Source organism: Nocardia sichangensis (genome assembly GCF_047200615.1).
In the GTDB taxonomy this organism is placed as follows: domain Bacteria; phylum Actinomycetota; class Actinomycetes; order Mycobacteriales; family Mycobacteriaceae; genus Nocardia; species Nocardia sichangensis.
Genome location: NZ_JBJZOK010000042.1, coordinates 1 through 50,102, shown reverse-complemented (window position 1 = coordinate 50,102; position 50,102 = coordinate 1). Strand labels below are relative to the sequence as shown.

Sequence of the window (50,102 nt, the reverse complement as noted above, 5' to 3'; positions counted from 1 at the left end):
CCGTCGGCCGGGGGATTCGCGCTTTCTCGGGCGACCAGGAGTTTCGACTCTTGTATATCGGTCCGTTACCCTGGGGGCCGCACGAGATCGTCGATTTGTGAGGAAGATTCATGGGAAGCGTTGTGCTCGACATCGTGGCATTGGTCGTTAATCGCGCGGCGATGTTCTGGAATTGGATGGCCACCGGATCGGCGGGCTTCCCTCCGCTGTGAACGTGCGGTCCACGATCTGCTGCGAGTAGTGAAATCCCCTGGTCAGGTGTGCTGGCCGGGGGATTTTCTATTCCGGCCGGAATCGGGAAACGTTCCGAATTGTTTGTTTTCACACTGATGGATCTCGCGCCTGGTGAAGTGCGTAGTCATCGGTGCCGGAATTCGCCGGACATCTGGACCATGCGAACTCGGACGCGGTCTCCGGAATTGGACCGCCCGGGCTTTCCGCCCGCTTCCCGCGTCGCCGTGATCGCCAGTGCCCCGGGGGATTTCGCGGCCGATCCCGCGCGCGAAGCTCCTGCCCCTCGTATCTTGAACACGTGAACTCCGCAGGGTCCGTGCGCACACGGTCGCGTATTCCTCGTTGGTTCGTTCTGTGGATGGGGCTCCTGACCGCCCTGGTCGCGCTCTGCTGCGCGGCGCTGTTCTGGCAACTCGCCGCGGAGGGCACGTTCCCGACCCTCGTCGTGCTCTGGACGGTGCTCGGTGTGCTCGGTGGGATCGCCGTTTTGTTCGGACTGCTCGGGCTGCTGCGCTACCGTGCCGTGTTCCACAGTCTCGCCTCGCCTGTGCTCATCGCGGCCCTCGTGGCGTCGGCCCTCTACGACGTCCCGGAGGACACCGGCTGGCGCCTCTCCCGCGGGATCCTCGAAGATCAAGCCGTCGACTGCGCGCACTCCGGCCACCGCAGCCGCCTCGGCGTCTACACGATCACCTTCATCACGCCCCGCGACGGCGGCTGCCTGTTCTACACCCAAACGGGTGACTCGAATTCGGAGGGCTTCGCCTTCTTCCGCGACCCGGCCACCCCGCCGCACCTCGGCCCACCCGCCACCAACGGCATCGAATACGCCGCTTTCGACGGCCAGTGGTACCGCTTCGTCGACACTCACTGAGCGCGGTCGGCAGATTCGGGGGACCGATCACCATTCGAACGGGAGCGGTCGGCGGGGCTCGATCCAGAGCGCTTCGGCGAGGGCGCACAGCGTTCCGTCGCTTCGTGACAAGGCCACGCCGACCGTGTGCTTGCGGCCGTCCGATGAGATCGGCCACCCGTAGGACAGGTAGGGGTCGCCGGCGCGGACCGGTTCGAGCTGCGTGGCGGTGAGAGCGGCGGTGACCGCTCCGGGGCGCAGATCGCGCAGCGCCATCGCGGCCCAGCCGCCGGGGCAATCCAGAGCGGACCAGACGTTCTCGGTGGGCAGCAAGCCATCGGGTCCGGCGAGCGCGGGATCCGGTGTCCAGGCGGCGATGACCATGTCGTGCGTGGACATGGCCCAAGGCGACAAGCGCAATCCACGTCCGGGCGCGCAGGCCGCACCGCAGCCGTAGCAGTGGCTCATCTTGCGCAGCGCGCCTGCGGTCGCGCTCGCCGCTCGAGCCTGTTCCCAGCTGGGCGCGGGCCGCGGCGTGACCGTGACCGTCGATGGGGACGCTTCGGCGAGTACCGCACCGTCGAGGTCGGTGAGTGACGCGCCGCCGGAGCCGTCGGCCGCCAGTACCAGCGGAGTGTCCACGGACACGCCGCGGCGGAAGTCGACGCGCACCTGCGTGGCGCCGCTCGCGGCGGCGAGCAGTCCCGCTACATACCCGCCGAACGCCACACCCGGGTATCCGCGCACGTGCGCGGGCACCTTGATCGCATCGGTCCGAATCATCTGTTGCCCAACCTCTCCCGGCCGACGATCATGACCCGGTTCAGCCGACCATACCGTCGCGGTGTCGCCGGGCCGTCGCCGGGCCACCTGTCGACGCAGGTCGAGGGGACGACGGAATATCCGACGCTCCGCACGCTGTTGCGCCGACATGTGACGAACGCTGGAATGAACGTACTGATCGTGTACGCCCACCCGAAGCCGGACTCACTCACCGGCGCTCTGAAAGACGTTGGGGTGCGCCAGTTGCGGGCGGACGGGCACGAGGTGCGGATCACCGACCTCTACGCGATGGGGTGGAAGGCCGCCGCCGATACCGACGATTTCGGCGCGGTCGAGGAGCCCAACTTCATGCTGGCCTCGGGTGCGGCCTACCGCGACGGGACGCTGAGTCCCGACATCCGCGCCGAGCAGGAGAAACTGCTGTGGGCCGACGCCGTCGTCCTGCATTTCCCACTCTGGTGGTTCGGCATGCCCGCGATCATGAAGGGCTGGGTGGACCGGGTTCTCACCTGCGATTTCGCCTATGGAGCCGGGGGTAAGGCGTTGCCCAGATATGGGGCGGGCGTCCTGGCCGGGCGGCGCGCGATGCTGGTGGTCTCGGTCGGGGGCAGGCAGCCGTCCTACTCCGATCGCGGGATCAACGGCCCCGTCGAGGATCTGCTGTTCCCGATCCACCACGGCATCCTCTACTACACCGGCATGGACGTGCTGCCTCCGTTCGTGGTGCACGACACGATCCGCCTCGACGCCGCGCGCTTCGACGACGTCGCGTACGACCTGCGGCGGCGGATGTCGGAGCTGGCCGAACTGGAGCCGATCCGGTACCGGCCGCAGGGCGGCGGCGACTACGACCGGACTCTGCGTCTCGTGGCTGGTCGCGAAGCGCGGGGAGCGACCGGCTTCGGATTGCACGTGGCGTCGTAGCCGCCCGGGTGATCAGGGCGGCAGTGGGGTCGCTCCGCGCTGGGTGAGCAGCATGCCCATCACCCCCGCCTCTTGGCCTTGCCCATGGATCATGGAACGCGCGATCTCTTTGACCGGCCCGGAGCCCAGGAGACTGTCGGCGGCCTCGGCCATCGCGATACCGCCTTGGTGGTGGCGAACCATCAGTTGAAGGAACAGTGTCTCCGCGTTCCGGCCATGTGCCGCTGCCAGATTGTCCAGTTCCGCCGTGCTCGCCATCCCGGGCATCAGGGGTGCCGTCTGCGCGGCCGTCGCCTGATGGCCATGCGCCGACGCGTCCGCGCCGTGCATCCACGCCATCGGGTGTACGGAGCTGGGCGGCGCGTCCGCCAGGCGCAGCCAGCCGAGCATGGTGCCGATCTCCAGGCGCTGTGTGCGGTCGAGTTGTTCGGCCAGCCGGGCGACCGCCGGATCGACCGAGCGATCCAGCCGCTGCACCATCAGCAGCGCTTGCTGGTGATGGGTGGTCATGTCCTGTACGAAGCCGATCTCGACATCGGTGAGCACCGGTGCGGCGGAACGACTTTCCGGAAACACCAGCGGCCGCAGAGCGGCGCCGAGCACGAGCAGCGCGAAGGCCGCCGAGACCAGGGCGGCGGTCGACATCCAGCGCCGCATCGCTACGACCCGACGATCGACCGCTGGTCCGCCGGTGGCGAGTACACGTCGTCGTCCAGTCGCAGCACCATGAACCCGTTGTCCGAGCACGCGACGTACAGCTGTGATCCGCGCCATTCCGGTGGTGAGAAGCACCAGTCGGTGGACACATCGCCGAAGGCGAGGCGGCCGGTGCGCGGGGTGGTGGCGTCCAGGGGGTTGAACTGTCCCTCCAGTACGGCGCGCACCGCCGGAGGGGTGCTCATGAGCGGAACGCCGATGAGCGAGGCGAGCGCGTGCGGCGAGTTCCACAGGCTCATGTTCTGCCCGGTGCGGGCGGGCGGGTTGTAGTAGGCGATCTCGCGGATGGCGTAGGGGTCGCGGATGTCGAACACCCGGATGCCGGAGGAGATCCATCCGCAGGCCAAGGCGGTCGGGTTGTCCTGCCGGTCGGCGGCGCAGTAGTGCGATTCGTAGGCGAAGGCGGAACCACCCATCGACGAACCGATATTGCTGTCGATGTGCTGCGGCAGGTTGATCTCGAGCTTGATCTTGTTGGCCACCCTGGGCGCCGTCTCGTCGGAGATATCGATGAGTTTGACGCCGCCGGAACCGCCTTCGTCGACGGTGTAGAGGTAGGGCTTGCCGTCGTAGAAGACCGGGATGCTGTGCTGGGTCGCCCAGCCGTCCGTCCAGAACACCCGGCCCAGATGGTGCACCTGCGGGTTCGGGTCGCGGCGCTGCACCGCGCTGATGTCGAGGACGGTGAATCCGCCGAGCGCGGAGATGTACATCCGATCGCCGTCCGGGCTGATGCCGAATCCGTGCGCTTCGATGCCCGTCAAGCCCTGCCACACCACGTGCGGGTCGGCGGGGTCGCTCAGGTCCACCGCGCTGACGAAGCCGGGCGCGACTCCGGAGGCCCAATAGGTGTTGCCGTCGGGGGAGAAGCCGCCCTCGTGCGTGGTGATCGGCAGCGGCATCGCCAGATTCGTCCCCGGACCGGGATTGAGCAGCCGCGGATGCGCGCAATCGGAGATGTCGTAGACCGACAGGTAGCCCACACCCTCGCCGACCGGCACGCCGGTGCCGACCAGCAACTTGCGCTCGGTGTTGACCTTGAGGCTCTCCCAGGTGCCCGCGAGCATCGCGGGCTCGGTCAAAGTCGCCGTCGGACGCGGATTCGCCGGATCGGACACGTCGAGCACCTGGACGCCACGGCCCTCGCTGATCAGGTCGCCGGGAAAGAACGAGCCCAGATAGGCGCAATGCTCGAAGCTGGTGGAGGTGATGCCCGCGCCGCGTCCCGCGTAGCCGCCGACGTAGGAGATGTTGCACCGGTAGCCCTGCGTGCTGCGCCCGCTGTCGCGGTCGGCGGCGGTGACATCGCCTTGCAGTCCGCTCTCGGGGGCGGCGCCGGGGCCGCAGTCGGCGCGGGGAACCGAAGTGCGCCCGACGTCGAGGAACTCCTCGACCGCGTTACGAACGTCCGATGGCGGATCGGCCGAAGCGCTCATGGGCAGCAGCACGGCCGTAACCATGCCGATGGTGAGCAGAGCCAGCGGTTTGACACGGCACAGTCTGGCCAACGGGCGCATCGTCGCGACCCCCCAACTTCGTCGTCGAGATTGGCTACCCAGGGTGACTGGGACAGTCACCGCTGAACTGACTGAATGGTAATGATTTCCGTCGGCCCGAGGGTGAGTTTCGTCGAATCGCAGACGATTCGCGAAGTTTTCCGGTCCGCGTGGTCAGCGCGACTGGGTCGGTCCGGTGCCGAGCGTGGCCGAATTCGGGTGCTCCGACAGGAGTTCGTCGCAGGCACCCAGGAAGACGCGTCGTAGTCCGGCTGCGCGTTCCGCCAACTCGGCCTGGGCGCGGACGTACTCCGCCCGCCCCGAGGGTGTCTCGATGCGAACCGGCTGGTAGCCGAGGCCGGACAGGTCGTACGGGCTGGCGCGCATGTCCAGTTCCCTTGCAGCGCAAGCCAACTCGAAACAATCCAGGAGCAGCTCCGACGAGATCAACGGGACCAGCTTGAAGCCCCACTTGTACAGATCCATATTCGCGTGCAGACAGCCCGGCTGTTCGCGACGCAGCTGGTCAGCTCGGGTGAGCGGCTCGGCATTGCGGCCGACGGCGTCCGGGGTGAAGAAGCGGTAGGCGTCGAAATGCGTACAGCGCAGCGACATCGAGTCGAGCACGCTGTCGGTGCCCGCGCGTCCCAGCCGCAGCGGCACCCTCTGGTGGCGGATGTCGTCGGTGCGATACACCATCGCCCATTCGTGCAGCCCGAAGCAGGACAGATGAGCGGGCCGGGACGCGGTGGCACGCAGCAACTCCGCGACGAACGCGACGGTATCGCGGCGTTTGTCCAGGTATGCGGGATCGGCGGTGCAGAAGTCCGCAGCGCCGGAATCGGTGACCACGTGGTGATACCCGCGCGCATCGCGGTATTCGGCGGCATCGGCCATCCCGACGCCGTATCCCGGATGCCAGCGCCGCAACTGGGCGGGTTTGTGCCCGTAGTAGGTGAACAAGAAGTCGATCACCGGGTGCGACGAACCTTGCGCCCGCCGCTCGAGATAGGGCCCGACCAGGTCGTCCAGCCGGGCCCGGTGCGCGGCGGCGGACTCCCGCCATCGCGCACCGGACAACACCCGCATGGTCATCGCACCCCGCGCGGGCACGCTGCCCGAATCGTCATTCGCCCACCCGATGCGTTCCGTCTCGGACGGTGCCGACGAATTCCTCCACCAAGTCCTCCAAGGCGACGATGCCGGTGGTGTTGCCCCGGTCGTCGACCACGCGGCCGAGATGGCTGTTGGTGCGCCGCAGCCGCGCCAGCGCCTCGTAGAGCGTGGCGCCCATGCCCACCGTAGGCAGCGGGCGGATATCGGTGCGCGGGATCGGCGTCCCCGGACCGGCGCTCTCGTCGGCGACCTTGTCGAGCACGTCCTTGACGTGCAGGTAGCCGACCAGCGAGCCGTCGTTCGCCCGCACCGGGAACCGGGAGAAACCCGTCTCGGCGACTGCGGATTCGATGTCGCCGAGTGTGGTCCCGTTGCCGCGCAGCGGAATCGATCGGGTCGCGTCCAGCGGCACCATCACGTCGGCGACCACCCGGTCGCTGGTGCCGAGCGCCTGCGTGAGGCGGCGATGCTCCTCCTCGTCGAGCAGCCCCTCCGAGCGGGACTCGCCGATCATCTCGGCCAGTTCCACCGTCGACACGGTGGCCTCCAGCTCGTCCTTCGGCTCGACCCGCAGCAGGCGCAGCGACAGGTTGGCGGCCAGGTTGTACAGCGCGATGAGCGGGCGGGCCAGCCGCAGCCACATCAGGTGCACCGGCACCAGCAGCAGCGCGCTGCGCTCCGGCCCGGCCAGCGCGATGTTCTTCGGGATCATCTCGCCGAACAGGATGTGCAGGATCACCACGATGGTCAGCGCCAGCGCGAACGCCACCGGGTGCAGCAGTTGCTGCGGCAAGCCGAGTAGGTCGAACGGGCCTTCCAGCAGGTGCGCTACGGCGGGCTCGCCGACGCGGCCGAGCAGGATCGAGCAGATGGTGATGCCCAGCTGCGCGGCGGCGAGCATCATCGAAAGGTTCTCGCCCGCTCGGATGACGGTGTTCGCGTTGCGCTTGCCCTGCGCGGCCAGCGCTTCCAGCCGGTCGCGGCGGGCGGAGATGAGCGCGAACTCGGCGGCGACGAAGAACGCGTTGCCTGCCAGCAGCACGACGGTGAGCAGGACGCCGAAGAGGTCACCCATGGCTGTGCTCCTTGGTCGCGAGGGCGTCGGCGTCCACCGGGATCAACCGGACCCGATCGATGCGCCGTCCGTCCATGCGCTCCACCCGGGCGATCCAACCGCCGGAGCCGTGGTTCTCCGGCGCCGTCCACTGCTGCGAGCGAGGGTTGGGCAGCACGACTTCGTCGCCGGGCACCGGGATGCGGCCGAGCCGGGTCAGCACGAGGCCGCCCAGCGTCTCGTATTCGCCCTCCGGCGCGTCGTACCCGGTCGCCCGGGAGACCTCGTCGATACGCAGCAGGCCCGAGCAGTCCCAGCCGTCGGAGACGCGCCGTACGTCGCGCTCCTCCTCGTCGTGCTCGTCGCGGACGTCGCCGAGGATCTCCTCGATGATGTCCTCCATGGTGACCAGGCCCGCGGTCCCGCCGTACTCGTCCACGACGAGGGCGACCTGCATGCCGTCGGCGCGGACCCGTTCGAGCACCTCGTCGCCGTCCAAGCTGGCGGGCACGATCGGCACCGGCTGGGCGAGCCGGTACAGGGGGGTCGTCCGGCGCGCGTGCACTGGGCGGGTGAAGGCCTGTTTGACGTGCACGAAGCCGAGGGTGTTGTCGAGATCGCCGTCGATCACCGGGAAGCGGGAGAAACCGGTGCGGCCCGCCGCGTCGATCAGATCGGCGATGGTGTCGTCCTTGTCGAGCGACTCGATCTTCACCCGCGGAGTCATCAGCTCCTCGGCGCTGCGCTCGCCGAACTGCAGCGAGCGGTCCATCACCTGGGCGGTGGGCTGGTCGAGCGCGCCGCGCAGCGCGGACGTGCGCACCAGGGAGCCGAGTTCCTGCGGCGAACGGGCCGAGCGCAACTCCTCGGCGGGCTCGACGCCGAGCCTGCGAACCACCCAGTTGGCGGTGCCGTTGAGGAAATGGATCATCCACTTGAACACCACCGAGAAGCCGATCATCGGTCCGGCCGTGACGCGGGCGGTGGCCAGCGGCTTGGCGATGGCGATGTTCTTGGGCACCAGCTCGCCGTAGATCATCGACAGCGAGGTGGCCAGGATCAGCGCGAGCGTGAGCGCGACGCCACCCGCGGCGGCTTCGCTCAGCCCGATGCCGGCGAACACCGGATGCAGCAGCCGGGCCAGTACCGGCTCGGCGATGTAACCGGTGATCAACGTGGTGATGGTGATGCCGAGCTGGGCGCCGGACAGCTGGAACGACAGCGTGCGATGCGCCTTGCGGACCATGCGGGCGCGGACGTCACCGGTGCGGGCGTGCGCCTCGACGGTGCTGCGCTCCAGGGCGGTGAGGGAGAATTCCGCGGCCACGAACAGGGCCGTGCCGACGGTGAGTGCGATAAATCCGATCAGGCTGAGCGCGGTGAGCGCGACGGACATGGTCAGCACCACCCGAACGGTGCTGCGTGACGGCCTGTGCGGAATGGGACTACTGCGGGGAGGAGGACGCCGGGTTGGTCACCCGGCTCGGTAGAGGAGCCCTCCTGTGCGGCGCCCTCGGACGCGGGTGACAACTGGATCCTTTCGCAAACGAGTCGTGGTGCCGGTGTCCGGCAACCACCATGCTACCGGCCCACGTGCCGAGTGGCGTGGGCCGGTGCCGGTGCGATTCGTGTGTCGGCGCTCACCAACCGCTGGGCAGCGGGCGGCCTTCGGCGAATCCGGCCGCGGATTGCACGCCGAGCACTGCCTTGTCGTGGAACTCGGCGAGCGTCCGTGCTCCCGCGTAGGTGCACGCGCTGCGCACTCCGGAGCAGATGTGGTCGATGAGGTCCTCGACGCCGGGACGCTCGGGGTCCAGCCGCATCCGCGAGCTGGAGATGCCCTCTTCGAACAGTCCCTTGCGCGCTCGGTCGAATTCGCTGTCGGAGGCGGTGCGGGCGGCGACGGCCCGCTTGGAGGCCATGCCGAAGCTCTCCTTGTACGCGTTGCCGTCGCGATCGACCCGCAGGTCGCCGGGGGACTCGTAGGTACCGGCGAACCAGGAGCCGATCATCACGTTGGACGCGCCCGCGGCCAGCGCGAGCGCCACGTCGCGGGGATGGCGCACGCCGCCGTCGGCCCAGATGTGCACGCCGAGTTCCGCGGCGGCGGTGGCGCATTCGGCCACCGCGGAGAACTGCGGGCGGCCGACGCCGGTCATCATCCGGGTGGTGCACATGGCGCCGGGGCCGACACCGACCTTGACGATGTCGGCGCCCGCCGCCGCGAGATCCCTGGTGCCCTCGGCGGAGACGACGTTGCCCGCGACCAGCGGGACTCCGAGCCCGAGATCGCGCACGGCGGTGAGCGTTTCGAGCATCTTGGCCTGGTGTCCGTGCGCGGTGTCGATGACCAGCAGGTCGGCGCCCGAATCCACGAGGGACTTGGCCTTGGCGGCCACGTCGCCGTTGATGCCGACCGCGGCCGCGACGCGCAGCTTGCCCGCGGCGTCGACGGCGGGCTGGTAGATGCCCGCGCGCAGGGCGCCGGTGCGGGTGAGCACGCCGGCCAAGGTGCCGTCCTCGGCGGTGAGCACGGCGAAGTCGGCGTGCTCGGCGTGCAGCAGGTCGAACAGGTCACGCGGGGTGGTGGTCGCGGGGGCCCGCACGAAATCGGTGACCGCGACCTCGCGGAGCCGGGCGAAGCGGTCGACGTCGGCGCAGGCGGCCTCGGTCACCACGCCGACCGGGCGTCCTTCGTCCACCACCACGACCGCGCCGTGCGCGCGCTTGTGCATCAGGGCGACCGCCTCGGAGACCGAACGGTCGGGGGCGAGGGTGACCGGAGTGTCGGCGGTGAGCGAGCGGCTCTTGACGAAGGCGATGGTGTCGGCGGCCGCGGTGATCGGCAGGTCCTGGGGGAGGACGACGATGCCGCCGCGGCGGGCCACCGTCTCGGCCATTCTGCGCCCGGCCACGGCGGTCATGTTCGCCACGACGATGGGGATGGTGGTGCCCGACCCGTCGGTCGTCGACAGATCGACGTCGAAGCGCGACGCGACGTCCGTCCGATTCGGGACGAGGAAGATGTCGTCGTAGGTCAGGTCGTACGGCGGCTGATGACCGGGAAGAAAGCGCACTCGACCGATGATATCCGCGCGCCGACCGGTGTGCGCCGTTCTGCCCGGGGCTCGACAGTGCGGATATGCGGTGCGTCGTCTGTCCCGTCGGCCTTTCTTCGCCTGCGGGCTCAGGCGGCGGCTTGCGAGCGGGAGAGCATGATCGTCGCGGCGGCCATGACGAGCACCGCGCCTCCGGTGATGACCAGTCCCGCGGTGTCCGTCCGCAACCGCTCGTCCAGCACGGCGATGCCGATGAACGCGGCGGCCAGTGGCTCGACGACCGTGACGGCGGGCAAGGAGGCGGTCAGCGGTCCCGCGTGATAGGCGCGCTGCTGCAGGTAGACGCCGGTGACACCGGCCCCGATGAGTGCCCAGGTCTGCCAGCCGCTGAGCACATCCCCGAGACCGTGCTCGAACAGGTCGGTGACGTAGTCGGTGAGCGCGGCGGCGAGTCCGTAGAGGGCGCCGCTCGCGGCGCCGATCAGCAGCGCGCGCCACGCCGGGTCGCGCGCGGCGATGCCACCGGCGGTGGCGGCGGCGATCAGGCCGAGCAGGATGCCCAGGGGCACGAGCCAATCTCGCAGCGGCGCATCGGTGTTGCCCTCGGTCGGATTGCCGACGAGCAGGAAGCAGGCCAGCGCGGCGGTCAGCGCGAGGGCGGTCGCCCAGGTGCGCGGCGCCACGCGGCGGTCGTTGAGCCGGGCGGACATCGGTAGCGCGAACACCAGCGCGCTCACCAGGATCGGCTGCACCAGCAGCACCGCACCCAAGGTGAGCGCGACGACCTGCATGGCGTATCCGCCCGCGTCGCCGACGACGCCCGCCCACCAGCGCGGGGTACGCATCAGCGAGCGGATCAGCGACGCGCCCTCCGGCACCGCGGCCGCCGCGTGCTGTTGCGCCACCGCGGCGACCGCGAACAGCAGCGCCGCGAGCAAGGCGCAGAGGACGGCGGCTGCCGCGTGAGTCGACACGCTCTAGTTTGCTCCGCGATTGCCCCGCTGCGGTGACTGCTGCGCGCGTACGGCGCGTCGCCGTGTCCGGCCCGGCGTGTCGCCGGAGGCGTGCCCTGCGGCGCGTCCGGAGAATCCGCCCGCCGTAGCGGAACGGCGGGGGGACCCACCCTCGACCGAACCCGCACTGTGCCCGGCGGAGCTGCCGGTGGCGGGCTTCCCGGCGACTTTCGCCTGGCCGCGACGACGCCCCGGCGCGGTGACCGATTCGCCACCACGGCTCGGCATCGAGCCCGATCGGGACTGCTTCGCCGCACCGGCGCCGCGGCCACCGGCCTGAGCTGTCTCCGCACGCCGGTTCGCTTGACGTCGTGCGGGTTTCGTCGCCGGGGTGGTCGCGGGCGCGGCGGAAGCCGGAACCACCGGAGTTCCGGACGGGCGGCGGGCGCCGGTGATCTCGACCAGGGTGCGGTCGCCGGGACGGACCGCGACTCCGTCCACTTCGACACCCGCCTTACGGGCCATCGACTCGACGTCGCGGCGCTCTTCGTCCATCACCAGCGTGACGACCACGCCGTCCTCACCCGCGCGGGCGGTGCGCCCGGCCCGGTGCAGATAGGCCTTCGGCTCCGGCGGCGGATCGACATGCACGACGAGGGAGATCCCGTCGACGTGGATGCCGCGCGCGGCGACGTCGGTCGTGACCAGCACCGGCACCGAGCCGTCGGCGAACGCGGCGAGGGTGCGGGTGCGATTGTTCTGCGCCTTGCCGCCGTGCAGCGCGCCCGCGGCGATGCCCGCCCCGCGCAGCTGTTTGGCGAGCCGGTCGGCGCCGTGCTTGGTACGGACGAACATGATGGTCAGCCCGTCGCGGGCGGCGATCTCGGTGGCGACCGCCCGCTTGGTCACCTTGTCGCCGACGTAGAGCAGGTGATGCGACATCGTGGTGACCGAGGCCGACGGCGGTGCGGTGGAATGCGTGACGGGGGAGCGCAGGTAACGCTTGACCAGCTTGTCGACCTCGCCGTCCAGCGTGGCCGAGAACAGCAGGCGCTGACCGTCGCGCGGCGTGCGGTCGAGCAGCTTGGTCACCTGCGGCAGGAATCCCATGTCGGCCATGTGGTCGGCCTCGTCGAGCGCGGTGATCGTCACGTCGGACAGATCGGCGGATCCCTGGGTGAGGAGGTCGGCGAGCCGTCCGGGCGTGGCGATGAGCAGGTCGACGCCGCGGGCGAGCCGGTCGGCTTGGCGTTTGATCGGGGCGCCGCCGACCACCGAGGCCACGCGCAGGCCGAGCGAAAGCGCCGGTTCGTCCAGTGCCCGCTCGATCTGTGCGGCCAGCTCGCGGGTCGGCACCAGGACCAGTCCGCGCGGGCGGCCCGGCTTGGCCGCGGCGCCGGCCAGCCGGGTGAGCATCGGGAGGCCGAAGGCCAAGGTCTTTCCGGAACCGGTCGGCCCGCGGCCGAGCACGTCCTTGCCTGCCAGGACGTCGGGCGTCGTGGCGGCCTGGATCGGAAACGGCGTCTCGATGCCGTCGCGTCGCAGTGCCTGGACGAGCACGGCGGGCAGGCCCAGACCCGCGAAGGTCGCGGGGGGCGCCGCGGCGACGGTGGTCGAGGGGGTCACGAGGAGGATGTGCCTTTCGTCGCACGGCGCGTTCCACGCGGATCGCGCTGTTCGGTGGGATGGAGAACGGTGCGCGATGCGGTTTCACCGCGCGGTGGCGCGGGCGATGACGCGCGCCGGGTAAAGCGAGAGGATGCGGCCGACCGGAGGCGGGCCGAAGGTCCAGGATACGTGCCGGGCAGTCAGCCGTGGAACAGCCGACTCAGTTCCACGAGCCAGGGTACGGCCACGGCCTGCGTCGGCACCACCAGGATGGCGGCCGAGCCGAGGTAGGCGGCCGTGGCGATGCGCAGGTCCCCGATCCGGCCGCTCAGCCGCTGGATGCGGATGAGCGTGGTGGGGCCCCCCGCGGCGAGCGCGCCCTGCGGCGCGGTGGACTTCGCGCAGGCGACGAGGGCGCGGGCCAGCGGCTTCGGTCCGGTGACCTTGACCGCCGAGTCGTCCGCGAGTAACTCGATGAGCAGTTTCACCGAGCCGAGCGCCGCCTTGCTGCGCACCACCCGGGGGAACGCCTCGTGCACGGCCGTGAACGCCTCCAGCACGAGATCGTGCCTGGCCCGCAGGTGCGAACGTTCGTGGCTGACGATGGCGGTGACCTCGGCGTCGGCGAGATTGGTCAGAGTGCCTTCGCTGAGCACGACGCGCTGGCGCAGGCCGGGCAGGCAGTAGGCGATGGGCTCGGTGGCGGCCAGCACCCGGATGTCGGCCGCGCGCCGGTGCGGACCGCTCTGGTCCAGCAGGTCGACGAGCATGCGGTGGCGCGACCGCCGCCTGCGGGTGTGCACGCCGACCCGGATGATCGCGTAGATCAACCGGGCGCCGATCAGCAGCGTGAGCGCGAAGACGAACACGTACGCCAGCCACAGCGGCAGGCCGAGCGCGTCGATCTCCCTGGTCGGCGCGGTGGTCGGGCGGCCGTCGGGACCGGGCACGAGCAGCTCGGCGGCGATGGCCAACCCGGAGCCGAACGCGCTGAGCACGGCTGCGAGCGCGATGGCCTGCCAGAGCACCAGCGCTGCTCGGGGCGTCCGGTAGGTCCAGGTCGCCCGGCTGAGCAAGGCCGGGGCAGGCCCCGCGAGAAGCAATGCCAGTCCGGCGAATACCGGCGCGGTTGCGTTCATCGACTCAGCTCACTGCGTTGTGGGGCCAGGGCGCCCGAGGAGTCTACTGCGGCGGGGGCGCCGAGTCCTCGGTTGCTTCGAGCTTAGCGAGTGCTTCGCGCAGAGCGGCAGCCTCGTCCTTGCCGACCTGCTCCACGAAGTGCACCAGGGCCGCGGCGCGGCTGCCCGCCGCGTCGGCCTGTTGCAGGGCGTCGACCATCAGGCTGGCCACGAGTTCGTCGCGGGTGTGCACCGGCGCGTAGCGGTGCGCGCGGTCGTCGCGCCGCTGGACCACGAGGTTCTTCTTCGCGAGGCGTTGCAGCACGGTCATCACCGTGGTGTACGCGAGCTCACGGCGTGCGGCGAGCGCCTCGTGCACCTGCCGGACCGTTTGTGGTTCGTCGGCCGACCACAACTGGTCCATGACCGCTTTCTCGAGTTCACCAAGACCTGCCATTCCCTAATTTTAGGTACTCAACGACGAGGATGCGTACTACAGGGTGTCGTAACTATGGAATAGCTGGTGTGTCATTTCTCATACGGCGCGGTCTCGGGCGTTGTGGCAGCCGGTCCGCCCACCTTTCCGCGCACGTGCCTGGCGCCGATCGGCACGATCATCGGGCGGCCCGACACCGGGTCCTCGAGAACCTTCGCGTCCAGGTCGAACACTTCGCGCAGCAGCTCGACCGACACCACCTCGCCGGGGGCGCCCGCGGCGACCACGCGTCCGTCGCGCATGACGACCAGCTGGTCGCTGTAGCGGATCGCGAGATTGAGATCGTGCAGCACCATCACGACGGTGCGGCCGAGATCGGCGTGCAACCGGTCCACCAGGTCGAGCACCTCGATGGAGTGCGCCAGGTCCAGATAGGTGGTCGGCTCGTCGAGCAGCAGGATGTCGGTGCCCTGGGCCAGCGCCATCGAGATCCAGGCGCGCTGGCGCTGGCCGCCGGACAGCTCATCGAGCGGGCGGCCGGCGAGGTCGGCGATCCCGGTTTGGTCCAGCGCGGTCGTCACCTCGGATTCGTCGGTGCCCGACCACTGCCGGAACCAGGACTGGTGCGGGTGGCGGCCGCGGGCGACCAGATCGGCGACGGTGAGCCCTTCCGGGGCGACCGGCGATTGCGGCAGCATGCCGACGATGCGGGCGACGTCCTTGGTCTTCATCGTCGAAATAGCCTTGCCGTCCAACAACACTCGGCCTTCTCGGGGGCGCAGCAGGCGGCCGAGCGAACGCAGCAGGGTGGACTTCCCGCAACCGTTGGGCCCGATGACGGTCGTGACGACGCCGGGAGCGACGGTCAAGCTCAGCCCGTCGACGATCACCCGGTCGCCGTAGCCGAGTGTGACCGCCTCGGCGCCGAGCCGGTGCGCAGGAGCGCTCGCTCGCTCCGTGGCGTCAGGGGTGGTGATGTCCGCGATCGTCATGACAGCGTGGCCTTCCGGTTCATACGCACGAGCAGGTACAGCAGGAACGGCCCGCCGAATGCCGCGGTCACGACGCCGAGAGGTAGGTCGACCGGAAACGCCGTGCGGGACACGACATCCGCGCCGACCACCAGGATGGCGCCGGTCACCGCGGCGCCGACCAGCGGCTCGCCCGGTGTGCGCAGCAGGCGTCGTGCGATCTGCGGCGCGGCGAGGGCGACGAAACCGACCGGCCCGACGGCGGCGGTGGCCACCGAGGCGGCCACGACCGCCGCTCCGATCAGGACGGCCTGCTGGGTCTGGATGCGCACCCCGAGCGCACGCGTGGTGTCGGAGCCGAGGCGCAGCGCGGCGAGCGTGCGGGCGGAGGCGAGCGCGACGAGCGCGGCGATTCCCGCGGCGATCGCCGCGGGACCCAGGCGCGCGTTGTCGGCCGCGTTGAGCGATCCGTTCAGCCACAACTGCACGCGCTGGGCATCCGCCAGGCTGGCGCGGGTGAGCAGCCAGCTGATCCCGGCGGTCAGCAGGGCGTTCACGCCCACGCCGATCAGCACCAGCCGCAGCCCGGTGGCGCCGTACGCGCCGGTGGCGGTGCGTCCCCAGGCGAGCAGGTAGATGGCGACGGCGGTGAGCAGCCCGCCTGCCAGGGCCGCCACCGGCGCGCCGACCGAAGCGGCCAGGCCGGTGCTCGCGCCTCCGGTGCCGACCAGCACCGCGACCGCCCCCAGGCTCGCGCCCGAAGTGATGCCGAGCATGTCCGGCGCGGCCAGCGGGTTGTGCAGGATGGACTGGGTGACAGCGCCCGCGAGCCCGAGCGCGAGGCCGACCACGAGCGCGGTGAGCGCGCGCGGCAGCCGGGACTCCAGCACGATGAACCGCTGAGCCCTGGTGCCGCCGCCGGTCAGGACATCCAGCGCGCGCCCGAGCGGTAGATGGGACTCGCCCACCGCGACGTCCAGGCACAACAGTGCGAGCGCCAGCGCGATCAGGACCGCGACGATCAGGATCATCCGCGGTCGCAGCACCGTCGACACCGGCCCGACGCGCAGCGCGGGGCGGGCACTCGAGGCTCGCAGCGAGACCGTCACAGGTTCACCAGCTTTCGCCTGCGCACGAACGCGAGGAAGAACGGCACGCCGAGCAGGGCCACCACTACGCCGACCTCCAGTTCGCCGGGGCGAGCCACCACCCGGCCCGCCACATCGGCGATCAGCAGTAGCAACGCGCCGAGCAGCCCGGAATAGGGAATCAGCCAGCGATGGTCGGGCCCGGTGATCGTCCGCGCCAGATGCGGCACGACCAGGCCGAGGAAGGCGATCGGCCCTACCGCCGCCGTCGCCGCGCCCGCCAGCAGCACGACGGCCGCCAGGCCGAGCGCGCGGCTGCGGCCGACATGCACGCCGAGCCCACGCGCGACGTCGTCGCCGAGGCCGATCAGATTCAGTCCGGGCGCCGCCAGCACCGCCAGCAACATGCCCACGGCCAGGAACGGCAGTACCTGCCAGAACACCGCGGCGTCGCGGCCGGCGACGGCGCCGATCACCCAGAACCGGTAGGTGTCCAGCGCGGCGGCGTCGAACAGCACGACGGCGTTGGTCATGGCCTGCAGGAACGCGGTGACCGCCGCACCCGCGAGCACGAGGGTCAGCGGGCTCGCCTTGCCGCCGCCCACGGACGAGGTCGCAAACACCGCCACCCCCGCGATCAGCGCTCCGGCCAGCGCGAACCAGATGTATTGTTCCGGCGCGGCGAAGGCGAACAGGTACACGCTCAACGCGGCCAGGAACGCCGCACCCGCGTTCAGTCCGAGCAACCCGGCGTCGGCGAGCGGATTGCGGGTGTAGCCCTGGACGAGCGCGCCCGCGATTCCCAAGGCCGCCCCGCAGACCAGTGCCAACGCGGTGCGCGGCAGCCGCAGCCCTCGCACGATCTCTTCCTCGGTGGAACCGGCTGCGCAGGTGAAGGGTCCGCCGGGGCAGGTGAGCGCATGATGCACGGCGTCGTAGACGGTCCCGGGCGCGAGCGAGCGGGCGCCCACCGCCACGCCGGCCAGCACGGCGAGCAGTAGCAGGACGGTCGAGACGAGAAGTCCGGAAAGACGTCGCCGCCTCACGGTGGCAAGAGAAGTCACGGCGACGAGCTGCTCCTGAAATCAGCGATACGGTTGCTAGGTCTGGTAAGCCTAACCTATCTTCGCGGACAGACGGGCATGGCCGAATGTCCGCCGCGCCGCGCGACGGAGCCGATCCCCGAGGAGGTTCGATGACCGAGCTCATCACCACGCCACATCGCTCGACGACGGAGTTCGGACGCGCCTGTGCCCGGCTGCGCGCGCTGCAACCGGAGCACCCGCGGGTCTATGCCGTCGCCGCGATCGCCGAGCAGGGCAAACGACGGTGGTGGCAGCTGGCGGACGGAGTGCGCGAGGGGCGCGTCGAACTCATGTACCGGCGGCATGCCGCGGAGATGATCAGTGCCGGCATCGCGGCGGAAGTGGTTGCCACGGCGCTGATCCACGCGATAGCCGGTCGGGTGGTCGCGCTGCTCGTGGCGGAAGGGCGGGCCTGGGATCCGGGCTTGGAGAACCTCTGGATCCATACCGACAACGACGGCGGAATCGACTGGGCGGGCTTGTCGGACACCACGATTCGCGTGATCGACGGTGATCCGCTTGCGGGCGGTCCCGGTGTGGTCGCCTTGCCGTGCCCGGAGGCGATGTACGTCTGGCTCGCGCATCGCTGCGAGCCCGCGCTGACCGTCGTCCAGCGGAACCTGACTCGCTGCTCCGGTTTGAGCGCCGGGCGGTTCTGGTCCCTCGTCGGTGAATCCGTCGCGGGCGCTTCGGCTTACGTGCCCGATCTGGCGCGGACCGATTCCGTCACCGGCGCGCGTCGTGGCCAGGCGCTCTTGGCGGCGATGGCCGAGCGCGGGCTGCCCGTGCGGCGGTCGGGTTCTTGCTTAGTTAGGTAAGCCTGACCTATACTCATCTCCGGCGTACGGATCGCGTGAGAGTCCCGAGGGCTGCGGTGACCCCCGATCCCGTGCCGCGGCGGGCTCCACTTCCGGTGGGGCCCGCCGCTCTGTGTCGATCTCTTCGGCGGGGCACCGCCCTGGCCTGCGATGAGGCCGCGGCGTTGCGCGCCGGGTGCTGTGCGACAGTGAATACATGACACAGCAGGAGACTCGCCAGGTCGGCTCGCTGGCGGACGTCACGCCCGAGCAGATGAACGCTTACAGCGAAGGCACCTTCGCCGACCTGATCGGCCTGCGCTACACCGAGCTGAGCCCCGATCGCGTGCGCGGCGAGTGGGTCGTGAAACCGCACCTCTACCAGCCCGCAGGCATCCAGAACGGCGGCGTGTACTGCACCGTCGTCGAGACGCTCGCCAGCATCGCCGGCGGCGTCTGGTTCGGCGACCAGGGCACGGTCGTCGGCGTGAACAACAACACCGATTTCCTGCGGGCGGTGCGCGAGGGCACCCTGACAGGCGAGGCGACGCCGCTGCATCGGGGCAGGCTGCAGCAGCTGTGGCAGGTCGTCATCACCGATGAGCAGGGCCGCACCGTGGCGCGCGGTCAGGTGCGACTGCAGAATCTGCCGCATCGGTCCTGACCGCTCGACCGGCGACGGCGGAACGGGCGTGCCAGAATGTGCGTCACCCGTCACTGTGAACCGGTGAGGAGCCCGGATGCGACTGTCACCGCATGAGCAGGAGCGCCTGCTGCTCAGCTACGCCGCCGAGCTGGCCCGGCGCAGGCAGGCGCGCGGACTCAAGCTGAACCATCCCGAGGCGGTCGCGCTGATCACCGACCACGTGCTGGAAGGCGCGCGGGACGGGCGCACCGTCGCGGACCTGATGTCCTCGGGACGGACCGTCCTCACCCGCGACGACGTGATGGAAGGCGTGCCGGAGATGATCCCCGACGTCCAGGTCGAGGCGACCTTCCCGGACGGCACCAAGCTCGTCACCGTGCACCACCCGATCGGATAGGCGGGCGGTATGCGGTTTGCGAGCGCCCCCGAGCCGGACCGAGGCCCGGCGTGATCCCCGGCGAATACCTTTGCGCCGAGGGCGTCATCGAACTGAACGTGGGCGCGCGGCGCCTCGAACTCGACGTGGTCAACACCGGAGACCGGCCGGTGCAGGTCGGCAGCCATGTGCATTTCCCGCAGGCGAACACGGCGCTGGAGTTCGACCGCGCGGCCGCGCACGGCCACCGCCTCGACATCCCGGCCGGGACCGCGGTGCGCTTCGAACCCGGTCTCGGGCAACGGGTAGGGCTGGTGCCGCTGGGCGGCGCCCGCGAGGTGCACGGGATCAGCCCGACCCCACCGGGCCGTCTCGATGGCTAGTGCGTATGCGGACCCGGAACGGGGCGGCGCGGAGTACGCGGGCTCAGGAGGTAGGACGCGATGAGTGAGCTGAGCCGGGCGCGGTACGCCGAACTGTTCGGACCGACGACGGGCGACCGGATTCGTCTGGCGGACACCGATCTGCTGATCGAGATCACCGAGGACCGCAGCGGGGGACCGGGGCGCGCGGGCGACGAAGCCGTGTTCGGCGGCGGCAAGGTCCTGCGCGAATCCATGGGCCAGTCCCGAGCGACGCGCGCCGAGGGCGCTCCCGACACCGTGATCACGGGCGTGGTGATCATCGATCATTGGGGAATCATCAAAGCGGACGTCGGTATTCGCGACGGACGCATCAGCGCGATCGGCAAGGCGGGCAACCCCGACACCATGACCGGGGTGCACCCGGACCTGGTCGTCGGGCCGTCCACCGAGGTGATCTCCGGCAACGGCCGCATCCTCACCGCGGGCGCGATCGACTGTCACGTGCATTTCATCTGCCCGCAGCTGTTGGAGGAGGCGCTCGGCGGCGGCATCACCACCCTCATCGGCGGGGGCACCGGCCCGGCCGAGGGCAGCAAGGCGACCACCGTGACGCCCGGCGCGTGGCATCTGGCGCGCATGCTGGAGGCCACCGACGGCTGGCCGGTGAACATCGTGTTGCTCGGCAAGGGCAACACCGTCAGCGCCGAGGCCATGTGGGAGCAATTACGCGCGGGCGCATCGGGTTTCAAACTGCACGAGGACTGGGGCTCCACGCCCGCCGCGATCGATGCCTGCCTCACCGTGGCCGAGGCGGCGGGGGTGCAGGTGGCGCTGCACTCGGACACGTTGAACGAGGCGGGTTTCGTCGAGGACACCCTCGCGGCGATCGCGGGCCGCGGCATCCACGCCTACCACACCGAGGGCGCGGGCGGCGGCCACGCGCCCGACATCATCACCGTCGCCGCCCATCCCAACGTGCTGCCCAGTTCCACCAACCCGACTCGTCCGCATACGATCAACACCCTCGACGAGCACTTGGACATGCTCATGGTGTGCCACCACCTGAGCGCGTCGATCCCGGAGGATCTGGCCTTCGCCGAAAGCCGCATCCGCCCCTCCACCATCGCGGCCGAGGACCTGCTGCACGATCTCGGCGCCATCTCGATGATCGGCAGCGATTCACAGGCCATGGGCCGCATCGGGGAGGTGGTGCTGCGCACCTGGCAGACCGCGCACGTGATGAAGCGCCGCCGCGGCGCGCTGCCGGGCGACGGCGCCGCCGACAACGCCCGGGTCCAGCGCTACGTCGCGAAATACACCATCTGCCCGGCCGTCGCGCACGGCCTGGACCACGAGATCGGGTCGGTCGAGGTGGGCAAGCTCGCCGATCTGGTGCTGTGGGAGCCGGCGTTCTTCGGTGTCCGCCCGCATGCCGTCCTCAAGGGCGGCGCGATCGCCTGGGCCGCGATGGGCGACGCCAACGCCTCCATCCCCACGCCGCAGCCGGTGCTGCCGCGCCCCATGTTCGGCGCCGCCCCGGCGGCCGCCGCCGCGACCTCACTGCATTTCGTCTCCGAGCAGGCGATCGAGGACGGCCTCGCCGACCGGTTGCGGGTCCAGCGGAGGCTGGTTCCGGTCCGCGACGTCCGTGGCGTGCGGAAGACGGATCTGCCGAACAACGACGCCATGCCGCGCATCGAAGTCGAGCCGGACACTTTCACCGTCCGCATCGACGGCGAGGTCTGGCGCGAACAACCCGCCACCGAATTGCCCATGGCCCAGCGCTATTTCCTGTTCTGACCGGCGCGGGTACGGGTTCGACCGATCGGTCGGTCCTCGCCGGGCTTGCCGAACTCCTCGATCAGCACGGGATACTGCTCCCTACCGTGTCCCGCGACGCTCTCGCCCACTACATCGACGCCGCCGAGCGAACGGCCGCCGACAACTACCCGCCCTTCGCCGCCGCCCCGCTTGAACCCCCCGCGAGTCGCACACGGCTGCGGCGAGGTACGCGAGGACGTCTCAATGGTGTGCCACTCGTGGACGCCGGGCGTATAGTCCGCTGGACCTGGAGCAAGGGAGGGAAGCATGCCTCGACCGGGCGAGCGTAAGGCGGCGCGTCGGGCGCTGACGGGTGTTGTCGGCGCGGGGACGTTTCTGGCCGCGATGTTCGTGACCTCCGCGGCCGCGCCGCTGCCGTCCGACGGCGGTGTCACGGTCACCTTGAACGACTACTGCCAGGATTCCGGTGCGGTGGGCCGCCTCGCCGACGGCCGGACCGTCTACTGCACGCAGGTACAGAACACCGACGCGTTCGTGTGGTCCTTCAGCCGGAATCCGATTCCTCGCGACCCGAATACGCGCGGCTACACCTGCGACGGCGATGCCTGCCACTGGCCCGACGGCAGCGCCGTCCCGAACTACCAGCGATGCGGTGTTCTCTGCGGCGAGCCGCCCACCAATGGCGACGTGCAGAGCGGACTCTACGACTGCCTCCGAGCTGGAGCCGAATTCGAGGAGTGCGAACGCCGGATCCGATGAGGGGCACCTAGGAACGGATCCGAGAACTAGGTGAGCCGGTGCTCGTGGATCGGTGCGCTCAACGCGGTGCCGTTGAGGTCCAGGTACAGCAGGCGCTCAGTGACGGACACGGTCACGGTGTTGCGGCGTTCGGTCGCGGCGACGGCGGAATCGATGAAGTCGCGATCGAAGCTGTAGAGCGGTATCGCTTCGGCGCGATGGATGCGCTTGCCGGGGAGTTGCGCCAGCACCTTGGCCGGGTCGCGGTGAGTGTAGACGGCGACCCGGTCGGCGAGTTTGCTGCCTCGGTGCACCCGCTCCGCGTCCGGAGCGCCGACTTCGATCCAGGCGGTGAGGCGGCCGGTGAGGTCGCGCACCACCACCGCTGGCTCGTCGGTGGAGGAGACCCCACCGTCACTGAAGGCGATGCCCTCCTCGTATTCGAGGCAATAGGCGAGCACTCGGGTCAGCATGAACTCCGCGGATTCGGACGGGTGCCGCGCCACCCGCAACTCCAGCTCCTGGTAGACGCCCCGATCGACGTCGGCCAACTGGACGGCGAAGTTGTGCAATGTCGCGCTGAGTGCCATAGCTCCAAGAGCTTATCGCCGCCCGGCGATCAGCCCCGAGGCAGCGCGGTAGCGATGATTTCGCAAGCTGCCGGCGATGGGCTGGACGATCCGGTGTTCAGTGAATGTCATTGACGACGCTTACGATTCGGCGGTGACACTTACTCGTGACGACTTGGCCGGATACGTCGAGCGCGACCTCGACGCCGACCTGGCCAGATGGTTCGCCGATCGGCCGCCGGTCACCGTGCCGGAAGAGACCCGGCCGGTGGCGCCCTTCCTCGACCGGCTGGCGCCCGCGTCCGCGGCGGCGCTGGCGGCTTTCGATCGCCGGGTGCGGTCCGGGCGGATGCCGCAGTTCCTGGATGTCCACGACTGGTCCTACGGTTTCGACTTCGCCGGAAATAACTGCGGCATACTGGATTCCGACTACGAGACCGAGCTCACCGACGGCGACGTGTACTCGATCGGCGCGGACGGCGGCGGCAACCTGTACGTGGTGCTCAGCAACGGGCAGGTCGCGATCTGGTTCCACGAGGAGGAAGTGGTCGAGGAGGGCACTCGTTTCGACGACCTCGATGTCTTCCTCTGGTCGGTGGTGCGTTACCACGCGGTGCGGGCCGGGGTGCTGGAGCGCGAGGCGGTCGAGGCGGACTTCCTGGCGCTGGGACAGGACGGCGCGCTCGAGCCGAACCTCGGGTTGCTGCGCTTGATGAAGTAGCGCGCGCTCAGTCTTCGCCCGCTCGCCGCTGAAACGGTAGCTCGGCTCGGAAGACGTCCCGCAGCCAGGGAGCTCGGCGGTGATGCGGGCGGCTGCGGTCGGCCCAGAGCGGATTGGATTCGTCACGGCGGTAGACCGCGAGTTGCCCGGCGATGCGGAAGTGCAGTCGGGTGGCCTTGCCGACCACCTCGCCATCGGTCGCCAGCGCCTCCGGCGTGGGTAGCTGCACGAAGAGTTCGGGCAACTGGCGTTCGCCGTAGACCTTGCTGTGGCCGATCGCCGCCAGCAACAGCGCGAGTACGGCGCGGGTGCGCGACCAGCGCAGATCGGCGCGCAGCCAGCGGATATCGAGTAGTCCGGCGTCGAGCCGGTCACGGAAGGCGGGCACCGCGCCGTGCGGGTGGTAGGGACCGTTGCCGACGAACAGGAACCACACCCGCTGCCAGCGTCCGTCCAGGCAGATCTCGATCGGCTCGGCCCGGTGCAGGGTCACCACGAGCGCGGCGGCGAAGGCGGGCCATTTGCCCCAGCGTGACTGCCACTTCTCGCGCAGCTGCACCAGGTCCGGATAGGCGCCGAGGCTGGCGGTGTTGATCAGATGCCGGGTGCGGGAACCGGTGTCGTCCTCGCATTCGACGCCGGCGATGTCCACCGCCACCGCCTCGCCGACACCGGTGGCATCGATTACTTCGCGCAGGTCGTAGACGCCGAGATCGCGGGCGAAGTGGTTGAGCGTGCCGGTGGGGATGACGACCAGCGGCAGCTCGTGGCGCAACGCGACCGCGGCCACCGCGGCCACCGTGCCGTCACCACCGGCGACGCCGACCGCAAGCACCGGTTCACCGTGCTCGGCGATGGCCCGCTCGAGCTGGTCGGCACAGTCCAGATCGGGCTGCGTGCGCAGCACGGTGGCGGCGGGCAGGGCCGCGACCACGTCGTCGGTGGGATCGTAATTCGGGTCACCGGACACCGGATTCACCATGACCACCAGGCCTTTGCCCTCCACCAGCGCGGGCACTTCGCGAACCGGGCGGGCCTGCGCCTCATCGGATTCGCGTACCGGCCACCAGCGTCGCGTGGCCAGGGCGACACCGGAACCCACGGCCGCTCCGACGAGCACATCGGAACTCCAGTGCACACCGGTGTGCACCCGAGAGTAGGCGACGGTGGCGGCCAGCGGGGCGACAGCCAGTGCGGTACGGGGACTTTCCAGAGCGACAGCGGTGGCGAATGCCGCGGCGCAAGCGCTGTGTCCCGAGGGGAAGGAGGAGGAGCGCGGAGTCGGAACGAGTCGCCGGTGCACCGGCAGGAGTTCGGCGGCAGGCCTGCGCCGGGCGATCAGCGATTTGAGGCCCACGTTGACGACGAGACTGGCTCCGGCGACGGAGACGACGCCGCGCAGCGCGGCCCGCCGCGGCGCGCCTTGGCGGGAGGCGAGCAGCGTCGCGAGAACCAGCCAGAGTCCGCTGAAATTCGCGCTGCCGGTGAGCCGCAGCAATCCATGGTCGACCACCGAGGCAGGCAGTTCGGCGACCGCGCCGCCGATCGCTCGATCGATTCGTCCTATGCCGTGAAACTTCCGGCGCACCCAGCTACTCACTCGTCCGACATTACCGATCACCGCGCACACAAACGTGGACGCACAGCGGACTGCCGCGGTGTCGGCGAGACCCAGGGCTCGGCGAGAGGTCGTTGAGCCGACACCTGCCACGAGAACCGATGTTGCAAAGGAATTCTCGAGACGCCGACTGCCAGTTGCCGGGAATTCGAAAGGGACGCCGATGAAGACGATCGTCGGTGCGGGCGGTGACAGTGATCGCCGTGAGCGTGGCGGCTACGGGTTGACAGGGCGATGTGTCGATCCCGGCTCCCGCATGGCAGCTCGGCGGCGCCCGCGGTCGCGACGATTTGTGGTCGCCGGATCTTCTGATCGCCGATTCGTCCGCACTCCGCGCAGCACGCGGCTATCGTAGCGATGCGAGATTGCTGAAAAGTTGCTGATGCGCCGAATCGGCGGATGGGCGCGGCATGTCTCAGTTGCTGAAGCCATTGCCGGGCAGGGGATACCGCCATGGCGTCGGTCGGCGCGAGGTGTGCGGCGGCGAGGTCCGGCATCGGCGACGGCGGCGCATATGCAACCAATGGTTGCGCTATGCCCGGTGGTCGACTAACGTCAAGCGCAACCAAACGTTGCATATGGAGGTCGTGGATATGGAGTACGGGAGCATCGAACGCGAGATACACGTCGACGCCTCGCCCGAGGTGGTCTTCGAGGTCGTCAGCAGCCCGGAGCACATCTCGGAATGGTGGAGCGACGACGCCGAGTTCGATGCGGCGCCCGGTGCGGTCGGCGAACTCGTCTGGGGCGACCGCGTCGATGTCGTCCCGATCAGGGTGGTGCGGGCCGAGCCGCCGCGATTGTTCTCGTTCCGCTGGTGCTATCCGGGCGGCGCGATCGACGATTCCGCCGGCTCGCTGCTGGTCACTTTCGAACTCACCCCGTCGGGCGCGGGCACCAGGATCCGGCTCACCGAGACGGGGTTCCGGGAAATGGGTTGGGAGGTGGCGAAACTTGAGGAGCAGTACCGCGACCACAGCGTGGGATGGGACACCTTCGTCCCCCGCCTCGGGGAGTACATCGTGCGGCTGGTGTCGACGCCGTGACCGCCGCAGTCGACGACGACCTGTGGTCCGCCATCGGGGACCCGATGCGCAGGCGGATGCTCGATCTGCTCCTCGCGGAGGGGAACGGCACGGCCACCAGCCTCAGTGAGCGGCTGCCCGTCACGCGGCAGGCGGTCGCCAAACATCTCGGCGTGCTCGACCGCGTCGGTTTGGTGCACGGCACGCCCGCCGGGCGGGAGCGGCGGTACCGGGTGGACGAGGCGCAACTCGCGCGCGCGGTCGCTCAGTTGTCCGCGGTCGGGGCGGCGTGGGACGCCAGGCTCCGGCGTATCAAGCGCATCGCGGAGGCGATTCAGCGCAGACAAGACCAGCAGTGAGATCACGCGGTTACGAGAACAATGGAAAGAGGAATCGAAATGGTGGACATTCTGCACAAAGTGGGCATCAAGTCGCCGGTGGACGAGGTCTACGCCGCCTTGACCACCACCGAGGGGCTCGCCGGGTGGTGGACGGCCGATACCGAGGGGGACGGCGGCGAGCTCGGCGGCTTGCTCGAATTCCGCTTCGCGGCAGGTGGATTCGACATGCGGGTGCGCGAGCTCGACCCGGGAAAGCGAGTGCTGTGGGAGGTGGTCGGCGGGCCTGATGAGTGGATCGGGACCCAGGTGGACTGGAGCCTCGAGCAGGCGGGCGACTACACCACCGTGCTCTTCGCGCACCGGGGGTGGAAGGAGCCGGTGGACTTCATGCATCACTGCAGCACCAAGTGGGCGGTCTACCTGCTGAGCCTGAAATCGCTGATCGAAACCGAGAAGGGCGCTCCGCATCCCCACGACGTCAAGATCGACAGCTGGGATTGACGCGCCGCGCGGGAAGCTCGGGGGCACCGCGACGGGATTTCGCACCGGCGGCATCGCCACCGGTGCGGATGCTGTCGCCCGTCGGCCGGTCGGCGTACCTTGCCGTGAGCCGTACGAGCTCGATGGCCGCACGTTTCCGATGCGCGGTCAGGGGGTGAGGATGGTCTTCCCGATGGCCGTGCGGTCTTCGAACGCCCGATGGGCGGTCGCCGCTTCGGCCAGGGGCAGCACCGTGCCGATGACGGGGGTGAGTTCACCGCGCACCGTGAGGTCCTCGGCTCGGCGGGCCAGCTCCGGCCACCGTTGCGGGCGATATCCGAGGCTGAAGGGAATCAGCGAGGCGCCGACCGGTAGGAGTTGCTCCGAGCTGATCTCGACCGCGACGCCGCTGGCCGAGCCGAAGACCACCATGCGGGCGCGCGGTTTCGTGAGCAGGCTGTAAGCCTCCCGAGCCGTCTGTCCGCCGACGGTCTCGAGCACGACCGACACCGGACCGGCCTCCTCGGTCCATCCCGGTCGCGTGTAGTCCACGGTGGCATCGGCGCCGAGGTCGGCGGCCAGCTGCCGCTTCGCGGCCCCGCTCGCACCGGCGACGACCCGGGCTCCGGCTCGTTTGGCCAACTGGATCAACAGGGTTCCGATTCCTCCGCCTGCCGCCTCCACCAGAACCGTGTCCTCGGGCCCGATCTCCGCGGCTTCGATCAATCCCACGGCCGTCGCGCCCTGGCCGAGCAGCGCGAGGGCTTGATGCTCGCCGAGGCGATCGTCGAGCGGTACGGCCGCCGCCGCCGGAATGCGCACCAGCTCCGCGTAACTGCCGGAGGCGACCGTGCCGACCACTCGTTCGCCGATGCGGCGGGTCTCGACGCCGGGACCGACCGCGGCCACCGTCCCGGCTACTTCGATGCCGGGCGTGTGCGGCAGCGGCAGGCCGAGCGGATCCGGGGTCACCCCGGCGCGCACCTGCACCTCGAAGTAGTTGACTCCGGTGGCCGTGGCCCGGACGAGCAGCTCGCCCTCGCCCGGCGTGGGATCGTCGACCTCCTCGACTCGCAGCACTTCCGGGCCGCCGTACTCGTGATAGCGAACTGCGCGCATGGGATCCACCTTTCCGAATGCGGACTGTCGGTCCGTTTAGTGTGCCGCTATGATACGGACTACGGGTCCGCTTATGTCAACTGGAGAGGTCAGCGATGCGCGCCGACGCCGAACGCAACCGGGCCGCGATTCTCGCCGTAGCCGGGCGTCTGATCTGCGATGAGCAGCGCGACAACGTCTGCATGGACGAGATCGCGGCAGCCGCCGGAGTCGGGAAGGGCACGCTGTTCCGCCGATTCACCGACCGCGAAGGGCTGATTCGCGCGCTGTTCGACGACCGGACCGGCCGGGCTTGGGCGGCCGTCCGCGACCTCGCCGCGGATCCCGCCGTGCCGGTGGACGAGCGGATACAGACCTTCGTCGCCACGGTGTTCGACCTCACGGTGGTCGAGTTGCAACCGTTGACGCGCGCCCTGCCCGACGGCTGTCGGTCCGAGACCTGGGCGCCGTGGCGGGCGCTGCTGGCGGAGTTGATCGCCCAGGTCGTCCCGGATGCCGACGCGGAGTTCCTGGCCATGGCGATCTTCGCGAGCATGCGTCCGGAGATCACCGACATGACCTCCCCGCAACGCCATCGGGAGGGCGTGCTCGCCTTGACGGCTCGCGTTCTCCGGTCAGAGTAGCGGCGTCGATCGCCGCCACCCTGCTCGCGAGCGCCCGGTCAGGCGCCGACGTAGGCCGCGAGATGTTCGCCGGTGAGAGTGGAGCGGGCGGCTACGAGGTCGGCGGGAGTGCCCTGGAAGACGACCCGGCCGCCGTCGTGTCCCGCCCCAGGACCGAGGTCGATGATCCAGTCCGCATGCGCCATGACCGCTTGGTGGTGCTCGATGACGATGACCGACTTGCCGGAGTCGACGAGCCGGTCGAGCAGGCCGAGCAACTGCTCGACATCGGCGAGATGCAGGCCGGTGGTCGGCTCGTCGAGGACGTAGACGCCGCCCTTCTCGGCCATGTGCGTGGCCAGCTTGAGCCGTTGCCGCTCGCCGCCGGACAGCGTGGTGAGCGGCTGACCGAGGCTGAGATAGCCCAGCCCGACGTCGGCGAGCCTGCTCAGGATGGCGTGCGCGGCCGGGGTGCGGGCGGCCTCGGTGCCGAAGAACTCCTCGGCCTCGAGCACCGACATCGCGAGCACTTCGCTGATGTCGCGGCCGCCGAGGTGGTATTCCAGCACCGACGCCTGGTATCGCTTGCCCTCGCACTCCTCGCAAGTGGTGGCGACACCTGCCATCATCCCCAAGTCGGTGTAGACGACGCCCGCGCCGTTGCAGGTGGGGCACGCTCCTTCGGAATTGGCGCTGAACAGCGCGGGCTTCACCCCGTTGGCCTTGGCGAACGCCTTGCGGATCGGCTCGAGCAATCCGGTGTAGGTCGCCGGATTACTGCGCCGCGAGCCGCGGATGGGCGCCTGATCCACCGCGACCACGCCTTCGCTCGCGGGGATGGACCCGTGCACCAGCGAGCTCTTGCCGGACCCCGCCACGCCGGTGATGGCGACGAGCACACCCAGCGGAACGTCGACGTCGACATCGCGCAGGTTGTTCGCTTTCGCGCCGCGGATCTCGAGCTTGCCGCTCGGCTCGCGCACGGTGGCCTTGAGCGCGGCCCGGTCGTCGAAATGGTGGCCGGTGACGGTGCCGCTGGCCCGTAGCCCCTCGACGCCGCCCTCGAAGCAGACGGTGCCGCCCGCCGTGCCCGCTCCCGGACCGAGGTCGACGACATGGTCGGCGATCACGATCGTCTCCGGCTTGTGCTCCACGACGAGCACCGTGTTTCCCTTGTCCCGCAGCCGCAGCAGCAGGTTGTTCATCCGCTGGATGTCATGGGGATGCAGGCCGATGGTCGGCTCGTCGAAGACGTAGGTGACGTCGGTGAGCGAGGAGCCGAGGTGGCGGATCATCTTGGTGCGCTGGGCCTCACCGCCCGACAGTGTGCCGGAGGGCCGGTCCAGCGAGAGGTAGCCCAACCCGATCTCCACGAACGAGTCGAGAGTGTGCCGCAGCGCGCCCAGCAGCGGCGCCACCGACGGCTCGCTGAGGCCGCCGACCCATTCGGCGAGGTCGCTGATCTGCATCGCGCAGGCGTCGGCGATGCTGATCCCCGCGATCTTCGACGAGCGCGCCGCCTCGGTGAGCCGGGTGCCGTCGCACGCGGGACAGGTCGTGAAGGTGACCGCGCGGTCCACGAACGCCCGGATGTGCGGCTGCATCGCCTCCCGGTCCTTGGACAGGAACGACTTCTGGATCTTGGGGATCAGCCCCTCGTAGGTGAGGTTGACCCCCTCGATTTTCACCTTGGTGGGCTCTTTGTAGAGGAAGTCCTGCATCTCCCTCTTGGTGTACTTGCGGATCGGCTTGTTCGGATCGACGAAACCCGACTCCGCGTAGACCCGCACCGTCCAGAAGCTGTCCGACTTCCAGCCCGGGATGGTGAACGCGCCTTCGGCGAGCGACCTGGAATCGTCGTAGAGCTGGGTGAGGTCGATATCGGACACCGAGCCCCGGCCCTCGCAGCGCGGGCACATCCCGCCGGTGATGCTGAAGCTGCGGCGCTCCTTCACGGTCCTTCCGGAACGTTCGGTCGTGACCGCGCCCGCCCCGCTGATCGAGGCGACGTTGAAGGAGAAAGCCTGGGGCGAGCCGATGTGCGGCTTTCCGAGCCTGCTGAAGAGAATGCGCAGCATGGCATTGGCGTCGGTGGCGGTGCCGACGGTGGAGCGCGGGTCGGAACCCATGCGTTGCTGATCGACGATGATCGCGGTGGTCAGCCCCTCGAGCACGTCGACCTCGGGCCGTGCCAGCGTCGGCATGAAGCCCTGGACGAACGCGCTGTAGGTCTCGTTGATCAGCCGCTGCGACTCCGCGGCGATCGTGCTGAACACCAGTGAGCTCTTGCCCGAGCCGGAGACGCCGGTGAACACCGTCAGCCTTCGCTTCGGGATCTCGATGCTGACATCCTTGAGGTTGTTCTCGCGCGCGCCGTGCACGCGGATCAAATCGTGGCTGTCCGCGGCGTGCGGCGCGGGCGACTGCGTGTCCGTCGTCGTGGCCGTGCTCATCGTGTCTCCATCTGTCGGGCGGGGCCGCCTGCGCGGCCGGCGTCGCCGGGCTCGGTTCGATCGGTTCGCGCCGGGCGGTCAGCGCAGCTGCTGGATGCGGATCAGGTTGCCCGCGGGATCGCGGACGGCGCAGTCGCGCACCCCGTACGGCTGCTCGGTCGGCTCCTGGACGATCTCCGCGTCGTTGGCCGCCAGCCGTTCGAAAGCGCCATCCAGATCCTTGGTTGCCAGCAGGATGCCGCCATAGGTGCCCTTCGCCATCATCTCGGTGATGGTGCGGCGCTCGTCGTCGGTGATGCCGGGATCTGCGCCCGGCGGATGCAGGACGATGGATGTTTCCGGCTGGCCGGCGGGGCCGACGGTGAGCCAGCGCATCCCTTCGTACCCGACGTCGTTGCGGACCTCGAAGCCGAGGATGTCGCGGTAGAAGGCGAGGGCCGCGTCCGCGTCGTCGTGCGGCAGGAAGCTCGCGTGAATGGTGATGTCCATGGCAGTCAGGCTAATTGCGGCTCGGTAACCGGTGCTTCTCGATTCCTGATCGGTCTGGTCACCTGTTTCGACACGCACGAGGGGATCCCCGCCGTGGCGCGCGCCGCCTCGCGCCGGTAGACGCTCGGCGGCACACCGACCAACTCGGTGAAGCGGGTGCTGAAGGTGCCCAGCGACGAGCAGCCGACCGCGAAGCACACCTCGGTGACGCTGAGGTCGCCCCGCCGCAGCAGCGACATCGCTCGTTCGATGCGCCGCGTCATCAGATAGGAGTACGGCGACTCGCCGTAGGCGAGCCGGAACTGGCGGCTGAGGTGCCCGGCCGACATGTGCGCGTCGCGCGCGAGCGCCTCCACGTCCAGCGGCTGCGCGTACTCGCGATCGATGCGGTCGCGAACGCGGCGCAGCCGCGCGAGGTCGTGCAGGTGCTGCGTGGCGGCGGGTCGGCTGGTCACTTACGCGATCGTGCCACATGGCGGTGACAAGCCGAGGTGCTACCAGAAGGTCGCCGAGAGCTCGTACTCGGCGAGCGCGGACCGCACCAGCTCGGTGAGCTGCTCGGTGTCCAGCAGGGCAGGCGGGTGGAACCCCATGACGCGCATCGTGATCTTCTCCGCGGCCTCGACCAGCGCGACGTACAGATTGCCACCGCGTTCGGTCACGACGCTCCGCGCGTCGAGGCTCTGATTGACCAGGCCGATCATCATCGCCGAGGCCGGGCTGCCGTCGATGCGCAGGATTTCGGGGTCGAGCTTGCCGAGGCTGGAGCACACCGTGGAGGCGGGGTCGGTGGCGGCTTGGCGGGCCAGCCGGGCATACCGTCCGCGCGGCAGCGCCACCGCGACCGGGATCAGCGGCGGGACGTCCTGCCCGCTGGCCGCGGCCGCGGTGAGCTTTTCCTTCATCACCGCGCGCAGCGGAGCGAGATCGGCCGGTGCGCCGTCGTGCACGTCCACTTCGAAGGCGATGGAGGTCAGAGCGTTCGCCCGAAGATCGTCGGCGGTGCGGGTGCTGACCGGCATCATCATGCGCACCCGGCCCTCTTCGTCGGTGCGGCCGACCTCCGTCGCGATGGCGGTCATCATCGCCACCGCCAGGGTGGTGCCGGTTCCGCCTCGGGCCCGTGCCGCCGCATGCCACAGCTGCGCCGGGACCGTCGCGGTGACGGTCGGAAGCCGGAAGTCCGGCGCGTCGCCGGCGGTCCCGGTCCCGCCGCCGCGCCCGGTGACGGCCAACCGCAGCGCCAAACCGGCGGCGGAGGGTAACGACCTGGCTCGCCGCGCGGCATCGCGGAGATCACCGGCGAGCAGGCGTATCCGGCCGAATTCATCTGTGCGGTAGGACAAGTCGAGTCGCTTGTCCGCGACGGCGTCCGTGACCGCCGTGCAGAACGCGTGGCCGTCGGCGAGCGTGTGGGAAACCAGCAGCGACACCACGCTTTCCCCGTTGTCGAGGTGGGTCGCCGCCAACCGCCACGCGGGCCCGCCGAAGGTACGCAACTCGGCATTTCCCTGTTCGGCGATCCAGGCCTCCAGATCGCCCGAGGCAATGGGCTCCTCGGCGACCTCGAGCGGGCTGAATTCGACTCGGGTGGTCCACCGGTCCCCGGCGGCGGGGATCATCGCGGGCGCGACCGCTCTACCCAGCCTGCCGTGCCGCAACGCCTCGTGGAAATGCTCGAGCGCCGCCAGATCCACCGCACGGTCGTAGCGCCAGACCGCCTGTATCGCGAGGGTTCCCCCTAGCGCGGAGTGCCCACGGGCACTCACGCAATCGATATCGGTCAGGCGGTAGGTCACGCGAATCTCCCCTCGAGTACCGGACACCGGGGCGGGTCCGCACCGGCGTCGTCGCCGCCACAACTCGGCGCTACGACGATGAAGATCGTTCGAATGTCCGGTTTCGAGCTGTTCGGCCAACCAAGAGCATCCGGCCTGGCAACGCCGTGGTCAACCCTACTGGCGGGTTCGGTGATCACGGCACCCGGCGATGCGCCGCGCGAGCGGGTTCGGCCGCGGACGCCTTCGCTGTCCAGCGCGAACGGCTGAGCCGCCCGCTGTCCGGCCGACCTGCGGAAGGCGCCGGAGGGGGCGAGGCGGCCGAACCCGCGACGGCTCGAGCTGGACGTCTGACCACTTCAGCAACGGGTGGGGACTGTGGCCGGCTTCCGGTGCGGTCAGGCACCCGGAGTGTCGGCGGTGAAGATCTGTCGGGCATGTCGTGCGGAGTCGGTAGCCGACCACGGCGCCAGCGCCGTCGTGAACATCAACTCATCCTGGGCACCTCGGTGCCGCAACGCGCTCACAGCGCGCTGCTGGAGTTGCCGATCTGCGGCGCCGCGAACCCGTAGCGCGGCGTCCCGCGGACCACGAACTCGTTGCGGAGTAGGACCAGGGCCACGGTGGCACCCGCGGATGCAGGGCTTCGGGGACGGCTTCACCTCGTGCGATCGCGCGGCCCAGGAAGGTCGGCCATGGGGCCGGCGGCGGCAGATGGCGTTCGTGTCGGTCCCGGCCGTGCGGCGACCTCGTCCATGGTGAGTGCGGCGTATCCGGAATTCGAGGTGCGATCAATGCAACGTTCGGGACCGTGGTCACGATGAGTTGGCCGTGCAAGGGAATGCGATTGTGCGCGAAACGCCTTCAACGGCGGGTTTCGGCGCCTACACCGTTGTCGACGTGGAGACCTCGGGTCTGCGGGCCGAAGAGCATCGGGTGCTTTCGGTGGCGGCATTGGTCCTGGACGCCGACGGCCAGGTCGTCCATGAATTCCATACGCTGGTCGATCCGGGCTGCGACCCGGGGCCGGTGCACATCCATGGCCTGACGGCCGAGATCCTGCGCGGCTCACCGCGATTCGAGCATGTGCGCGAACCTCTTTCCGCCCTGCTGGCCGGCCGGGTGATGGTCGCGCACAACGCGCACTTCGACTACCGGTTCCTCGCCAGCGAATTCGGCAGGACCGGCGCCGATCTGCCGGTGGGTCGCCGATTGTGCACGCTTGCCCTCGCGCGGCGGGTCGCGCCGCCGACGCCGGATTGCAAACTCGGCACGCTCGCCGCCTATTACGGGATTTCACGTTCGAAAGCGCACGACGCGTTGGACGACACTCGCGTCCTGGCCGGTGTGCTCAGAGCGCTGATCGCCGATGCGGCGCGGCTCGGCATCACGCCGCCTCTGCTGCGCTGCCCGCCGAAGGAGAACTACCAGAGCGCGTGGGGTCTGCCGACCGAGCGGACGGGCCCGAAAACACCGTGTCCTTACACGTATCCGGGCCGGTTCGAGACCGGTGGCGCTCTCGTCCAGGGAATGAAAGTGGCCTTCACCGGCGATACCGCGACCGATCGGGACGTCCTGGTCGCCCGTGCCGAAGCGGCCGGACTAGAGGTGACCAGCGCGGTGAGCGGTCGCACCAGTGTGCTCGTCACCAACGCGCCGAATTCGACCAGCGGCAAGGCTCGCAAAGCCGTCGAGGTCGGCACCCCGATCGTCAGCGAGAACAGATTCCTGTTGTTGCTGGAGCGTGTCGAGCCGGGTGAGCGCAAGGGCGATCAGGTGGCGCGAACTTCTTCGACACGTCGTCGACCGTCGCGTGTGCCGGTTGCACCCGGTGGCCCCTTGGCGGGACGCCGGGTGCTGGTGCTCGGTGGAACGCATGGCGGTGCCGCCGCAGTCCGGTCACGGATCGCCGAGCTCGGCGGCTCCGCGGCGGTGAACATGTCCGGGCGGGTAACCGACGTGCTCGCGCTGACCGGAGGGCACGCCGACCGGCGCTGCGTACGGGCCGCCGAACTCGGCATCCCGGTGCACGGCGCCGAATTGCTCTCGGCGCCGCAGCCTTCCGACGCGTCGTCGGCATCGCGTCGCGCGGTCGCCGAGCCTCTTGCGCTGATTCGTGGTCAGGTGATCGATCTACCGATCGACGACTTCGGCATCGATTGGACGATCCGGGCGTCGTGGGCCTACAGCGGCAGCGGGGCGGTTGACCTGGTCGCGTTCCTCGTCGACGGTGACGAGCAGGTGGCGGGCGACGACGACTTCGTCTTCTACAACCAGCCCGAGACGCGGGGCGTGCGTCTCGTCGCCGAGGGGCCCGACGAGCAGTCCGTCGCGATACGGCTGGATCAGCTGCCGCGATATTGCCGCCGGATCGTGCTGGCCGCCGCGTTGGACGACGCGGAGGCCACCTTCGGTGATGTCGGCGCGATCGAGGTCGAGGCGATGCCGGGCGCGGAGGCAGGCGTTGTCGCGCGCGCGACGATGGACGCGGCCACCGAGGAACGGACGTTGGTGCTCGCCGAGGTCTACCTGCGTGGCGACGTCTGGCGATTGCGTGCGGTGGGCCAGGGTTATCCGACGGATCTCGCGGTGCTGGCGCGCCGGTACGGGGTGGATGTGGCGTAGTGACGTCGCGGTGGCGGCGAGCATGCCGAAAACCGCTGTCGTCCGCTGTCATCCGGCTTCGCCACTGTCGCTGGATTTCCATCGGGTGGCGCGCTGTCGAACACTTGCGCAACTGATTGACGTACCCCGATGGGCGGGTTTCTAATGATGGATGGCGCAATTCGTGCGCCGGTCGACCGACGAAGCGAGGTGAGCGGCAGATGCCGGATGACAGTATCGACGTCTACAGCCGGGCCGCTCTCGCGAAACAGGTTGCGCCGGCGCGTCGTTGATCCGCGTGCGTGATCGCCCGCCGGGCAACGGCGCCCATCGGCCGACACGGTACGGACCGCAACCTTCGTCATCTCTCCGGCGCGTAAGAGCGGCGCGTCCGGGTTCGGCCGATACGTGGCCCCCGACCCGCGGCGCCGCCCGATCACGTCGCTGCTCGCCCCTGCGTGCGTCCTCGGTACCGGAGGAGCGCGCCAGCCCCGCACGATAGCAAGTATTGGAGCATCCACTATGGCCACATTGCCAGAGAAGGCCGAAACATCGCCTCGCACAACAGATCCGGAACGGCGACAGCAGGCCGGATCCGCGGTGCGCTCCTTCCGCGGGCAGCGGTAGTCGATGACGACCTTTCTCGGTGCCGTGACCGCCGACCACTTCGATACCGAAGTGCTCCAGCAGCATTGGATTCCGCTCGCCGCCGACGACGCCGACACCGCGGCGGTGCTGCGGGAACGGCTCGGCATCGACTTCACGTCCGCACGCGATCAGGTCCTGGAGACCGACAGCTTTCGCTACTTTCCGGTGACGGCCGGATTCCAGCGTGGCGAGAACATCGAACAGGAGACGATCGTCTTCGCCCTTGGCGGTGAATTCCTCGTGACGCTGCAGCCGTCCGAGCATTTCGTCCCCTTCGACAAAGCGGTCGCGAAGATGCGGCGCGACCCGGCGCTCGCCGGCTCCGCGCACGGCGTGATGTACGCGCTGCTGTGGGCACTGAACGAGGCGTCGGAGCGGGTGCTACATCATGCGGGTGACGCCATGGAGGCGTTGCGCGACGAGATCGAGCGGACGATCACGGGCCGGGACCGGCGCGAGATCGAGCTCGCCGACCTGCGCGGCGTGATGTCGCGGATGAACGCGACCGAACGCGTCGTCTCGCGCACTCAGGAGACCCAGCGGCAGCTGGCCCGCGCCGCGCGGCATCTGATGGCCGACACGTCGTCGGCGAAGGCGGAACTCGACGAGGCGATCGGCATCCTGCTCGCCGACATCGACGGGGTGGGGCAGTATGCGGGCTCGGCGTACGACAACGTCCGCTTCTTGCAGCAATCCGTGACGATCTGCCTGAACGTGCGGCAGAGCGAGATCGTCAAGGTGTTCACCGTCACCACCGCGGTCGTCCTGCCGCCCGTTCTGGTCGTCGGCTGCTACGCCGCAGGTCTGCTCGACATCGCCGAATTGCCCTGGCAGCTGAGCCTTTTGATCACCGTGCTGCTGGCTCTGGCGGCGGCGGTGATTCCATCGGCCTATCTCGAGAAGCGGGGCCTACTGCGCTGAGCCCTCGGGCGCGCGCTTATCCGGCGATCATTACCTCGCGCGTAATCGACTCTGGGCGCGCGGCGCGGCAAGGTTGGAGACAGCCGATCGGAAGACCCGAACGGTTGCCGAAAATCATTACCGCACAGGAGGATTCATTATGTCGCGCTACGAGGAAGCGGTCGATCGGTACTTCGCCGCGTGGAACGCCACCGACGAGGACGCCAGGGCCGCGGCGGTGGCGGCCGCGTGGGCCGAGGACGGCGCGTACACCGATCCGCTCGCGGAGGTGCGCGGGCACGCCCAGCTGGCGGCGGCCATCGGGGGCGTGCAGGCGCAGTTCCCCGGGTTCGAGTTCCGTCGCCTCGGCGCGGTCGACGGCCACCACGACATCGCCCGCTTCTCCTGGGAGCTGGTCTCCGCGACCGACGGCAGCGCCCCGGTCGCGGGTTCGGACGTGATCTCCCTCGGAGCCGACGACCGGATCACGAGTGTGCACGGTTTCCTCGACCGGGTGCCCACGGCGTAGCGCCCGGTGCCGGACCCGCGATCCGTATCCCGGCGACACGCCCGGCGCACCCGCGGCCCAGGTTGCGCCTGCGGCGAACACCGTGCGTCGTCCGCGGCGCGAGGGCATCCTGGACGCAGTAGTGCAATTCCGGCGAACAGGGTGGTGGTCGGCGTGGACAACGCCGCGATGGATGCCTACTCCCGCACGGTGATCGCGGTGGCGGCGTCGGTGACGCCGCACGTGGCCAGCGTGCGGACCAGGCGGGGGAGCGGATCGGCGGTGGTCTTCACCGACGACGGGTTCCTGTTGACGAACGCGCACGTCGTCGGCGCGGCCCGCGAGGGTGAGGTGGTCTTCGCCGACGGGGTGGAATCCCGCTTCCACGTCGTCGGGGTGGATCCCCTGTCGGATCTCGCGGTGTTGCGCGCACGCGGCGGCGCGCCGGACGCGGTGCCGCTCGGAGATGCCGACCAGTTGGTGGTCGGCCAGCTGGTGGTGGCGGTCGGAAGTCCGCTCGGCCTGGCGGGTTCGGTCACCGCGGGCGTGGTGAGCGCGCTCGGGCGCGCGGTTCCGGTGGCATCCCGCCGCGCCGGCCGCGTGATCGAGGACGTGATCCAGACCGACGCCGCGCTCAACCCCGGAAATTCCGGTGGCGCGCTGTCGGACTCGGCCGGCCGGGTGGTCGGCGTCAACACCGCGGTCGCGGGCATCGGGCTCGGCCTCGCCATCCCGATCAACGCGACGACGCGCCGGATCATCGGCACGCTGCACACCGAGGGGCGCGTCCGGCGCGCATACCTCGGCTTGGTCGGTGTGCCAGCGCCCCTGCCCGAGCCGGTCGCCGCGCGCACCGGGCAGGCCGCCGGGGTGCGCATCGTGGAGGTGGTCCGTGGCGGCCCCGCCGAGCTGGCCGGGCTGCGCCGCGGCGATCTGGTGCTGAGCGTGGCGCGGTCGCAAGTGCGTGACGCGCAGGGGATTCAGCGGCAGCTGTTCGCCGAGTCGATCGGCGTGCAACTGCCGGTCACCGTGCTGCGCAACGGAGCCATGGTCGACGTCTTCGCGGTCCCGGTGGAACTGGTGGCGGACTGAGCGCTGTCCAGCCGGTCGCCGGGACCGGCTCGGCGGTGGTCACCGGGTCCGCACCGCCCACACCACCGACTCACGAATTGTCTTTCTGGGCGTCGATCGCCTGTTCGAGTCTGACGGACATGGCCGTGGCGACGAATCCGGGAATGGTAGGGGCGAAGAGCCTGAGGTAGGTGTCGATCCATTCGTGGCGCGCGACGAGGAACGGATAGTCGGTAGGGGCCATGTGGCGTACCGCGAGGATGGGCAGGGGCGCGTCGAGCGCCGGGAACGCCGGATTGTGCAGTCCGGGGTAGGTGCAGCCCGGATAGAACTGCCCGATCATCAGACCTTTGTCGACGAATTTGGTTTTCTGTTGTCGTTGCACCGCGTCGATCGAGGGGTAGTCGGTGAGGTCGGGAAAGACCGCGAGAACGGCTTTGAACAGCGACTCGGGCGCCTCCCGCGGTGGCAGGGCCGGGAAAAGGTCGTACAGATCGTCGGCGATCGCGGTGATGCGCCCGATATCGATGTCGTGCCCATCGAAGTAGGCGGCCCACAGGTACCTGTGCGTAATGGCGTGGCTGGTGTAGGGGCAGACAGGACCGGGCCGGCCGAGATCCGGGTGGGAATGGCACAGGTATTCGCGGGTCCACCGACGGAGTTCGGCGAACCGGGGTTGGTCGGCGAGGCCTGTTTCCGCGTCGGGAGCGAAGAGGTTGACCGGCTGGACGCCGGAGCGTGTCCCGACTATGGGGTCGGTGTTCATCATCGGCTGGTCCTTGCTGAGATCGGAGGCTCCGGTGAGGGGACGGGGGTGCGGCGGAAATGCTCGGTCAGGGTTGATCCGATGGCATGTAGCGCCTCAGGGTCGGTCATCCTTTCGTGCGCGACGGCAACACGGTGTTCGAAGATGCTGCCGGTGAGGTACTCCTGCCACGCGAGAGACGGAGAGGGGCCGTCGTCCGGGTGGCCGTCGACGGCGCTGAAGTAGAGCAGATCACCGTCGAAGAGTGCCGGTCGATGATCCCGGGTGAGGTCGATGAGCCGGGTGTAGTCGCCATGCAGAACCGCCAGATGTTCGGGCGTGAGGGCGGTGAAGAGACCGCCCTGCCGGTGCAGCAAGTCGGTCGCGGCCTCGACGGTGAAGTCGGCCGGAATTCGGAAACCGGCCACGCCGCCGAACTCGGTGAGCAGGTCCCTGAGGGTGGGGAGGGGAGCTTGTGCGCTGCCCGCGTCGACTACGCGCGTGTCCATCATCGCCAGGGTGGCGACGGGTTCGCCCTCGCGGCGCAGTCGCACGGCGATCGCGTGCGCGATGGTGCCGCCCAATGAGTAGCCGAGCAAGTGATAGGGGCCGTGCGGCTGGACCGACCGGATCTCCCGCACGTAGCGGGCGGCGAGTTGGTCGAGCGTGTCGAACCGCGCGGTGGGGTCGGTCAGCGCCGGGGATTGCAGCCCGTGAACGGGCCGCTCCGCACCGAGGTGCTGCACGAGTCCACTGAAGCCCCAAGCCAAACCGACGGCCGGGTGGACGCAGAACAGTGGCGGCTCCGCACCGGTCGCGCGCAGGGGGAGCAGGACGGCGAGCGCGTCGTGGGGGTCGGGTTCCTCGAAGCCGCTCAGCCGGGCCTCGATGCGGCGGGCCAGCGATTGCGGTGTCGGGTCGCTGAAGATCCACTGAATCGGCACGGGCACCCCGGTGGACTCCTCCAACCGCGCCACCAGTTGGGTCGCGGCCAGCGAGTTGCCGCCCAGGGCGAAGAAGCCGTCGTCGCAACCGGCACGTTCGAGCTGGAGCGTTCGCGCGAACGCCGCGCACACGGTGGCCTCCAGCGGTGTGGACGGCGGCCGGTACGGGGGCCGGTCCGGCGCGGGCAGAGCTTTGTAGTCGAATTTGCCGGTGCTGGTGAGCGGGATCCGGTCGAGGACGACGATGGCGGTGGGGATCATGTGGGTGGGCAGGCGGGTTGCGAGGTAGGTGGTCATGGCGCCGGTGTCGGGTGTGGTGTGCGGCGTCGGTACGACGTAGCCGGTGAGTTGGCCGGTGCCGTCGGGGCGGGTGTGCACGGTGACCGCGGCATAGGCGATGTCGGGATAGCCGCTCAGCGCGGATTCGACCTCGCCGGGTTCGACGCGGTTGCCCTGGACCTTCAACTGCAGGTCGCTGCGGCCCTTGTATTGCAATCTTCGGTCGGCGGTCCACGCCACCAGGTCGCCCGTGCGATACATCCGCGTCCCGGGCCGCCCGTACGGGGCGGGGACGAATCGGCTCGCGGTGGTCGCGGGTTGCTTGTGGTAGCCGCGGGCGAGGCCCGGTCCGGACAGATAGAGTTCGCCGACCACTCCGAACGGAACGGGGCGGAGCTTGCGATCGAGTACGACGGCGGTGAATCCGCGGATCGGGCCGCCGATGGCGATCGGGCCGTCGACGGTGGTGGACAGCGGAGTGCCTGCGCAGCTCACGACCGTGGTCTCGGTGGCCCCGTAGCTGATGAGCACCGTGCGGCCCGGCGTCCACCGCGCCGCCAGCTCCGGCGGACACGGCTCACCGCCGATGACCAGGGTTTCGAGTCCGTCGGGATTCATCGCGGCGAGCATCGTCGGGGTGAGAGCGGCATGGGTGACGTGTTCCGCCCGGACCAGCTCGGACAGCCCGGCGCCGACCGGTGTGGGGGCGAGGATCAGCGTGGCCCCGCCGCAGACGGCGCTGATCCATTCGAGGATCGAGACATCGAAGCTCGGCGAGGCGACAGCCAGTATCCGAGAGGACGGAGTGATGCCGAACCGTTGCCGCGTATCCGCGGCCAGGTTCGCTATCCCGGTATGTGTGACCACGACGCCCTTCGGGGTTCCGGTGGAGCCGGAGGTGTAGACCAGGTAGGCCGGGTGCTGTGGTCGTAGTGGGGCTGTTCGGTCGGCATCGCTGATCGCCGCGGAGGACGCTTCTGCCGACGTCGCGGCGAAGGAGGTGCTGTCGACGGTCAGCCATTCGATGGTGTCCGGCAACTGATTTCGGTAGGGCTCGCGAGTAAGCCCGACCGTGGCACCGGAATCCGTCAGGATGGTCGTGCTGCGTTCGCGCGGATGGCTGGGTTCCACCTGGACGAACGCGCCGCCGGTCTTGGCGACCGCCCACACGGCGATCATGGCGTCGATGGAGCGAGGTAAGGCTATGGCTACGAACGATTCCGGTCCTATCCCGGTGTCGATCAACACCCGCGCCCACCGGTTCGAGGTTTCGTCGAGTTCGCGGTAGGACAGTCGTGCGCCGTCGCAGACCACCGCTTCGGTCTCCGGTTCCATCGCGGCGGTCAGCACCTGCGGCAGCACCGACATCACCGCCCCGTGTGGCCCGCGAACGGGCACCAGCGCGGCCTGCTCGGCCTGCGACAGCAGCTGTAGCCGGGGCAGCGGCAGGTCGATGTGGTCCGCGACGGTGTCGAGCACGCGCAGCACGCGGTCGGCGATGGCGTCGATCTGCTGTCGGGTCAGCAGGTCGGGCAAGTATTTGAAGGTCAGGTGCAATCTGTTGTCCTGGTGCACGATCAGGCCGAGCGGGTAGTGCGCGGCATCGCGTCCGTGCACGCCCAGGACACGCATTCCCGCGATGTCGGTGTCTTCGGACAACCCGGTCGAGTCGATCGGGTAGGACTCGAAGGCCGTCACGGTGTCGAACATCGCGCCAGGACCGGCGATCTGCTGGATCTGGGCCAGGCCCAGGTGGTGATGGTCGAGCAGCGCGGCTTGTTCGGTCCGGATTCGCCGCACCAGTTGGGCGAGGGTTTCGCGGTGGTCCAGCCGGACCCGCACCGGCACCGTGTTGATGAACAGCCCGATCATCGATTCGATGCCGGAGATCTGGGGCGGGCGCCCGGAGACGGTGGTGCCGAACACCACGTCGTCGCGGCCGGTCGCGTTGGCCAGCACGATTCCCCAGGCGGCCTGAACGAGGGTGTTGAGCGTGACCTCCTGTCGGTGGGCGGTGGCGACCAGCGCCGAGGTGCGGTCTTCGCCGAGCTGAACTTGTACGTCGCGCGTGGCGGTGATGTGCCTGCGGCCGCGGTCCGCGATCGCCAGCAGCGTCGGCTCCGACACGCCGTCGAGTGCCCGCGTCCACGCGGTTTCCGCCGCGTTCCGGTCTTGGGCGTGCAGCCACGTCAGGTAGTCACGGAAGGGACGGCCCGGAGCGGGCGCCGTGGCGTCGTCGTCGCAGGCGTAGAGGGTCAGCAGCTCCCGGATGAGCAGTGGCGTGGACCAGCCGTCGACGAGGATGTGATGCATGCTCCACACCAGCCGGTATCGCTCGGGGGCGATGCGCACCAACGTCATTCGCAGCAGCGGCGCCGCGGCCACGTCGAAGCTGGCGCGCCGGTCGGCGGCCATGAGCTGATCCAGCGTGGCGGCGGGATCGTCGTGCTCGGCCAAGTCGATGAGGGTGAACGGCACGTCGACGTGCTTATGCACGACCTGGACCGCTTCACCCGCGCCGTCGCGCACGAACGCGGTCCGCAGGTTGGGGTGCCGTCCGACGAGCGCCTGCGCGGCGCGGCGCAGCCGCTCGGCGTCGACGTGCCCGCCGAGTTCCATGCAGAGTTGCACGATGTAGGCGTCGAGGGCGCCGTCCGCGAGCTGAGCGTGGAACAGCAACCCGGTCTGCAGCGGCGTGAGCGGCCAGATGTCGTCCAGGGCCGGGTGCAGGCGCTCCAGCCGGTCGATCGTGTCCTGGCTCAGATCGAGGAGGTCGAGGTCGGAGGGGGTGAGCCCGCCGGCGCCGGGCCGGGACGCGTAGTCGGCCAGCGCGGTCACCGCGTCGCGCCACAGTTCCGCGAGGCCGGTGACCTCGTCGGAGGTCAACAGACCGGTCGGATAGTCCCAGGCGGCGGTGAGAGCCGGCCCTTCCGGGGTGTCGGTGACGACCGCGTTGACTCCCAGCACGGATGCGGCGGCCGCGTCGGGGTTCTGGACTCCGCCGCCTCCGGCGGGCATCCACCCGGCCTCGCGCAACGCGGCGGGAATGGTGTCGTATCTGCCCATATAGTTGAAGCTCACCTGCGGTGCGGGCAGCGCACGCAGGATGCGGGCGGTATCGGCGTCGAGGTATCGCAGCTGCCCGTAGCCGATCCCGTGATCGGGGACCTGCCGCAAACGTTCCTTCACTGATTTGACGACAGCCCCGGCGGCGGGTCCGGCGGCGAACGCGTCATCTATGTCGATGCCGGACAAGTCGAGTCGCACCGGATAGGTGGTGGTGAACCATCCGACGGTGCGCGAGAGGTCGGCGTGCGGGAGCACCGTGTCGTGGCGGCCGTGGCTTTCGAGGCTGAGCAGCGTTTCCGGCGCGGTGTCGCCGTGCTCGCGCCGCCATCGGGTCAGCGCCAGAGCGAGCCCCGCGATCAGCGCGTCGTCCACGTTGCCGCGGAAGGCCTCCGGCAGCGTGGTGAGCACCGCGCGGGTCGCCGCGATGGGCAGCTTCACCTCGACGGTCGCGACGGTGGCCTGCACGTCCACCGCGGGGTCGATGGGGCGTGCGCCGATCGGCGGGTCCGCGACGTCGAGTGTGGTGCGCCACCACTCGAGTTCGTCCCGGCGCGCGGCGGCGGTGTTCAGGGCATGCGCCCAGCGTCGCATCGAGGTACCGCAAGGCGCGAGCTGCGGCGGTTGCCCGGCGCTGATCTGCGCCCACGCGATCGCGAGGTCGGGAACCAGGATGCGCCACGAGACGCCGTCGACGACCAGGTGATGCGCGACGATCAGCAGCCGTCCCGGCTGTCGCGCCCACTCGAACCAGACCAGTTGCAGCACGACACCTGCCGCGGGGTCGAGGCGCTCGGCCGCGGCGTTCGCCTCGGCGTCGGCGATCGCGGCGAAGTCGCTGCTGTCCGGCGCCGCGGTTACCGGCACGCGCCGGATCAGCCCCGCGGCGGGTGCGGCGGTCGGCGATACGTGCAGCGCCCAGCCGGACGCGTGCGCGGGGTCCGGGCGTAGCCGCGCCCGCAGCATGTCGTGGCGTTCGAGCACCGCTTGGACGGTGGCGCCGATTCCGGCGCTGTCGATACCGGCAGGCAGCGTGAGCATCGCCCACTGGCTGAAACGGTCGAAGCCACCGCGTTCGAACATCCAGCACATGATCGGCGTCAGCGGTATCTGTCCCACGCCTCCGCCGGGCAGTTCGGCGGGCAGGGCGGCGGCCTCGGTGCTGTCGCGCACGGCGACCCGGGCCAGTTCGGCGACCGTTCCGTGCTCGAATACGTCGCGCGCGGAGAACAGCAGATCCGCCGCCTTGGCGCGCGCGACCAGCTGAATCGCCATGATGCTGTCGCCGCCCATGGCGAAGAACGAATCGTCCGCGCCGACCTCGTCGAGTCCGAGCACCTCCGCGAACAGTTCGGCCAGCGTCGTCTCGAGCTCGGTGGCCGGTGGCCGGGATCCGGCACGAGGGGTGAAGTCGGGCTCGGGCAGAGCGGTGCGGTCCAGCTTGCCGTTGGCCGTCCTCGGTAGCGCGTCGATCACCACGACGGTCGCGGGCACCATGTGCGAGGCCAACCGGTCCGCGGCGAACTCGCGGACCGCGTCCGTGTCGAGATCGGCGCCGGACTCGGGAACCACGTACCCGATCAACCGGTCGCCGGTGACCGCGCCTCGGCGCACGGCCGCCACCGCGTGCGCCACACCCGCGTACGCCAGTAGCGCCGATTCGACCTCACCCAGCTCGATGCGGAAACCACGGATCTTCACCTGAGAATCCGTCCGGCCCATGTAGTCCAGCGTCAGATGTCCGGTCGGCGACCGCAGCCACCGCACCAGGTCACCGGTCCGGTACATGCGCTGCCCCGGCCCCGCGAACGGATTGGCGACGAACCGAGACGCGGTCGTGCCCAACCGGTTGCGATAGCCGCGCGCCAAAGCGGGACCCGCCAGATACAACTCGCCGACGACTCCGACCGGTACCGGCCGCAACCAGGTGTCGAGCACGATCTCCTGTACCCCGCGGATCGGGCTGCCGGTCGTCACGGTCTCACCCGCCACCAGCGGGCGCCCCGCGTCGGTCTGGATCGTGGCCTCGGCAGGACCGTAGGTGTTGAACAATCTGCGGCCCGGCGCCCACCGCGACACCAACTCCGGTGGGGGCTCCTCGCCGCCGATCACGACCGTCCCGAGGCCTCCGAGCCCGGCCGGATCGACCGTCGCCAAGGCCGTCGGCGTCAGCGCCGCGTGCGAAACCCGCTCCCGCGCCAAGATTTGCGCCAGCTCGTCCCCGCCGTAGACAGTCGGCGGCGCGATCACCAGTTGCCCGCCCGTCGCGAACGCCCAGAGGTATTCGAGTACCGCCGCGTCGAAACTCGGAGACGCGGCGTGCAGCACCCGCGTGCCCGGCCCGACACCCAAACGCGTGCATTGATCGTCCACCAGATTCGCCAGCCCCTTGTGCGACACCACCACGCCTTTCGGCTCTCCCGTCGACCCGGACGTGTAGATCACGTACGCCGCGTGGTCGGGCCGCACCGGCCGTGTTCGCTCCTCGTCGCGCACCGGCGCTGCCGGGAATCCCGCCAGCCGCGCTTCGACCGCCGGTTCGTCGAGCGCCAGCCATCGCACCGATCCGGGGAAACGATCCCGCCATCGCGACAGCGTGATCCCCACCGCCACACCCGAATCGGTGAGCATGTACGCGATGCGGCCGGCCGGATACTCGGGATCCATCGGCGCGAACGCCGCCCCGGACTTCGCCACGGCCCAGACCGCCAGCACCGACTCGACCGACCGCGGCAATCCGACCGCGACGCTCGTCTCCGGGCCCGCTCCCAGGCCGATCAGCATGCGTGCCAGGCGATTCGACTCCGCGTCCAGTTCGCCGTAAGTCCACCGGCGATCGCCGCACACCGCCGCGACCGCACCCGGATCGTTCGCCACCGCCGCGGCCAGCAGATCCGGCAAGACCTGCGCCGACACCGTCGGACGACCCGACACGGGCGCCAACTCGCGGTATTCCGCGGAGGACAGCAGATCCAGCCGGGACAGTGGTAGATCCGGGTCGGTGGCGACCGCGCCCAGCACGCGCAGAACTCGACGCAGCGTCGCGTCCATCATGTCGTGGTCGAAGAGATCGGGCAGGTACTTGATGTGGAGACGCAATCGCGTGTCGACCTGGGCGACAACGCCGATCGGATAGTGCGCCGCGTCGGTGCCGCTCACATCGAGCAGCCGCATGCCCGCGATGTCGGTGTCCGCGGTGAGCCCGCCACGATCGACCGGATAGGACTCGAACACCGTCATCGTGTCGAACACCGCTCCCGGCCCGGCCACCCGTTCGATGTCGGTCAGGCCCACGTAGTGGTGATCGAGCAGCGCGGCTTGTTCGGCCTGGATCCGGTCGAGCAGCTGCCCCAAACTCTCGGTGCGGTCGAGCCGGACACGCACCGGCAGCGTGTTGACGAACAGCCCGATCATCGATTCGACGTCCGAAAGTTGCGGAGGCCGTCCGGAGACAGTGGTGCCGAAGGTGACATCCGTCCGGGAGGTCAAGGCGCCCAACACAATCGCCCAGGCCGTCTGGACCACGGTGTTGAGGGTGACTCCGCGCGCCCGCGCCAGGTTCGTCAAGTCGGCGGTCTGTTCCTCGGTCAATTCGCCGAGGACATCTCGTGATTCGGTGTAGCGGCGGCGGGGGTCGGACGGAGCCATCAGAGTCGGCTCGTCGGCGCCGTCGAACGCACGGGCCCAGGCGTCGAGCGAAGCGGTCGGGTCCTGCCGCGCCAGCCACGCCAAGAAGTCCCGATAGGGCCGGACACGAGGGAGCATCGCGTCGTCGCCGTCGGTGGCGTAGAGCACCAGCAACTCCCTCAGGAGCAGCGGCATCGACCAGCCGTCCAGCAGCAGGTGATGGTTGGTCAGCACCAGCCTGAAGCGCTCCGGCCCGATGGTGACCAGCATCCAGCGCAGCAGTGGGGCCCGCGACGGGTCGAACCGGGTCGCGCGGTCCTCGGCCATCAACCGAGTCCACTCTCGATCCCGTTCCCCGTCGTCCAGCCCGGACATGTCCAGCTCCGTCCATGGCGCCTGGACGTCTTCGTCGACCACCTGCACCGGCCCGGTGTCGGTGACGAACGCCGCGCGCAGATTCGCATGCCGGTTCAGCAGCGCCTGCCCGGCTCGGCGCAGCCGCTGCGCATCGACTCGCCCACCCAGTTCGAGGACCAGCTGGACCACATAGGCGTCCACCGACTCCTCGGCGAACACCGCATGGAACAGCAATCCCTCCTGCAACGGAGTCAACGGCCAGACATCGCTCAGCGCCGGATATCCGGTCTCGAGCCGCTCGATATCGGACTGGGTGAGATCGACGAGGTCCAGATCCGACGGCGTCCGTCCGCCGGTCCCGGCGCGGCGGCTGTATGCCGCCAACGCGGTCAGTACCCGGCGCCACGACTCCGCCACCTCGTGCACCTGGTCGGCGGTGAGCACCCCGGCCGGATACGACCACCTCGCCCGCAGCCGCCGCCGGTCGCCGTCGTCCAGGACGAGGGCGTTGATGTCGAGCACCGCCGACATCGGCAGGTCCGGATCGAGCGCACCGGTGAACTCGGCGCCCGAGAGATCCCCGCCGTCGTCCACCGGTAGCCATCCGGCCGACGGCGCTCCTCCGGGCACCTTCGTGGCGACGCGGCCGAGGTAGTTGAATCCGATCTGCGGTGTCGGCATGCTCTCGAGTTCCGGTCCGGTATCGGTGTTGAGATACCGCAGCAAGCCGTAGCCGATCCCGTGGTCCGGGACCTTGCGCAACTGTTCCTTCACCGACTTGACCGCTGCCCCCAGCGCGGGCCCGCCCGCGGTCGCGTCGTCGACATCGATGCCGGACAGATCGAGGCGCATCGGGAAACTCGTGGTGAACCAGCCGACCGTCCGGGCCAGATCCGAGCCGGGGACCGCGCGCTCCTCGCGGCCGTGCCCTTCCAAACCGATCACGACGTCCGCGAGATCGCCGGACGCTACCGTGTCGCGCTCGCGCCGCCACTTCGTCACCGCAACCGCCAGCGCGGCCAGCAGCCCGTCGCTCACCTCGCCGTGGAATGCCGCCGGCACGGTGGTCAACAACGCCTCGGTCACCTCGGGGGGAACATCGATCTCGACCGTGCGGGCAGTGGCGGCCACATCGATCGCGGGGTCGAGGGGGCGGGATCCGATCACCGGATCGTCTCCGGCGGCCATCGCTTTCCAGAATCCGAATTCGGCGCGCCGCTCGGCGCTTCCGGCCGATTCGACCAGCCCGTGGGCCCACCTGCGCATGGACGTCCCGACCGGGGCCAGCTCGGGTGGTTCGCCGGACTCGATCCGCGCCCACGCGATCGCGAGATCCGGCACCAGCACTCGCCAGGACACTCCGTCGACGGCCGTATGGTGCGCCACCACCAGCGCCCGGCCCGGCTCCGTCGTGGCTACCGGGTCGAACCAGACCACCTGCAGCACGACCCCGGCGCCCGGATCGAGCCGGTCCGCGGCGGCGTCCAACTCCGCCGCCACAGAAGCACGGAACTCGGCGCTTCCCGGGGCTTCCGGCATCGCCACCCGACGGATGACGTCCTCGGCTCGAATCGCCCCGGCGGGCAAGGCTTCCCACGCCCAACTTCCGTCGTCGGTCGGGCGCAGCCGCGCGCGCAGCATGTCGTGCCGATCGAGTACCGCCTGCACCGTGCCCACCAGCTGCTGCCGGTCGATCCCCGGCGGCAGTCCGAGCAACACCGCCTGCGAGAAGCGGCCGAACCCAGACCCGGCCCGCTCGAGCAGCCACCGGACGATCGGCGTGACCGGCACCGGCCCCACGCCTCCGCCGGGCAGTTCGGCCGCGAGCGCGGTCGCCGCGGTGCCGCCGCGGACGGCGACCTCGGCCAGCCCGGCGACCGTCTTGCGGTCGAACACGTCGCGCGGGGTGAACACCACACCCGCCGCCCTGGCTCGATTGACCAACTGGATCGACATGAT

The 50,102-nt window shown here is 69.7% G+C and carries 40 protein-coding genes; 17 read left to right on the top strand and 23 right to left on the bottom strand.

Features of this window, described 5'->3' with window-relative positions; all coding sequences use genetic code 11:
* The first annotated feature begins 592 nt into the window (after positions 1–592).
* Entirely contained in the window at positions 593–1,108 is a 516-nt protein-coding gene (locus tag ACL03I_RS35785; RefSeq protein ID WP_412808172.1) for a hypothetical protein, read from the top strand.
* A 27-nt stretch (positions 1,109–1,135) separates the two neighbouring features.
* Here ACL03I_RS35785 and ACL03I_RS35780 read toward each other — a convergent pair whose 3' ends face one another.
* Positions 1,136–1,870, bottom strand: a complete 735-nt coding sequence (locus tag ACL03I_RS35780) for a PaaI family thioesterase (RefSeq protein WP_355078483.1) — start codon at positions 1,868–1,870, stop codon at positions 1,136–1,138.
* Positions 1,871–2,035: 165 nt separating this feature from the next.
* Here ACL03I_RS35780 and ACL03I_RS35775 point away from each other — a divergent pair, with 165 nt between their 5' ends.
* On the top strand, positions 2,036–2,794 hold the full coding sequence (locus ACL03I_RS35775; RefSeq protein ID WP_412808171.1) for an NAD(P)H-dependent oxidoreductase: 759 nt from the start codon (positions 2,036–2,038) through the stop codon (positions 2,792–2,794).
* 12 nt (positions 2,795–2,806) lie between these two features.
* On the opposite strand, the gene ACL03I_RS35770 is transcribed toward ACL03I_RS35775, so the two are convergent.
* From ACL03I_RS35770 to ACL03I_RS35710, 13 genes are all read right to left on the bottom strand, one after another.
* Positions 2,807–3,439, bottom strand: coding sequence for a DUF305 domain-containing protein (locus tag ACL03I_RS35770; RefSeq protein WP_412808170.1), 633 nt, complete (start codon positions 3,437–3,439; stop codon positions 2,807–2,809).
* Between the two features lie 14 nt (positions 3,440–3,453).
* Entirely contained in the window at positions 3,454–5,028 is a 1,575-nt protein-coding gene (locus ACL03I_RS35765; RefSeq protein ID WP_355078480.1) for an LVIVD repeat-containing protein, read from the bottom strand.
* Between the two features lie 153 nt (positions 5,029–5,181).
* A complete protein-coding gene (locus ACL03I_RS35760; protein ID WP_412808174.1) occupies positions 5,182–6,096 on the bottom strand; it encodes a 3-methyladenine DNA glycosylase in 915 nt (304 codons plus the stop codon).
* 37 nt (positions 6,097–6,133) lie between these two features.
* On the bottom strand, positions 6,134–7,198 hold the full coding sequence (locus tag ACL03I_RS35755; RefSeq protein WP_355078479.1) for a hemolysin family protein: 1,065 nt from the start codon (positions 7,196–7,198) through the stop codon (positions 6,134–6,136).
* A complete protein-coding gene (locus ACL03I_RS35750; RefSeq protein WP_412808173.1) occupies positions 7,191–8,573 on the bottom strand; it encodes a hemolysin family protein in 1,383 nt (460 codons plus the stop codon). The genes ACL03I_RS35755 and ACL03I_RS35750 overlap by 8 nt, the downstream gene beginning before the upstream one ends.
* A gap of 244 nt (positions 8,574–8,817) precedes the next feature.
* Positions 8,818–10,254: a GuaB1 family IMP dehydrogenase-related protein gene (locus ACL03I_RS35745; protein WP_355078478.1), complete on the bottom strand. Its 1,437-nt coding sequence runs from the start codon at positions 10,252–10,254 to the stop codon at positions 8,818–8,820.
* Positions 10,255–10,364: 110 nt separating this feature from the next.
* Positions 10,365–11,210: a DMT family transporter gene (locus ACL03I_RS35740; RefSeq protein WP_355078477.1), complete on the bottom strand. Its 846-nt coding sequence runs from the start codon at positions 11,208–11,210 to the stop codon at positions 10,365–10,367.
* 3 nt (positions 11,211–11,213) lie between these two features.
* Complete coding sequence (locus tag ACL03I_RS35735; RefSeq protein ID WP_355078476.1) at positions 11,214–12,815, bottom strand: DEAD/DEAH box helicase; 1,602 nt, start codon at positions 12,813–12,815, stop codon at positions 11,214–11,216.
* Between the two features lie 182 nt (positions 12,816–12,997).
* Complete coding sequence (locus ACL03I_RS35730) at positions 12,998–13,936, bottom strand: M56 family metallopeptidase (protein WP_355078475.1); 939 nt, start codon at positions 13,934–13,936, stop codon at positions 12,998–13,000.
* Positions 13,937–13,979: 43 nt separating this feature from the next.
* Complete coding sequence (locus ACL03I_RS35725; RefSeq protein ID WP_039797864.1) at positions 13,980–14,372, bottom strand: BlaI/MecI/CopY family transcriptional regulator; 393 nt, start codon at positions 14,370–14,372, stop codon at positions 13,980–13,982.
* A 71-nt stretch (positions 14,373–14,443) separates the two neighbouring features.
* Complete coding sequence (locus ACL03I_RS35720) at positions 14,444–15,343, bottom strand: ABC transporter ATP-binding protein (RefSeq protein ID WP_412808169.1); 900 nt, start codon at positions 15,341–15,343, stop codon at positions 14,444–14,446.
* Entirely contained in the window at positions 15,340–16,431 is a 1,092-nt protein-coding gene (locus ACL03I_RS35715; protein ID WP_412808168.1) for a FecCD family ABC transporter permease, read from the bottom strand. Before ACL03I_RS35715 ends, ACL03I_RS35720 begins: the two co-directional genes overlap by 4 nt.
* Positions 16,428–17,474, bottom strand: coding sequence for a FecCD family ABC transporter permease (locus ACL03I_RS35710; RefSeq protein ID WP_364436602.1), 1,047 nt, complete (start codon positions 17,472–17,474; stop codon positions 16,428–16,430). The genes ACL03I_RS35715 and ACL03I_RS35710 overlap by 4 nt, the downstream gene beginning before the upstream one ends.
* Before the next feature lie 131 nt (positions 17,475–17,605).
* Here ACL03I_RS35710 and ACL03I_RS35705 point away from each other — a divergent pair, with 131 nt between their 5' ends.
* The 6 genes from ACL03I_RS35705 (at position 17,606) to ACL03I_RS35680 (ending at position 22,220) form a co-directional block, all read left to right on the top strand.
* Entirely contained in the window at positions 17,606–18,313 is a 708-nt protein-coding gene (locus tag ACL03I_RS35705) for a hypothetical protein (RefSeq protein ID WP_412808167.1), read from the top strand.
* A 253-nt stretch (positions 18,314–18,566) separates the two neighbouring features.
* Positions 18,567–18,956 carry a PaaI family thioesterase gene (locus ACL03I_RS35700; protein WP_355078546.1) on the top strand — a complete coding sequence of 130 codons (390 nt, stop codon included), beginning with the start codon at positions 18,567–18,569 and terminating at the stop codon, positions 18,954–18,956.
* A 76-nt stretch (positions 18,957–19,032) separates the two neighbouring features.
* On the top strand, positions 19,033–19,335 hold the full coding sequence (locus tag ACL03I_RS35695; RefSeq protein WP_039797870.1) for an urease subunit gamma: 303 nt from the start codon (positions 19,033–19,035) through the stop codon (positions 19,333–19,335).
* 50 nt (positions 19,336–19,385) lie between these two features.
* The gene (locus tag ACL03I_RS35690; RefSeq protein ID WP_355078470.1) at positions 19,386–19,697 is read left to right on the top strand and encodes an urease subunit beta; all 312 of its coding nucleotides are present in this window, start codon (positions 19,386–19,388) and stop codon (positions 19,695–19,697) included.
* A 60-nt stretch (positions 19,698–19,757) separates the two neighbouring features.
* Positions 19,758–21,479 (top strand): urease subunit alpha, encoded by a 1,722-nt coding sequence (locus ACL03I_RS35685; RefSeq protein ID WP_379255732.1) that lies wholly within the window; start codon positions 19,758–19,760, stop codon positions 21,477–21,479.
* Between the two features lie 288 nt (positions 21,480–21,767).
* On the top strand, positions 21,768–22,220 hold the full coding sequence (locus ACL03I_RS35680; RefSeq protein ID WP_355078468.1) for a hypothetical protein: 453 nt from the start codon (positions 21,768–21,770) through the stop codon (positions 22,218–22,220).
* 26 nt (positions 22,221–22,246) lie between these two features.
* Here the strand turns inward: ACL03I_RS35680 and ACL03I_RS35675 are convergent, their stop codons facing one another.
* Complete coding sequence (locus ACL03I_RS35675; protein ID WP_355078467.1) at positions 22,247–22,789, bottom strand: YaeQ family protein; 543 nt, start codon at positions 22,787–22,789, stop codon at positions 22,247–22,249.
* 133 nt (positions 22,790–22,922) lie between these two features.
* Between ACL03I_RS35675 and ACL03I_RS35670 the strand changes: the two genes are divergently transcribed.
* Positions 22,923–23,489 carry a hypothetical protein gene (locus ACL03I_RS35670; RefSeq protein WP_412808166.1) on the top strand — a complete coding sequence of 189 codons (567 nt, stop codon included), beginning with the start codon at positions 22,923–22,925 and terminating at the stop codon, positions 23,487–23,489.
* A gap of 7 nt (positions 23,490–23,496) precedes the next feature.
* Here the strand turns inward: ACL03I_RS35670 and ACL03I_RS35665 are convergent, their stop codons facing one another.
* The gene (locus ACL03I_RS35665; RefSeq protein ID WP_355078465.1) at positions 23,497–25,089 is read right to left on the bottom strand and encodes a bifunctional phosphatase PAP2/diacylglycerol kinase family protein; all 1,593 of its coding nucleotides are present in this window, start codon (positions 25,087–25,089) and stop codon (positions 23,497–23,499) included.
* Positions 25,090–25,685: 596 nt separating this feature from the next.
* Here ACL03I_RS35665 and ACL03I_RS35660 point away from each other — a divergent pair.
* The 3 genes from ACL03I_RS35660 to ACL03I_RS35650 are packed head-to-tail and all read left to right on the top strand — an operon-like array spanning position 25,686 to position 26,974.
* Complete coding sequence (locus ACL03I_RS35660; protein WP_412808165.1) at positions 25,686–26,153, top strand: SRPBCC family protein; 468 nt, start codon at positions 25,686–25,688, stop codon at positions 26,151–26,153.
* Positions 26,150–26,491 (top strand): ArsR/SmtB family transcription factor, encoded by a 342-nt coding sequence (locus ACL03I_RS35655; protein ID WP_355078464.1) that lies wholly within the window; start codon positions 26,150–26,152, stop codon positions 26,489–26,491. The genes ACL03I_RS35660 and ACL03I_RS35655 overlap by 4 nt, the downstream gene beginning before the upstream one ends.
* A gap of 39 nt (positions 26,492–26,530) precedes the next feature.
* Complete coding sequence (locus tag ACL03I_RS35650) at positions 26,531–26,974, top strand: SRPBCC family protein (protein WP_356968547.1); 444 nt, start codon at positions 26,531–26,533, stop codon at positions 26,972–26,974.
* Between the two features lie 147 nt (positions 26,975–27,121).
* On the opposite strand, the gene ACL03I_RS35645 is transcribed toward ACL03I_RS35650, so the two are convergent.
* Positions 27,122–28,072, bottom strand: a complete 951-nt coding sequence (locus ACL03I_RS35645) for a quinone oxidoreductase family protein (RefSeq protein ID WP_355078462.1) — start codon at positions 28,070–28,072, stop codon at positions 27,122–27,124.
* A gap of 95 nt (positions 28,073–28,167) precedes the next feature.
* Here ACL03I_RS35645 and ACL03I_RS35640 point away from each other — a divergent pair, with 95 nt between their 5' ends.
* Complete coding sequence (locus ACL03I_RS35640) at positions 28,168–28,695, top strand: TetR/AcrR family transcriptional regulator (protein ID WP_412808164.1); 528 nt, start codon at positions 28,168–28,170, stop codon at positions 28,693–28,695.
* 38 nt (positions 28,696–28,733) lie between these two features.
* Here ACL03I_RS35640 and ACL03I_RS35635 read toward each other — a convergent pair whose 3' ends face one another.
* The 4 genes from ACL03I_RS35635 to ACL03I_RS35620 all read right to left on the bottom strand — a co-directional run bounded on the left by ACL03I_RS35635 (position 28,734) and on the right by ACL03I_RS35620 (position 33,415).
* Positions 28,734–31,127 (bottom strand): ATP-binding cassette domain-containing protein, encoded by a 2,394-nt coding sequence (locus ACL03I_RS35635; protein WP_412808163.1) that lies wholly within the window; start codon positions 31,125–31,127, stop codon positions 28,734–28,736.
* Between the two features lie 78 nt (positions 31,128–31,205).
* The gene (locus tag ACL03I_RS35630; protein WP_355078459.1) at positions 31,206–31,616 is read right to left on the bottom strand and encodes a VOC family protein; all 411 of its coding nucleotides are present in this window, start codon (positions 31,614–31,616) and stop codon (positions 31,206–31,208) included.
* A 5-nt stretch (positions 31,617–31,621) separates the two neighbouring features.
* A complete protein-coding gene (locus ACL03I_RS35625; RefSeq protein WP_355078458.1) occupies positions 31,622–32,071 on the bottom strand; it encodes a helix-turn-helix transcriptional regulator in 450 nt (149 codons plus the stop codon).
* A 39-nt stretch (positions 32,072–32,110) separates the two neighbouring features.
* Entirely contained in the window at positions 32,111–33,415 is a 1,305-nt protein-coding gene (locus ACL03I_RS35620) for a hypothetical protein (protein ID WP_412808162.1), read from the bottom strand.
* Positions 33,416–34,243: 828 nt separating this feature from the next.
* Here ACL03I_RS35620 and ACL03I_RS35615 point away from each other — a divergent pair.
* The 4 genes from ACL03I_RS35615 (at position 34,244) to ACL03I_RS35600 (ending at position 39,146) form a co-directional block, all read left to right on the top strand.
* The gene (locus tag ACL03I_RS35615; RefSeq protein WP_412808161.1) at positions 34,244–36,019 is read left to right on the top strand and encodes a TerD family protein; all 1,776 of its coding nucleotides are present in this window, start codon (positions 34,244–34,246) and stop codon (positions 36,017–36,019) included.
* A 609-nt stretch (positions 36,020–36,628) separates the two neighbouring features.
* A complete protein-coding gene (locus ACL03I_RS35610; protein WP_412808160.1) occupies positions 36,629–37,567 on the top strand; it encodes a CorA family divalent cation transporter in 939 nt (312 codons plus the stop codon).
* 139 nt (positions 37,568–37,706) lie between these two features.
* On the top strand, positions 37,707–38,075 hold the full coding sequence (locus tag ACL03I_RS35605) for a nuclear transport factor 2 family protein (protein WP_356968530.1): 369 nt from the start codon (positions 37,707–37,709) through the stop codon (positions 38,073–38,075).
* 168 nt (positions 38,076–38,243) lie between these two features.
* Entirely contained in the window at positions 38,244–39,146 is a 903-nt protein-coding gene (locus ACL03I_RS35600) for a S1C family serine protease (protein WP_355078544.1), read from the top strand.
* Positions 39,147–39,216: 70 nt separating this feature from the next.
* Here the strand turns inward: ACL03I_RS35600 and ACL03I_RS35595 are convergent, their stop codons facing one another.
* Positions 39,217–39,894 (bottom strand): DUF6875 domain-containing protein, encoded by a 678-nt coding sequence (locus ACL03I_RS35595; protein WP_412808159.1) that lies wholly within the window; start codon positions 39,892–39,894, stop codon positions 39,217–39,219.
* Entirely contained in the window at positions 39,891–50,060 is a 10,170-nt protein-coding gene (locus ACL03I_RS35590) for an amino acid adenylation domain-containing protein (RefSeq protein ID WP_412808158.1), read from the bottom strand. Before ACL03I_RS35590 ends, ACL03I_RS35595 begins: the two co-directional genes overlap by 4 nt.
* Positions 50,061–50,102 lie beyond the last annotated feature (42 nt).

Excerpts from the sequence above, each read along its gene's own strand:
- ACL03I_RS35750 (WP_412808173.1), bottom strand. The coding sequence starts at position 8,573 with ATGTCCGTCGCGCTCACCGCGCTCAGCCTGATCGGATTTATCGCACTC.
- ACL03I_RS35785 (WP_412808172.1), top strand. The coding sequence starts at position 593 with ATGGGGCTCCTGACCGCCCTGGTCGCGCTCTGCTGCGCGGCGCTGTTC.
- ACL03I_RS35705 (WP_412808167.1), top strand. The coding sequence starts at position 17,606 with ATGACCGAGCTCATCACCACGCCACATCGCTCGACGACGGAGTTCGGA.
- ACL03I_RS35730 (WP_355078475.1), bottom strand. The coding sequence starts at position 13,936 with ATGAACGCAACCGCGCCGGTATTCGCCGGACTGGCATTGCTTCTCGCG.
- ACL03I_RS35640 (WP_412808164.1), top strand. The coding sequence starts at position 28,168 with ATGCGCGCCGACGCCGAACGCAACCGGGCCGCGATTCTCGCCGTAGCC.
- ACL03I_RS35630 (WP_355078459.1), bottom strand. The coding sequence starts at position 31,616 with ATGGACATCACCATTCACGCGAGCTTCCTGCCGCACGACGACGCGGAC.
- ACL03I_RS35720 (WP_412808169.1), bottom strand. The coding sequence starts at position 15,343 with ATGACGATCGCGGACATCACCACCCCTGACGCCACGGAGCGAGCGAGC.
- ACL03I_RS35700 (WP_355078546.1), top strand. The coding sequence starts at position 18,567 with ATGAACGCTTACAGCGAAGGCACCTTCGCCGACCTGATCGGCCTGCGC.
- ACL03I_RS35770 (WP_412808170.1), bottom strand. The coding sequence starts at position 3,439 with ATGTCGACCGCCGCCCTGGTCTCGGCGGCCTTCGCGCTGCTCGTGCTC.
- ACL03I_RS35755 (WP_355078479.1), bottom strand. The coding sequence starts at position 7,198 with ATGGGTGACCTCTTCGGCGTCCTGCTCACCGTCGTGCTGCTGGCAGGC.
- ACL03I_RS35725 (WP_039797864.1), bottom strand. The coding sequence starts at position 14,372 with ATGGCAGGTCTTGGTGAACTCGAGAAAGCGGTCATGGACCAGTTGTGG.
- ACL03I_RS35675 (WP_355078467.1), bottom strand. The coding sequence starts at position 22,789 with ATGGCACTCAGCGCGACATTGCACAACTTCGCCGTCCAGTTGGCCGAC.
- ACL03I_RS35780 (WP_355078483.1), bottom strand. The coding sequence starts at position 1,870 with ATGATTCGGACCGATGCGATCAAGGTGCCCGCGCACGTGCGCGGATAC.
- ACL03I_RS35610 (WP_412808160.1), top strand. The coding sequence starts at position 36,629 with ATGACGACCTTTCTCGGTGCCGTGACCGCCGACCACTTCGATACCGAA.
- ACL03I_RS35775 (WP_412808171.1), top strand. The coding sequence starts at position 2,036 with ATGAACGTACTGATCGTGTACGCCCACCCGAAGCCGGACTCACTCACC.
- ACL03I_RS35595 (WP_412808159.1), bottom strand. The coding sequence starts at position 39,894 with ATGATGAACACCGACCCCATAGTCGGGACACGCTCCGGCGTCCAGCCG.
- ACL03I_RS35765 (WP_355078480.1), bottom strand. The coding sequence starts at position 5,028 with ATGCGCCCGTTGGCCAGACTGTGCCGTGTCAAACCGCTGGCTCTGCTC.
- ACL03I_RS35635 (WP_412808163.1), bottom strand. The coding sequence starts at position 31,127 with ATGAGCACGGCCACGACGACGGACACGCAGTCGCCCGCGCCGCACGCC.
- ACL03I_RS35645 (WP_355078462.1), bottom strand. The coding sequence starts at position 28,072 with ATGCGCGCAGTTCGCTATCACGAGTACGGCGGCCCGGAAGTGCTGCGA.
- ACL03I_RS35760 (WP_412808174.1), bottom strand. The coding sequence starts at position 6,096 with ATGCGGGTGTTGTCCGGTGCGCGATGGCGGGAGTCCGCCGCCGCGCAC.
- ACL03I_RS35660 (WP_412808165.1), top strand. The coding sequence starts at position 25,686 with ATGGAGGTCGTGGATATGGAGTACGGGAGCATCGAACGCGAGATACAC.
- ACL03I_RS35600 (WP_355078544.1), top strand. The coding sequence starts at position 38,244 with ATGGATGCCTACTCCCGCACGGTGATCGCGGTGGCGGCGTCGGTGACG.
- ACL03I_RS35695 (WP_039797870.1), top strand. The coding sequence starts at position 19,033 with ATGCGACTGTCACCGCATGAGCAGGAGCGCCTGCTGCTCAGCTACGCC.
- ACL03I_RS35650 (WP_356968547.1), top strand. The coding sequence starts at position 26,531 with ATGGTGGACATTCTGCACAAAGTGGGCATCAAGTCGCCGGTGGACGAG.
- ACL03I_RS35680 (WP_355078468.1), top strand. The coding sequence starts at position 21,768 with ATGCCTCGACCGGGCGAGCGTAAGGCGGCGCGTCGGGCGCTGACGGGT.
- ACL03I_RS35685 (WP_379255732.1), top strand. The coding sequence starts at position 19,758 with ATGAGTGAGCTGAGCCGGGCGCGGTACGCCGAACTGTTCGGACCGACG.
- ACL03I_RS35605 (WP_356968530.1), top strand. The coding sequence starts at position 37,707 with ATGTCGCGCTACGAGGAAGCGGTCGATCGGTACTTCGCCGCGTGGAAC.